This is a genomic window from Pseudomonas sp. JE3303, from assembly GCF_056312565.1.
This window is the reverse complement of sequence record NZ_JBWGIF010000015.1, coordinates 113,338-168,968: the sequence shown is the minus strand read 5'-3', so window position 1 is coordinate 168,968 and position 55,631 is coordinate 113,338. Positions and strand designations below refer to the sequence as shown.

At 63.8% G+C, this 55,631-nt stretch carries 50 protein-coding genes, 1 tRNA gene and 1 pseudogene (1 of these 52 running past the window's edge); 23 read left to right on the top strand and 29 right to left on the bottom strand.

The window, feature by feature from the left end; translation table 11 throughout:
* Positions 1–184 precede the first annotated feature (184 nt).
* Complete coding sequence (gene purU / locus AC0ZZU_RS21180) at positions 185–1,036, top strand: formyltetrahydrofolate deformylase (RefSeq protein WP_476343244.1); 852 nt, start codon at positions 185–187, stop codon at positions 1,034–1,036.
* Here the strand turns inward: purU and AC0ZZU_RS21175 are convergent.
* The 5 genes and pseudogenes from AC0ZZU_RS21175 to AC0ZZU_RS21155 all read right to left on the bottom strand — a co-directional run.
* The gene (locus AC0ZZU_RS21175; protein ID WP_476343243.1) at positions 1,033–2,031 is read right to left on the bottom strand and encodes a lysylphosphatidylglycerol synthase transmembrane domain-containing protein; all 999 of its coding nucleotides are present in this window, start codon (positions 2,029–2,031) and stop codon (positions 1,033–1,035) included. The two genes, purU and AC0ZZU_RS21175, sit on opposite strands and share 4 nt — an antisense overlap.
* Positions 2,028–2,798, bottom strand: a complete 771-nt coding sequence (locus AC0ZZU_RS21170; RefSeq protein ID WP_476343242.1) for a DUF2334 domain-containing protein — start codon at positions 2,796–2,798, stop codon at positions 2,028–2,030. Before AC0ZZU_RS21170 ends, AC0ZZU_RS21175 begins: the two co-directional genes overlap by 4 nt.
* Positions 2,791–3,942 carry a glycosyltransferase family 4 protein gene (locus AC0ZZU_RS21165; protein WP_476343241.1) on the bottom strand — a complete coding sequence of 384 codons (1,152 nt, stop codon included), beginning with the start codon at positions 3,940–3,942 and terminating at the stop codon, positions 2,791–2,793. The genes AC0ZZU_RS21170 and AC0ZZU_RS21165 overlap by 8 nt, the downstream gene beginning before the upstream one ends.
* 122 nt (positions 3,943–4,064) lie before the next feature.
* A complete protein-coding gene (locus AC0ZZU_RS21160; protein WP_476343287.1) occupies positions 4,065–4,829 on the bottom strand; it encodes a methyl-accepting chemotaxis protein in 765 nt (254 codons plus the stop codon).
* 93 nt (positions 4,830–4,922) lie between these two features.
* A pseudogene (locus tag AC0ZZU_RS21155) lies at positions 4,923–5,795 on the bottom strand (HAMP domain-containing protein); the annotation flags it as partial.
* A 223-nt stretch (positions 5,796–6,018) separates the two neighbouring features.
* On the opposite strand from AC0ZZU_RS21155, the gene AC0ZZU_RS21150 reads away from it, so the two are divergent.
* Positions 6,019–7,488: a helicase HerA-like domain-containing protein gene (locus AC0ZZU_RS21150; protein WP_476343240.1), complete on the top strand. Its 1,470-nt coding sequence runs from the start codon at positions 6,019–6,021 to the stop codon at positions 7,486–7,488.
* An 83-nt stretch (positions 7,489–7,571) separates the two neighbouring features.
* On the opposite strand, the gene AC0ZZU_RS21145 is transcribed toward AC0ZZU_RS21150, so the two are convergent.
* Entirely contained in the window at positions 7,572–9,044 is a 1,473-nt protein-coding gene (locus AC0ZZU_RS21145; protein ID WP_476343239.1) for an inorganic phosphate transporter, read from the bottom strand.
* A gap of 318 nt (positions 9,045–9,362) precedes the next feature.
* Positions 9,363–9,563: a hypothetical protein gene (locus AC0ZZU_RS21140; RefSeq protein ID WP_476343238.1), complete on the bottom strand. Its 201-nt coding sequence runs from the start codon at positions 9,561–9,563 to the stop codon at positions 9,363–9,365.
* Positions 9,564–10,086: 523 nt separating this feature from the next.
* On the opposite strand from AC0ZZU_RS21140, the gene pcaR reads away from it, so the two are divergent.
* From pcaR to pcaC, 9 genes are all read left to right on the top strand, one after another.
* Positions 10,087–10,962, top strand: a complete 876-nt coding sequence (gene pcaR / locus AC0ZZU_RS21135) for a pca regulon transcriptional regulator PcaR (RefSeq protein WP_476343237.1) — start codon at positions 10,087–10,089, stop codon at positions 10,960–10,962.
* A gap of 141 nt (positions 10,963–11,103) precedes the next feature.
* Positions 11,104–12,450, top strand: coding sequence for a 4-hydroxybenzoate transporter PcaK (gene pcaK, locus AC0ZZU_RS21130; protein WP_476343236.1), 1,347 nt, complete (start codon positions 11,104–11,106; stop codon positions 12,448–12,450).
* A gap of 144 nt (positions 12,451–12,594) precedes the next feature.
* Positions 12,595–13,455 (top strand): CoA transferase subunit A, encoded by an 861-nt coding sequence (locus AC0ZZU_RS21125; RefSeq protein ID WP_476343235.1) that lies wholly within the window; start codon positions 12,595–12,597, stop codon positions 13,453–13,455.
* Positions 13,452–14,231: a CoA-transferase subunit beta gene (locus AC0ZZU_RS21120; protein ID WP_476343234.1), complete on the top strand. Its 780-nt coding sequence runs from the start codon at positions 13,452–13,454 to the stop codon at positions 14,229–14,231. The genes AC0ZZU_RS21125 and AC0ZZU_RS21120 overlap by 4 nt, the downstream gene beginning before the upstream one ends.
* The gene (gene pcaF / locus AC0ZZU_RS21115; RefSeq protein WP_476343233.1) at positions 14,228–15,433 is read left to right on the top strand and encodes a 3-oxoadipyl-CoA thiolase; all 1,206 of its coding nucleotides are present in this window, start codon (positions 14,228–14,230) and stop codon (positions 15,431–15,433) included. Before AC0ZZU_RS21120 ends, pcaF begins: the two co-directional genes overlap by 4 nt.
* A gap of 151 nt (positions 15,434–15,584) precedes the next feature.
* Complete coding sequence (locus tag AC0ZZU_RS21110) at positions 15,585–16,874, top strand: MFS family transporter (protein ID WP_476343232.1); 1,290 nt, start codon at positions 15,585–15,587, stop codon at positions 16,872–16,874.
* 9 nt (positions 16,875–16,883) lie between these two features.
* On the top strand, positions 16,884–18,248 hold the full coding sequence (locus AC0ZZU_RS21105; RefSeq protein ID WP_476343231.1) for a 3-carboxy-cis,cis-muconate cycloisomerase: 1,365 nt from the start codon (positions 16,884–16,886) through the stop codon (positions 18,246–18,248).
* Positions 18,249–18,258: 10 nt separating this feature from the next.
* Complete coding sequence (gene pcaD / locus AC0ZZU_RS21100; RefSeq protein ID WP_476343230.1) at positions 18,259–19,050, top strand: 3-oxoadipate enol-lactonase; 792 nt, start codon at positions 18,259–18,261, stop codon at positions 19,048–19,050.
* 10 nt (positions 19,051–19,060) lie between these two features.
* On the top strand, positions 19,061–19,453 hold the full coding sequence (gene pcaC / locus AC0ZZU_RS21095) for a 4-carboxymuconolactone decarboxylase (protein ID WP_476343229.1): 393 nt from the start codon (positions 19,061–19,063) through the stop codon (positions 19,451–19,453).
* A gap of 10 nt (positions 19,454–19,463) precedes the next feature.
* On the opposite strand, the gene AC0ZZU_RS21090 is transcribed toward pcaC, so the two are convergent.
* The 5 genes from AC0ZZU_RS21090 to AC0ZZU_RS21070 all read right to left on the bottom strand — a co-directional run bounded on the left by AC0ZZU_RS21090 (position 19,464) and on the right by AC0ZZU_RS21070 (position 26,960).
* A complete protein-coding gene (locus tag AC0ZZU_RS21090) occupies positions 19,464–19,973 on the bottom strand; it encodes an Mpo1 family 2-hydroxy fatty acid dioxygenase (protein ID WP_476343228.1) in 510 nt (169 codons plus the stop codon).
* A gap of 78 nt (positions 19,974–20,051) precedes the next feature.
* The gene (locus tag AC0ZZU_RS21085) at positions 20,052–21,026 is read right to left on the bottom strand and encodes a LysR family transcriptional regulator (RefSeq protein ID WP_476343227.1); all 975 of its coding nucleotides are present in this window, start codon (positions 21,024–21,026) and stop codon (positions 20,052–20,054) included.
* Between the two features lie 169 nt (positions 21,027–21,195).
* Complete coding sequence (locus AC0ZZU_RS21080) at positions 21,196–22,650, bottom strand: AdeC/AdeK/OprM family multidrug efflux complex outer membrane factor (protein WP_476343226.1); 1,455 nt, start codon at positions 22,648–22,650, stop codon at positions 21,196–21,198.
* Positions 22,647–25,799, bottom strand: coding sequence for a multidrug efflux RND transporter permease subunit TtgB (gene ttgB, locus AC0ZZU_RS21075; RefSeq protein ID WP_476343225.1), 3,153 nt, complete (start codon positions 25,797–25,799; stop codon positions 22,647–22,649). The genes AC0ZZU_RS21080 and ttgB overlap by 4 nt, the downstream gene beginning before the upstream one ends.
* A gap of 3 nt (positions 25,800–25,802) precedes the next feature.
* Positions 25,803–26,960: an efflux RND transporter periplasmic adaptor subunit gene (locus AC0ZZU_RS21070; protein WP_158459687.1), complete on the bottom strand. Its 1,158-nt coding sequence runs from the start codon at positions 26,958–26,960 to the stop codon at positions 25,803–25,805.
* Positions 26,961–27,218: 258 nt separating this feature from the next.
* On the opposite strand from AC0ZZU_RS21070, the gene AC0ZZU_RS21065 reads away from it, so the two are divergent.
* Positions 27,219–27,851, top strand: coding sequence for a TetR family transcriptional regulator (locus AC0ZZU_RS21065; protein ID WP_476343224.1), 633 nt, complete (start codon positions 27,219–27,221; stop codon positions 27,849–27,851).
* A 38-nt stretch (positions 27,852–27,889) separates the two neighbouring features.
* Here the strand turns inward: AC0ZZU_RS21065 and AC0ZZU_RS21060 are convergent, their stop codons facing one another.
* On the bottom strand, positions 27,890–29,344 hold the full coding sequence (locus tag AC0ZZU_RS21060; RefSeq protein WP_476343223.1) for an MDR family MFS transporter: 1,455 nt from the start codon (positions 29,342–29,344) through the stop codon (positions 27,890–27,892).
* A 340-nt stretch (positions 29,345–29,684) separates the two neighbouring features.
* On the opposite strand from AC0ZZU_RS21060, the gene AC0ZZU_RS21055 reads away from it, so the two are divergent.
* The gene (locus AC0ZZU_RS21055; RefSeq protein ID WP_476343222.1) at positions 29,685–30,554 is read left to right on the top strand and encodes an isocitrate lyase/PEP mutase family protein; all 870 of its coding nucleotides are present in this window, start codon (positions 29,685–29,687) and stop codon (positions 30,552–30,554) included.
* Between the two features lie 18 nt (positions 30,555–30,572).
* On the opposite strand, the gene AC0ZZU_RS21050 is transcribed toward AC0ZZU_RS21055, so the two are convergent.
* A complete protein-coding gene (locus AC0ZZU_RS21050; RefSeq protein WP_476343221.1) occupies positions 30,573–30,719 on the bottom strand; it encodes a hypothetical protein in 147 nt (48 codons plus the stop codon).
* Positions 30,720–30,769: 50 nt separating this feature from the next.
* A complete protein-coding gene (locus AC0ZZU_RS21045) occupies positions 30,770–31,651 on the bottom strand; it encodes a LysR substrate-binding domain-containing protein (RefSeq protein ID WP_476343220.1) in 882 nt (293 codons plus the stop codon).
* A 112-nt stretch (positions 31,652–31,763) separates the two neighbouring features.
* Here AC0ZZU_RS21045 and AC0ZZU_RS21040 point away from each other — a divergent pair, with 112 nt between their 5' ends.
* Positions 31,764–33,401 carry a 5-guanidino-2-oxopentanoate decarboxylase gene (locus AC0ZZU_RS21040; protein ID WP_476343219.1) on the top strand — a complete coding sequence of 546 codons (1,638 nt, stop codon included), beginning with the start codon at positions 31,764–31,766 and terminating at the stop codon, positions 33,399–33,401.
* A 4-nt stretch (positions 33,402–33,405) separates the two neighbouring features.
* Here the strand turns inward: AC0ZZU_RS21040 and AC0ZZU_RS21035 are convergent, their stop codons facing one another.
* Positions 33,406–34,338, bottom strand: a complete 933-nt coding sequence (locus tag AC0ZZU_RS21035; RefSeq protein ID WP_476343218.1) for an AraC family transcriptional regulator — start codon at positions 34,336–34,338, stop codon at positions 33,406–33,408.
* Between the two features lie 198 nt (positions 34,339–34,536).
* Between AC0ZZU_RS21035 and AC0ZZU_RS21030 the strand changes: the two genes are divergently transcribed.
* Positions 34,537–34,836 carry an antibiotic biosynthesis monooxygenase family protein gene (locus AC0ZZU_RS21030; protein WP_476343217.1) on the top strand — a complete coding sequence of 100 codons (300 nt, stop codon included), beginning with the start codon at positions 34,537–34,539 and terminating at the stop codon, positions 34,834–34,836.
* A 32-nt stretch (positions 34,837–34,868) separates the two neighbouring features.
* Entirely contained in the window at positions 34,869–35,099 is a 231-nt protein-coding gene (locus AC0ZZU_RS21025; protein WP_476343216.1) for a hypothetical protein, read from the top strand.
* Here AC0ZZU_RS21025 and AC0ZZU_RS21020 read toward each other — a convergent pair whose 3' ends face one another.
* From AC0ZZU_RS21020 to bglX, 5 genes are all read right to left on the bottom strand, one after another.
* The gene (locus AC0ZZU_RS21020) at positions 35,100–35,711 is read right to left on the bottom strand and encodes a flavin reductase family protein (RefSeq protein WP_476343286.1); all 612 of its coding nucleotides are present in this window, start codon (positions 35,709–35,711) and stop codon (positions 35,100–35,102) included.
* Positions 35,712–35,889: 178 nt separating this feature from the next.
* Positions 35,890–37,209, bottom strand: coding sequence for an MFS transporter (locus AC0ZZU_RS21015; protein ID WP_476343215.1), 1,320 nt, complete (start codon positions 37,207–37,209; stop codon positions 35,890–35,892).
* Positions 37,210–37,493: 284 nt separating this feature from the next.
* Positions 37,494–38,825 carry a sigma-54-dependent transcriptional regulator gene (locus AC0ZZU_RS21010; RefSeq protein ID WP_476343214.1) on the bottom strand — a complete coding sequence of 444 codons (1,332 nt, stop codon included), beginning with the start codon at positions 38,823–38,825 and terminating at the stop codon, positions 37,494–37,496.
* Positions 38,819–40,576, bottom strand: coding sequence for a sensor histidine kinase (locus tag AC0ZZU_RS21005; protein WP_476343213.1), 1,758 nt, complete (start codon positions 40,574–40,576; stop codon positions 38,819–38,821). Before AC0ZZU_RS21005 ends, AC0ZZU_RS21010 begins: the two co-directional genes overlap by 7 nt.
* Before the next feature lie 60 nt (positions 40,577–40,636).
* Positions 40,637–42,928 carry a beta-glucosidase BglX gene (gene bglX, locus AC0ZZU_RS21000; RefSeq protein WP_476343212.1) on the bottom strand — a complete coding sequence of 764 codons (2,292 nt, stop codon included), beginning with the start codon at positions 42,926–42,928 and terminating at the stop codon, positions 40,637–40,639.
* A 184-nt stretch (positions 42,929–43,112) separates the two neighbouring features.
* Here bglX and AC0ZZU_RS20995 point away from each other — a divergent pair, with 184 nt between their 5' ends.
* The 4 genes from AC0ZZU_RS20995 to AC0ZZU_RS20980 all read left to right on the top strand — a co-directional run bounded on the left by AC0ZZU_RS20995 (position 43,113) and on the right by AC0ZZU_RS20980 (position 46,425).
* Positions 43,113–43,715 carry a LemA family protein gene (locus AC0ZZU_RS20995; protein WP_476343211.1) on the top strand — a complete coding sequence of 201 codons (603 nt, stop codon included), beginning with the start codon at positions 43,113–43,115 and terminating at the stop codon, positions 43,713–43,715.
* A complete protein-coding gene (locus tag AC0ZZU_RS20990) occupies positions 43,715–44,461 on the top strand; it encodes a TPM domain-containing protein (RefSeq protein WP_476343210.1) in 747 nt (248 codons plus the stop codon). Before AC0ZZU_RS20995 ends, AC0ZZU_RS20990 begins: the two co-directional genes overlap by 1 nt.
* A 27-nt stretch (positions 44,462–44,488) precedes the next feature.
* The gene (locus AC0ZZU_RS20985) at positions 44,489–45,106 is read left to right on the top strand and encodes a TPM domain-containing protein (protein WP_476343209.1); all 618 of its coding nucleotides are present in this window, start codon (positions 44,489–44,491) and stop codon (positions 45,104–45,106) included.
* A 101-nt stretch (positions 45,107–45,207) separates the two neighbouring features.
* Entirely contained in the window at positions 45,208–46,425 is a 1,218-nt protein-coding gene (locus AC0ZZU_RS20980) for a class I SAM-dependent methyltransferase (RefSeq protein WP_476343208.1), read from the top strand.
* A gap of 32 nt (positions 46,426–46,457) precedes the next feature.
* On the opposite strand, the gene AC0ZZU_RS20975 is transcribed toward AC0ZZU_RS20980, so the two are convergent.
* A complete protein-coding gene (locus AC0ZZU_RS20975) occupies positions 46,458–47,480 on the bottom strand; it encodes a DUF4917 family protein (protein WP_476343207.1) in 1,023 nt (340 codons plus the stop codon).
* Between the two features lie 97 nt (positions 47,481–47,577).
* On the opposite strand from AC0ZZU_RS20975, the gene AC0ZZU_RS20970 reads away from it, so the two are divergent.
* Positions 47,578–48,642: a glycerophosphodiester phosphodiesterase gene (locus tag AC0ZZU_RS20970; protein WP_476343206.1), complete on the top strand. Its 1,065-nt coding sequence runs from the start codon at positions 47,578–47,580 to the stop codon at positions 48,640–48,642.
* 127 nt (positions 48,643–48,769) lie between these two features.
* Here AC0ZZU_RS20970 and AC0ZZU_RS20965 read toward each other — a convergent pair.
* The 4 genes from AC0ZZU_RS20965 to AC0ZZU_RS20950 form a co-directional block, all read right to left on the bottom strand.
* A tRNA-Gly gene (locus tag AC0ZZU_RS20965) sits at positions 48,770–48,843 on the bottom strand.
* 118 nt (positions 48,844–48,961) lie between these two features.
* Positions 48,962–49,846 (bottom strand): alpha/beta fold hydrolase, encoded by an 885-nt coding sequence (locus tag AC0ZZU_RS20960; RefSeq protein ID WP_476343205.1) that lies wholly within the window; start codon positions 49,844–49,846, stop codon positions 48,962–48,964.
* A 357-nt stretch (positions 49,847–50,203) separates the two neighbouring features.
* Positions 50,204–50,896: a pseudouridine synthase gene (locus AC0ZZU_RS20955; protein ID WP_476343204.1), complete on the bottom strand. Its 693-nt coding sequence runs from the start codon at positions 50,894–50,896 to the stop codon at positions 50,204–50,206.
* A gap of 33 nt (positions 50,897–50,929) precedes the next feature.
* Positions 50,930–51,151, bottom strand: coding sequence for a cysteine-rich CWC family protein (locus AC0ZZU_RS20950; protein ID WP_476343203.1), 222 nt, complete (start codon positions 51,149–51,151; stop codon positions 50,930–50,932).
* 262 nt (positions 51,152–51,413) lie between these two features.
* On the opposite strand from AC0ZZU_RS20950, the gene AC0ZZU_RS20945 reads away from it, so the two are divergent.
* Positions 51,414–51,869, top strand: coding sequence for a hypothetical protein (locus tag AC0ZZU_RS20945; protein WP_476343202.1), 456 nt, complete (start codon positions 51,414–51,416; stop codon positions 51,867–51,869).
* A 2-nt stretch (positions 51,870–51,871) separates the two neighbouring features.
* Here the strand turns inward: AC0ZZU_RS20945 and AC0ZZU_RS20940 are convergent, their stop codons facing one another.
* Positions 51,872–52,978: an enoyl-CoA hydratase/isomerase family protein gene (locus AC0ZZU_RS20940; protein WP_476343201.1), complete on the bottom strand. Its 1,107-nt coding sequence runs from the start codon at positions 52,976–52,978 to the stop codon at positions 51,872–51,874.
* A 128-nt stretch (positions 52,979–53,106) separates the two neighbouring features.
* Between AC0ZZU_RS20940 and ung the strand changes: the two genes are divergently transcribed.
* Positions 53,107–53,802 carry a uracil-DNA glycosylase gene (ung, locus tag AC0ZZU_RS20935; RefSeq protein ID WP_476343200.1) on the top strand — a complete coding sequence of 232 codons (696 nt, stop codon included), beginning with the start codon at positions 53,107–53,109 and terminating at the stop codon, positions 53,800–53,802.
* On the opposite strand, the gene AC0ZZU_RS20930 is transcribed toward ung, so the two are convergent.
* Positions 53,775–54,851 carry an AbrB family transcriptional regulator gene (locus AC0ZZU_RS20930; protein ID WP_476343199.1) on the bottom strand — a complete coding sequence of 359 codons (1,077 nt, stop codon included), beginning with the start codon at positions 54,849–54,851 and terminating at the stop codon, positions 53,775–53,777. The genes ung and AC0ZZU_RS20930 overlap by 28 nt on opposite strands.
* Positions 54,844–55,631 carry the 3' portion of a tripartite tricarboxylate transporter permease gene (locus AC0ZZU_RS20925; RefSeq protein ID WP_476343198.1) on the bottom strand. 727 nt of this gene lie beyond the right edge of the window, so the window shows 788 of its 1,515 coding nt (coding positions 728–1,515); the start codon falls outside the window, past its right edge; it ends in the stop codon at positions 54,844–54,846. The genes AC0ZZU_RS20930 and AC0ZZU_RS20925 overlap by 8 nt, the downstream gene beginning before the upstream one ends.

Genomic DNA, 55,631 nt, shown 5'->3' with positions numbered 1-55,631 from the left:
TAAAAAAAATTTACATAACTACACATTTAGATACTCCAACTTCACGGGCCAAGGCTCTGTACCCTGGCGCTCGCCGAGCGAGACGGGCGATTCCCGATGTGGGGCCATCACTGTAATGATTACTGCAGATTTCCTTGCCAGTCGCTAGAATGAGCGCCTTTGCGAAGTTCTGGAGTCCTATTTCATGCGCACCTACCGACTGGTGATTGCGTGCCCCGACCGCGTAGGCATCGTGGCCAAAGTCAGTAATTTCCTGGCGTCCTATAACGGCTGGATCAACGAGGCGAGTCATCATTCCGATGAGCAAAGCGGTTGGTTCTTCATGCGCCACGAGATTCGCGCGCAGAGCCTGCCATTCGATATCGAGGCCTTCCGCGAGGCCTTCGCGCCGATCGCCGACGAGTTTTCGATGACCTGGCAGATCACCGACTCCGCGCAGAAAAAGCGCGTGGTACTGATGGCAAGCCGCGAATCCCACTGCCTGGCCGACCTGCTGCACCGCTGGCACACCAAGGAGCTCGATTGCGATATTCCTTGCGTGATCTCCAACCATGACGACCTGCGCAGCATGGTCGAGTGGCACGGCATTCCGTTCTTCCATGTGCCGGTCGATGCGCAGGACAAGCAGCCGGCGTTTGCCGAGGTGTCGCGCCTGGTCAAGGCCCATGGCGCCGATGTGGTGGTTCTGGCCCGCTACATGCAGATCCTGCCGCCGCAGCTCTGCCGTGAGTACGCCCAGCAGGTGATCAACATCCATCATAGCTTCCTGCCATCGTTCGTCGGTGCCAAGCCCTATCACCAGGCGTCGCTGCGCGGTGTGAAGCTGATCGGAGCGACCTGCCACTACGTTACTGAAGAGCTGGATGCCGGTCCGATCATCGAACAGGACGTGGTGCGTGTCAGCCACAGCGATAGCATCGAAGACATGGTTCGCTTCGGGCGTGACGTAGAGAAAATGGTGCTCGCCCGCGGCCTGCGCTATCACCTCGAGGACCGCGTGCTGGTCCATGGCAACAAGACCGTGGTGTTCGACTAGGAGCGCCCGGCTGCCTGCCGCCAGCGCTCCAGCAAGGGACGCCCGAGCAGGCAGACGAATACCGGTCCCCCGGCGAGCAGATAGAAGTAGTAGGTGACTGCTCGCCAGATCAGGATGGCCGCGGCAGCGGTCGAGCTGCCCACCAGCGGTGACAGCAAGGTCGCCGAAGTCAATTCGGCCGCCCCTGCTCCGCCTGGCAGCAGGCTGAACTGTCCGGCGCTCAATGAGAGCATCTGCACCAGGAAGCTGGGTATCCATTGCAGGTCGGTGCCCAGTCCCCGCAGCACCAGGTAAAGCACGCTGAAGCGCAGACCCCAGTGCACGCATGTCAGGGCGAATACCAGCGCCAGCGTGCGCTTGGGCAGACGCCAGGTTTTCGCCAGCGCCTGGAAAAAATGCAGCAGCTTGCGCGTCCAGCGCTGCCTGCGCTCGAGCGAGACTCCCAGGCGACGCAGCATGCGGCCATTGAAACGCAGCATGCCTCGCCGATAACGCAACAGGCCGATGATCGCACCCAAGCCCGCACACAGCAGCAAGGCACTGCTCAGCAGCATGGCTTCCTGGCTGCGGCCGAGGCTGTGGAAAACGGCATAGGCCGCGATGCCGAGCATTGCGCAAAAAAAGAACACCAGGTCATTGAGCTGGTCCATGGCGAACACGGCGCCGCTGTGCGCCGGACCGATCCGTTCACGCGCCAGCAGCGCCATCAAGGCCAGCGGACCGCCACTGCCACCTGGCGTCGTGCAGATGGCGAACTCCGTGGCCATGATCACGCCCAGGCTCCGGAACCGGCCCAGCTGTTCGCCCTGCTGGCCAAGCAGCAGCCGCAGGCGCATGGCATTGATGATCCAGCACAGCAAGATCATGCCCAGCAGCGTCAGCATCAATTCGGGGGCAAAGGCACGCAGGCGGGGCAGCAGCTCGCTGCCACCGAGCAGGGCCGGCACCAGCACCGCGAACAGCAGCGCCAGGCCGAGCCATGCCAGCCGGTTCACGACGCGAGCCTGCTGTCCAGCCAGGCGGACTTGGTCAGGGGCACCCGGCCTTCGGCCAGCAGCTCCTGCAGCGTATGGAGCCAGTAGTCGCGCGACTTCGCATGGCGCATGTCCACCGGGTGCAAGCCCAGGCGCAGGGTAGGCGCCTGCTGCTGACGGCGGCGCTGCCAGTCGCTGATCACCCGAGACACGCTGCGGCGCCAGGCGCTGCCTGCGCTCCAGACCAGGCCGGGAGCATCGATCGGGGTGAAGTCGGGTAAGCGATACAGATGCTGGGGCGTACTGGTGTAACGCAGCGGCAGGCCGCGCAGGGCCTGTCGCGTACCCTCGCTCATCAACCACGCCGGGGCCACGAAACCTGCCAGCGGCCAGCCCTGGCGTTCGAACAGTGCGATGCCGGCGTGCAGGCGCTCGAGCGCCTGCGATTCGCTGAGCCCGTAGAACTCGCCTTCATGGGTGTAGATCCGCCGCATGAAGTAATCGCTGGGGGTCCGAGGCGGCGGGCCGTCGTCGCTGTGATAGAAGCCGTGTAGCGCCAGTTCATCGCCCTGCGACAAACGCCACTCGAGCAATCGGCAGAAGCTGGGCGAGTGACTGAGAGCGTTGCGCCGATGAAAGTCGGGCACCACCAACCACGTCATCGGAACCTGCCCCAGTGTATCGACAGCTTCGACGAACGGTTGATAGTCCGGCCAGGTTTCGGGTGCGACATCGTGCAGCACCAGCATCACGCTGCGTGCCGGAGCCTGGGCGATGGCCTCATGCATGGGCAAGGGCCTGCGGCTGATGCCCCAGCACGGCCTGATAGTGGCCGAGCAGGCCAGTCACCACGCTGTCCCACGAGTAATGCTGCTCCACATGGCGGCGGGCCTGGGCACCGAGCTTGCGCACCCCTGACTCGAAGGTCTCGCGCACTGCAGTGGCCATTGCGCGGCCATCATTTGGCTTGCACAGGCGGCCACATTGCTCGTTGACGATTTCGGTGAACGCTCCGGCGGCAACCGCCACGACGGGCGTAGCGCTGGCCATGGCCTCGAGGATGACCAGGCCGAAGGTTTCCTGGTCGCCGGCATGTACCAGCAAGTCGGCGCTGGCAAACAGCCGCGCGACTTCGGCGCCCGGGCTGAAGTGGTTGATCACGCTGACGTTGTCCGGCACCGAGGTGGGCATGTTCGAGCCCACCAGCAACAAGTGATAGTGCGAGCCAAGATGCTTCATGCACTCAAGCAGTACCGGCAGGTTCTTTTCCCGTGAGCCGCGGCCGCCAAAAACCAGCAGCCGCGTGGTGTCCGGGATGCCGAGCTGCGCGCGCAGCCGCGGGTCGCGGCGCTCTGGGCTGAAGGTCGAGAGATCAACGCCCAGGCGCTGTACGTGGACATTGCCTACGCCAAGGCGGCGCAGCTTGTCCGCCATCACCTGGCTGGGCGCCAGCACCCGGTCGAAGTTGCCGTACAGCTTGCTGACATAGGCCTCGACATTGGGCGTGAACCAGTTCCCCATGCGGTTGCTCACCAGCAGTGGCAGGTCGGAGTGGTAGAAGCCGATCACCGGCACATCCAGCTGTCGGCGCGCATCCAGTGCGGCCCAGGCGGTGAGGTAGGGATCGCCAACCTCGATCAGGTCAGGCTGCAGGCTGCGCAACGTGTTGCACCAGGGCGCCAGCCGAAGCGGGAACCGATAGCCTTTGCCGAAGGGCAGGGCAGGCGCGGGCACCTGGTAGACGCCGTTTTCATGGCTGGCGCTGGCGCCGGGGATCAGCAGGCTGTGGCGAACACCAGGCATGGCGCCGAGGCGGCGGTGTTTGGCATCAAGATAGGTACGTACGCCCCCACTTGCGGGGGCGTAGAACATGGTGATGTCAGCAATGTGCACGATCAGCGTCCCTCCGAGATCGTCTTTCTGGACTGTCATCGGACGGTAATGTGCCGACGATGACACGCCTAGAGATGGACCTACTGGAAGGATAGTTTGTTCGATCGGCGTCGCCTCCTACCGCCTCATGCACACACCCATGCAGCGCACCGCCTGAGGACTCAGATCCGGAAGCTGCCCACCAGATGCTTCAGGCGCATCGCCTGCTGTTCGAGGTCGTTGCAGGCACGCAAGGTCGATTGCAGGTTCTCGACGCCTTCCTGGTTGAGCATGTTGATTTCGTTGATGTCCATGTTGATCGACTCGACCACGGCCGTCTGCTCTTCGGTCGCGGTGGCCACCGACTGGTTCATGCCATCGATCTCGCCGATGCGCTGGGTCACGCTGTCCAGGCGCTCACCGGCCTGGTTGGCGATCGATACGCTGTCCTGGCTGTGGCGCTGGCTCTGGTCCATGGTCTCGACGGAATCGCGGGCTCCGACCTGCAGCTCCTCGATCATGTTCTGCACCTGTTGAGCCGACTCCTGGGTACGGTGGGCTAGGTTGCGCACTTCGTCAGCCACTACCGCGAAGCCACGGCCTGCCTCACCGGCGCGTGCGGCCTCGATGGCTGCGTTGAGCGCCAGCAGGTTGGTCTGCTGCGAGATGCTGGTGATCACCTCGAGGATCTGGCCGATGTTCACGGTCTTGCTGTTGAGCGTTTCGATATGCGCGCTGGAGGTGCAGATCAGGTCCGACAGACGGTTCATTGCCTGGATGTTGCGCTCGACCACCTGCTGGCCTTCCTCGGCCAGATGACGAGCAGAGCTGGCCTGCTGCGAGGCCTGCGCCGCGTTGTGGGCGATTTCCTGGGCCGCGGCGCCAAGCTCGTTGATCGCGGCGGCAACGCTGTTTGTGCGGTTCGCTTGTTCGTCCGAGTTGGTCATGGACGAGTTGGAGGCGCTGATTACCCGCAGGGCAACTTCGTTGACCTGCTCGGTAGCCGAGGACACTTCGCGAATCGAGCCATGGATGCGCTCGACAAAGCGGTTGAAAGCATTGCCCAAGGTGCCGAACTCGTCATGGTTGTGGATTTTCAGGCGCTTGGTCAGGTCTCCTTCACCCTCGGCGATGTCTTCCATGGCGCGGGTCATGGTGTGCAGCGGCTGCAGCAGCATATTGATGAGCAGGCCGAGCAGGGCGATGATGATCACTACGGCGACCAGCGTGGCGATGACCGCCGAGGCGCGAAAATCACTGAGCATCGAGAAGGACTTGTCCTTGTCCACCGACACGCCGATGTACCAGTTGGCGGACGGCAGCCCTTTTACCGGGGTGAAGGTCAGCAGGCGAGTCACGCCGTCCTGCTCGACTTCCGTCAGGTCGCGGGAAAGTTTGGGCGTGTTCTGAGGGAAGACGTCCGACATGGATTTCATCACCAGGGCCTTGTCCGGATGGACGAGGATCTTGCCCTGATCGTTGACCAGGAAGGCATAGCCCAGGCCGCCGAAATTCAGCGAGTTGATGATTTCCACCAGGCCGTCCAGCGCCAGGTCGCCACCGACCACGCCGACAGTGCGCGCGGCATTGCTGAGAATGCCGATCACCATCTTGTTGGTGGTCATGTCGAGGTAGGGTTCGGTCAGCATCGCACCGTTGGCGTTCATGCCGTCCTTGTACCAGGGCCGCACGCGTGGATCGTAGCCATCGGGCATCTTCGAATCGGGACGCACGATGAAACTGCCGTCGACGCCGCCCAGGTAGACGGTCAGGAAACTTGACGTCAGCGCACTCTGGCCCATGAGGGTGCCAGCATTCGCCGGATATTGGGCGATGTTCTGCGCGAGGTTTTCAACCAACTTGATGCGCCCGTCGAACAGGTTGCGGATGTTGGTGGAAGTGGACTCACCCATTTCCTGCAGATAACTCTCCAGGTCGTCGCGAATCGCATTACGCTGCAAGTAATCGTTGTAGAGGGTAAACAGGCTGAAGGCGAGGATCACGATGAGTGATGCGGCCAGCAAGATCTTGTGGCTGAAACGAAGGTTTTTGTTCATGGCGTGTCGGGTCCGCTGAGTATCACTTTGGTGGATATCGGCCATGCGGGGACAAAGCTTGAGCAGAGGATGGAAAAACATGTCTGATTCTTCGCAAATCGTTCTAGGCGGCGATCCCACGGGGCAGGCCGTCAGTCAGGCCACGCGCCTGGCCAACCGTCACGGCCTGGTGGCTGGGGCGACGGGCACCGGGAAGACCGTCACCCTGCAACACCTGGCCGAGGTTTTCAGCGATGCCGGTGTCGCCGTGTTCGCTGCTGATGTGAAGGGTGACCTTTGCGGGTTGGGGGCAGCGGGCACGCCCGAGGGCAAGGTCGCCGAACGTATCGCCGGCATGCCCTGGCTGGGGCATCGGCCACGGGCCTATCCGGTCAGCTTGTGGGATATCGACGGCAAGACGGGGCACCCGCTGCGAACCACGATCAGTGAAATGGGCCCGCTGCTCCTGGGCAACCTGCTGGAGCTTACCGACAGCCAGCAGGCAGCGTTGTATGCCGCCTTCAAGGTGGCTGACCGCGAGGGCCTGTTGCTGCTCGACCTCAAGGACCTCAAGGCGCTGCTCGTTCATCTGAAGGACAACCCCCAGGCGCTGGGCGAGGACAGCGCGTTGATGACCAGTGCCTCGACCCAGGCGCTGCTGCGGCGCCTGGCGACGCTGGAGCAGCAAGGCGCCGAGGCGCTGTTCGGTGAGCCGGCGCTGCAACTCGAAGACCTGTTGCGTCCCGACCCGGACGGCCGGGGGCGCATCCACCTGCTCGATGCCAGCCGGCTGGTGCATGAAGCGCCAAAGGTCTATGCGACTTTCCTGCTCTGGATGCTGGCTGAGCTGTTCGAGCAATTGCCCGAGCGGGGCGATGCCGACAAGCCGGTGCTGGCGCTGTTTTTCGACGAGGCGCACCTGCTGTTCAACGGTACGCCGAGGGCGCTGCAGGATCGCCTTGAGCAAGTGGTGCGGTTGATCCGTTCCAAGGGCGTGGGTGTGTTCTTCGTGACCCAGTCGCCCGGAGACCTGCCCGATGCGGTGCTGGCGCAATTGGGTCTGCGCATCCAGCACGGGCTGCGCGCGTTCACCGCCAAAGAACAGAAATCGCTCAGGGCGGTGGCCGATGGATTCCGGCCCAATCCCGCATTCGACGCGCTGTCGGTGCTCACTGAACTGGGGATTGGCGAAGCGCTGGTGGGCACCTTGCAGGACAAGGGCACGCCGGCGATGGTCCAGCGCGTGCTGATCGCGCCCCCGCAGTCGCGCATCGGGCCGCTTGCGGCGGCCGAGCGCAGCGCCCTGGTCAGCGCATCGCCGCTGCTGGGGCGTTATGACAAGCCGATCGACCGCGAGTCGGCGTATGAGATGCTCAACGCCCGCAAGGGTGAGCCCGTGCCTGCGCAGGCACCAGGAGCCAAAGAAGACAGTTTCGCCGACAAGGCCGGGGAGTTCCTGCAGAGCGCGGCGGGGCAGGCGATCAAGTCCGCGGTGCGCCAGGCCGCGAATCAGTTTGGTCGGCAGCTGGTGCGGGGGTTGATGGGGTCATTGCTGGGCAAGCGTAAATAGGAAAATTGCTGCGCTCGGTGCGTTTGCTGCCGCAAACAGAAAAAGGCGCCCGAAGGCGCCTTTTTCAAGTCAGCCAGTTACCATCAGCTGATGGCCTTGGACGCCAGCCAGAACAGCGCGGCCGCCAGGCCCACCGTCGCTGGCAGGGTCAGTACCCAGGCCAGCAGGATGGTCTTGACGGTGCCACCTTGCAGGCCACTGCGGTTGGCAACCATGGTCCCGGCAACGCCCGAGGACAGCACATGCGTGGTCGAGACCGGCAGGCTGAAGACGTTGGCAAGACCAATGGCGCAGGCGGCGGTGATCTGCGCCGACATGCCCTGGGCATAGGTCATGCCCTGCTTGCCGATCTTCTCGCCGATGGTCAGCACCACGCGCTTCCAGCCCACCATGGTGCCCAGGCCCAAGGCCAGTGCAACCGCGAGGATTACCCAGAACGGGGCGTACTCGGTGGTGGCGGTCAGGTCCTTGCGCAGCTTGTCGAGGTCGGCCTTTTCACGGGCATCCAGGCTCGGCAGCTTGCCGACCTTCTTGGCCGTGTCATCCAGGCAGAGCAGGTAGCGGCGTACTTCCACACGCTTTTCCGAAGGGAGCGAGTGGTAGTCGGCAACGCCCTTGAGCGAGCTCTGCAGGGCCTTGATGGTCGGCTCGGTCTGCTGCGGGTTGCAGCTGAACTGCTCGGGCAGGTCGCCCGGGGCTGCCTTGCCCAGCGCGAGGAACTCGCCCAGGGTGTCCTGGTTGCGCTGGTAGAACTGGCTCAGGTGCAGGGTCGCGTCGCGGGTACGCTCGATCTGGTAGGTCGTGCTGTTCAGGTCGAGTACGAACTGCGCCGGCACGATACCGATCAGCACGAGCATGATCAGGCCGATGCCTTTCTGACCGTCGTTGGACCCGTGCACGAAGCTCACGGCCATTGCCGAGATCACCAGTACGAGGCGGTTCCAGAAGGGCGGGTGCTTCTTGTCGTCGAGCTTGCGACGCTGTTCTGGCGTCTTGTGCATCTTCGACAGCGGCCGCCACCACTTCAGGCTCAGCAGCACCAGGGCCGCGACGGCAAAGCCGGCCATGGGCGAGAGGACCAGCGACATGCCGATGTCGATCGCCTTCTGCCAGTTGACCCCGTCACCCAATGGAATGTCGTTGATCATGGCGTTGGCCAGGCCCACACCGAGGATCGAGCCGATCAGGGTATGGGAGCTGGAGGCCGGGATACCGAAGTACCAGGTGCCCAGGTTCCAGGTGATGGCCGCGGCCAGCAGCGAGAAGACCATAGCCAGCCCGTGGCCGGTGTTCACATTGATCAGCAGCTCGACCGGCAGCAGGTGAACGATGGCATAGGCCACGCCCACACCGCCCAGCAGCACGCCGAGGAAGTTGAACACGCCGGAGAAGAACACGGCCAGGTGGGGCGGCATGGCTTTGGTATAGATGACTGTGGCAACCGCGTTGGCAGTGTCATGAAAGCCATTGATGAACTCGAAGGCGAGCACGAAGGTCAGGGCAAGCAGCAAGCTCACCACTACCCAGGCATCAAGTCCGCTGAATAAATCGATCATGAAGGTTTATCTGAGCCGCTCAAAGGGGGCGCGATTATGCCAGAAAACCATGAGAATCGATGCACCCGCGGCTGACTGGTTGGTCCGCTTTTCGAGACCGGCCATGGCAGCCTTGGACAACTCCCAGGCGAACAACATCGCTTAAAGGTAGCGAAAAGCCTGGAAAATTAGCGAGTTAGGCAGGTGCGAATCAGTCTCTGCGGTTTGAAACGGTCGTATGAAATTTGTGATATTCCATTTCATGAAGGTCGACGCAACACCCACCCGGCCCACCTTGAGGCGTGCAGGCTCCAGAGCGGCAGTCATGATTGGGAAGGGTCAGGGCTGCTCGGCACGCAGTTCCTTCTCGATCTTTTCCAGTTCCTGGGCAAAGGCCTGATCGCGCACGGATGCGCGTTTGCGCCATGGTTTGCGCTCTGGTTCAGGCTGAGCGGCATAAGTGGTGACTTCCCCACCGTAAACTTCCTTGTAACGTTGTTCCTGACGCTCGAGTTCGGCGCGCAGTTCGTCTTTCGTCACAGTATTAACCCGACTGATTAAAGTTGACCCTGGCCTCGACGTGCAGTGAATGCACGCGGCTACGCCACCAGGGCGACATGGCTGTCGCAGCAACAGTATGTTTGGAGTGCAGCACACTCGGACTTCACGGCCACGCCGAAGGCGAAGGCGGCCCGGCTGTATCCGGGGCTTGATCTTTGATCGGCTGGCGAATTTCATTATAGCTGGCAAGTTTGCCTTGGCTATGCAAAGAGCGTTTTATCGACGAGGCTAAAGCAAGTTGCGATGTAAAACGACGCAAGCTTGGGACGATAATGCGATTTTGAGTCAAACCGTATAGGAAAGTTCTGAAGCTTGCGTAGGAAATGAAAACGGCCTTGCGCGTGGCAAGGCCGTGCCTGGGACTTCTCGTGGGTACCTGACCAGTCTCTCCAAGAAGCCACATGGTGGCAGGCGAAAGGTATAAGCAATCTGAGCATTGGTCAATTGCGATTATCGGCCGTTGGTTCGATAATCGCACAAGTGACTGACTTCGAGGTAAGCCATGAGTGACGAAACACAGCCCAAGGGCCCTGCAGCAAACACGTTGGAACGCAGTGGATTCGCGGGCCTGGCACCGCCGATCGTAGCTTCGCCGGCCAAACGCATCCAGGCTTTTACCGGTGATCCGGACTTCATGACCTCGCTCGCCCGAGGCCTGGCGGTGATCCAGGCGTTCCAGGAGCGCAAGCGTCACCTGACCATCGCGCAGATCAGCCACCGTACCGAGATTCCCCGGGCGGCGGTGCGCCGATGCCTGCATACCCTGATGAAGCTCGGCTATGCCACCACCGACGGCCGGACCTATTCGCTGCTGCCCAAGGTGCTGACCCTCGGCCATGCCTACCTGTCGTCCACCCCGCTGGCGGTTTCGGCGCAGCCGTACCTGGACCGTATCAGTGATCAGTTGCACGAAGCGGCCAACATGGCGACGCTCGAAGGCGACGACATTCTATATATCGCCCGCTCGGCAACGGTCGAGCGGCTGATCTCGGTCGATCTTTCGGTAGGTGGGCGTTTGCCCGCCTACTGCACCTCGATGGGCCGTATTCTCCTGGCGGCGCTGGACGATGCCACGCTCAAGGAATACCTCGAGCGCGCCGACATGAAGCCACGCACCAGCCGTACCCTGCACGACCCACAGGCGCTGCTGGCCTGCCTGCAGCAGGTGCGTGAGCAGGGTTGGTGCGTGGTCGATCAGGAGCTGGAGCAAGGTCTGCGGTCCATTGCCGTGCCGGTATACGACGCCTCTGGGCAGGTACTGGCGGCGCTGAACGTCAGCACTCACGTCGGCCGGGTCGCCCGCTCCGACCTTGAGCAACGCTTCTTGCCCATCATGCTCGCGGCCAGCCGCGACCTCTGCACCCAGCTTTTCGCCTGACCGAGTGCTTTCCTGTTCGATAAACGCACAGTGTTGCGTTTGTCGAATTGCGCCGTTATCCAGTGCTCTTTACTGTCCTCGCAGCGGCCGGCTCGACCCGGCCGACAACAACAACACGCGAAAGACTTTCGGATAACAACAATGAACAGTCCGCAATCTGCTGTCGGAACCTGCCTGGACGTACAGTCCTTCATCAACGAACAACCACTGTCGCGCTATCAATGGCGAGTGGTGCTGCTGTGCTTTCTGATTGTCTTCCTCGATGGACTGGATACCGCCGCCATGGGCTTTATCGCCCCGGCATTGGCCCAGGATTGGGGTATCGACCGGGCCAGCCTCGGCCCAGTGATGAGCGCCGCGCTGATCGGCATGGTGTTTGGGGCCCTGGGCTCTGGCCCCCTGGCCGACCGTTTCGGGCGCAAGGGCGTGCTGGTCGGCGCCGTGCTGCTGTTCGGCGGTTTCAGCCTGGCTTCGGCTTACGCCACCACGGTCGACGAGTTGCTGGTGCTGCGCTTTCTCACCGGGCTTGGCCTGGGCGCTGGCATGCCCAACGCCACGACGTTGCTGTCCGAATACACCCCTGAACGCCACAAGTCGCTGCTGGTGACCAGCATGTTCTGCGGCTTCAACCTTGGGATGGCCGGGGGTGGCTTCATCTCGGCCAAGCTGATTCCGGCCTATGGCTGGCACAGCCTGCTGTTGATCGGCGGGATTCTACCGTTGCTGCTGGTGTTCGTGCTGGCCGCCTGGCTGCCTGAGTCGGCGCGTTATCTGGTGGTGCGCAACCGTGGCACCGACAAGGTACGCAAGACACTGTCCCCGATTGCTCCGGCGCTGGTGGCCCAGGCGTCCGGCTTCAGCGTGCCGGAACAGAAGGCCGTGGCGGGACGCAACGTGTTCGCGGTGATTTTCTCCGGCACTTATGGACTGGGCACGCTGCTGCTTTGGCTGACCTACTTCATGGGGCTGGTGATCGTCTACCTGCTGACGAGCTGGCTGCCGACCTTGATGCGCGACAGTGGCGCGAGCATGGAGCAGGCGGCGTTCATTGGTGCGCTGTTCCAGTTCGGTGGTGTGCTCAGCGCGGTGGGAGTAGGCTGGGCCATGGACCGGTACAACCCGCACAAGGTCATCGGCATTTTCTATCTGCTGGCTGGGGTCTTTGCCTACGCGGTAGGGCAGAGCCTGGGCAATATCACAGTGCTGGCAACCTTGGTGCTGATCGCCGGGATGTGCGTGAACGGCGCGCAATCGGCCATGCCCTCGCTGGCGGCGCGCTTCTACCCGACACAAGGGCGGGCGACCGGGGTGTCATGGATGCTTGGCATCGGACGGTTCGGCGCGATCCTCGGCGCCTGGATCGGCGCGACGCTGCTGGGTCTTGGCTGGAACTTCGAACAGGTCCTTACCGCGCTCGTGGTGCCGGCGGCGCTGGCGACGGTGGGAGTAATCATCAAGGGGTTGGTAAGCCATTCGGATGCGACTTGACATCGCGATGACGCACTAAGATTTGTTCGATAATCGCACCAATAGTCGATTATCGGATTGTGCGACACCCCTCTGGATCCTTAATCTGAACCCAACGCGGCATTACCCGCACCGACCACGGCTCAGCCCGACCAGGAGTCCGCAATGGCAGCAATCCTCTCGCTTCACGACGCTGTGAAGCAGTTCATCCAGGATGGCGACAGCGTCGCCCTCGAAGGTTTCACTCACCTGATTCCGACCGCCGCTGGCCATGAGATCATCCGCCAGGGCAAGAAAGACCTGACCCTGGTCCGCATGACGCCTGATCTGATCTACGACCAGCTGATCGGTGCCGGTTGCGCGCGCAAACTGATCTTCTCCTGGGGCGGCAACCCTGGCGTGGGCTCTCTGCACCGTCTGCGCGACGCGGTCGAAAAACAATGGCCGCAAGCCATGGAGATCGAAGAACACAGCCACGCCGATCTTGCCAATGCCTACGTCGCTGGCGCCTCAGGCCTGCCGTTCGCCGTGTTGCGCGCCTACGCCGGTTCAGACTTGCCCAAGGTCAACCCCCTGATCAAGAGCGTTACCTGCCCGTTCACCGGAGAAGTCCTCGCTGCCGTGCCGTCTGTACGCCCGGACGTTACCGTGATCCACGCCCAGAAGGCCGACCGCAAGGGCAATGTGCTGCTCTGGGGCATTCTTGGCGTGCAGAAGGAAGCGGCCCTGGCGGCCAAGCGCTGCATCGTCACCGTCGAAGAAATCGTCGACGACCTCAAGGCGCCGATGAACGCCTGCGTGCTGCCGAGCTGGGCGTTGAGCGCAGTGTGCCTGGTGCCTGGCGGTGCGCATCCGTCCTATGCCCATGGGTACTACGAGCGGGACAACCGCTTCTATCAGGCCTGGGACCCGATCGCCCGCGATCGCGCATCCTTTACCGCCTGGATCGACACCTACATCCGCGGCACCGCCGACTTCAATGAATTCAAGGCCAAGCTGGCCAACGCTGCGGAGGCCGCACAATGACCTACTCCACCAATGAAATGATGACCGTCGCCGCGGCCCGTCGCCTGCGTAATGGCGCCGTGTGCTTCGTCGGCATCGGCCTGCCGTCCAAGGCTGCCAACCTGGCCCGCCTGACGTCATCCCCTGACGTGGTGCTGATCTACGAATCCGGGCCGATCGGCGCCAAGCCGACCGTGCTGCCCCTGTCTATCGGTGACGGTGAACTGGCCGAGACCGCCGACACCGTGGTGCCCACCGGCGAGATCTTCCGCTACTGGCTGCAGGGCGGGCGCATCGACGTAGGTTTCCTTGGCGCCGCCCAGGTCGACCGTTTCGGCAACATCAACACCACGGTGGTTGGCGACTACAACAACCCCAAAGTGCGTTTGCCCGGCGCCGGGGGAGCGCCCGAGATCGCCGGCTCCGCCAAGCAAGTGCTGATCATCCTCAAGCAATCCTCGCGGGCGTTTGTCGACAAGCTGGACTTCATCACCTCGGTCGGCCACGGCGAGGGCGGCGACTCGCGCAAGCGCCTGGGCCTCCCGGGTGAAGGGCCGGTCGGCATCATCACCGACCTGTGCATCATGGAACCCGAAGCCGGTACCCACGAGTTCGTGGTCACCGCCATTCATCCAGGCGTGACCCGTGAACAGATCATCGCTGCAACCGGCTGGGCGATCCGCTTCGCCGACGCGGTCGAGACCAGCGCCGAGCCGACCGAGCGCGAGCTCAGCGCGTTGCGTGACCTCGAGGCGCGCACTGCCGCCGCCCATGGCCAGGCTCCAGGAGAAGCATGATGCGTGACGTATTCATCTGCGACGCCATTCGCACCCCGATCGGCCGCTTCGGCGGCGCCTTGGCCAGCGTGCGTGCCGACGACCTGGCGGCTGTGCCGCTCAAGGCGTTGATCGAGCGCAACCCGACGGTGCAGTGGGACCAGCTCGACGAGGTGTTCTTCGGCTGCGCGAACCAGGCGGGTGAGGATAACCGCAACGTCGCACGCATGGCCTTGCTGCTGGCGGGCCTGCCGGAAAGCGTACCGGGCGTGACCCTCAACCGGCTGTGCGCTTCGGGCATGGATGCGGTCGGCACCGCGTTTCGCGCCATCGCCAGCGGCGAGATGGAGCTGGCGATTGCCGGGGGCGTCGAGTCGATGTCGCGTGCGCCGTTTGTCATGGGCAAGGCCGAGAGCGGCTACTCGCGCAACATGAAGCTGGAAGACACGACCATCGGCTGGCGCTTCATCAATCCCTTGATGAAGTCCCAGTACGGGGTCGATGCCATGCCGCAGACCGCCGACAACGTCGCCGATGACTACCGGGTGTCACGCGCCGATCAGGACGCGTTCGCCCTGCGCAGCCAGCAGCTTGCGGCCAAGGCACAGGCAGCGGGTTTTTTCGCCGAGGAGATCGTCCCGGTACGCATCGCCCACAAGAAGGGCGAGACCGTGGTCGAGCATGACGAGCACCCACGTGCCGACACCACTCTCGAGGCCCTGGCCCGGCTCAAGCCGGTCAATGGCCCGGACAAGACGGTTACCGCCGGCAATGCCTCGGGCGTCAACGACGGCGCCGCGGCGCTGATCCTTGCCTCTGCCGAGGCGGTGGAGCGCCACGGCCTGACCCCTCGCGCCCGCGTGCTGGGCATGGCCAGTGCTGGCGTGGCACCGAGGGTGATGGGCATTGGGCCCGTGCCTGCGGTCCGCAAGCTGACCGAACGTCTGGGTGTGGCGGTCAGCGACTTCGACGTGATCGAACTCAACGAAGCGTTTGCCAGCCAGGGCCTGGCCGTGCTGCGCGAGCTGGGGCTGGCCGATGATGCGCCGCAGGTAAATCCCAATGGTGGTGCGATTGCCTTGGGGCATCCACTGGGGATGAGTGGCGCACGTTTGGTGCTGACGGCCTTGCATCAGCTGGAGAAGAGTGGCGGGCGCAAAGGGCTGGCGACCATGTGCGTTGGGGTAGGGCAGGGGTTGGCGCTGGCTATCGAGCGGGTTTGATGGTCGGGTAGATCGGTGTTGCGCCCTTCGCGGGCAAGCCCACTCCTGCAGGAGCGGACTTGCCCGCGAAGGGCGTCGACCTATGCCTCGCGGAACGACAGTGTTACTGGGTATGTCTAGACCCACAGTACCCTTCCAGGAGTAAACCCCCATGACTTCCACCTACTACACTGGCGAAGAGCGCAGCAAGCGCATCTTTGCGATCGTCGGTGCTTCCTCGGGCAACCTCGTGGAGTGGTTCGACTTCTACGTCTATGCCTTCTGCGCCATCTATTTCGCCCCTGCGTTCTTCCCCTCCGACGACCCAACCGTACAATTGCTAAACACCGCCGGGGTATTCGCCGCAGGGTTCCTGATGCGTCCTATTGGCGGCTGGCTATTCGGCCGCGTGGCAGACCGCCATGGCCGCAAGAACTCGATGATGATCTCGGTGCTGATGATGTGCGCCGGTTCCCTGGTCATCGCCTGCCTGCCCACCTACGACAGCATCGGCGCCTGGGCACCGGCACTGCTGCTGGCAGCGCGGCTGTTCCAGGGCCTGTCGGTGGGCGGCGAGTACGGCACCACGGCCACTTACATGAGCGAGGTAGCGTTGCGCGGGCAGCGAGGCTTCTTCGCCTCGTTCCAGTACGTCACGCTCATCGGCGGCCAGTTGCTGGCGGTGCTGGTGGTAGTGATCCTGCAACAGGTGCTGAGCGAAGACGAACTGCGTGCCTGGGGCTGGCGCATCCCCTTCGTGGTCGGCGCCGTCGCGGCCGTGATCTCGCTTTTCCTTCGCCGTTCGCTGGAAGAGACCAGCAGCGCCGAGACGCGTCAGGACAAGGATGCCGGGTCCATCAGCGGACTGTTCCGTAACCACTCCGCGGCCTTTATCACCGTGCTGGGCTATACGGCCGGTGGTTCGCTGATCTTCTATACCTTCACGACCTACATGCAGAAGTACCTGGTGAACACCGCCGGCATGAGCACCAAGAGTGCCAGTTTCGTGATGACCGGCGCCCTGTTTGTCTACATGTGCATGCAGCCGCTGTTCGGCATGCTCTCCGACCGCATTGGCCGGCGTAACTCTATGCTGCTGTTTGGCGCCCTGGGTACGCTGTTCACCGTTCCGCTGCTGATGGCGCTGAAGACCGTCAGCAGCCCGTTCATGGCGTTTGTGCTGATCACCCTGGCGCTGTGCATCGTCAGCTTCTACACCTCGATCAGCGGTTTGGTGAAGGCCGAGATGTTCCCGCCACAGGTACGCGCCCTTGGCGTAGGCCTGGCCTACGCGGTGGCGAACGCGATGTTCGGCGGCTCGGCGGAATATGTTGCCCTGGGCTTGAAAACCCTCGGAATGGAGAACACCTTCTACTGGTACGTGACAGCCATGATGGCGATCGCCTTCCTGTTCAGTCTGCGCTTGCCGAAACAGGCGGCGTACCTGCACAACGACCACTAAGGACCTGCAATGACGCAACGCACCGACAACCAGTTGTTCGATGCCTACTTCACGTCGCCGGCCATGCGCGAGGTATTCTGCGACCATGGCCGCCTGCAGGGCATGCTCGATTTCGAGGCGGCCCTCGCGCGTGCCGAAGCCGATGCGGGCCTGGTGCCGCATGCGGCGGTGGCCGCCATCGAGGCTGGCTGCAAGGCGGAGCGCTACGACACCCGCGCCCTGGCCGAGTCCATCGCCATCGCCGGCAACTCGGCGATTCCGCTGGTCAAGGCGCTGGGCAAGGTCGTTGCCAGTGGTGTGCCGGAGGCAGAGCGTTACGTGCACTTGGGTGCAACCAGCCAGGACGCCATGGATACCGGACTGGTGCTCCAGTTGCGCGCCGCGCTGGACCTCATCGAGTCCGACCTGGCGCGTTTGGCCAACAGCCTCGCGCGCCAGGCGCTGCAGCATGCCGACACGCCGCTCGTAGGGCGGACCTGGCTGCAGCATGCTACCCCCGTGACACTGGGCATGAAGCTCGCCGGTACCCTTGGCGCGCTCACGCGACATCGCCAACGCTTGCACGAGCTTCGTCCCCGGCTGCTGTGCCTGCAGTTCGGCGGGGCCTCCGGTACGCTTGCCGCGCTCGGCAGCAAGGCGCTGCCGGTCGCCGAGGCCTTGGCCGGGCACCTGCAACTGAGCCTGCCAGAGCAGCCCTGGCACACCCAGCGCGATCGCCTGGTGGAATTCGCCTCTGTCCTTGGGCTCGTGGCCGGAACACTCGGCAAGCTGGGACGCGACCTCAGCCTGCTGATGCAGACCGAGGCCGGTGAGCTGTTCGAGCCCTCGGCGCCGGGCAAGGGCGGTTCATCGACCATGCCGCACAAGCGCAACCCGGTGGGCGCTGCGGTGCTCATCAGTGCCGCGACCCGCGTACCGGGTCTCCTGGCCACCCTGTTTGCCGCGATGCCCCAGGAGCACGAACGCAGCCTGGGCCTGTGGCATGCCGAGTGGGAAACCGTGCCGGAAATCTGCTGCCTGGTGTCCGGCGCGCTTCGCCAGTCGCAGATCATCGCAGACGGCCTGGAAGTGGATGCCGACCGCATGCGCCGCAACCTTGACCTGACCCAGGGCCTGGTACTGGCCGAGGCGGTGAGCATCGTCCTTGCCCAGCGCCTGGGCCGCGATCGCGCCCATCATCTGCTCGAACAATGCTGTCAGCGGGCCGTTGCCGAACATCGCCACCTGCGCGAGGTGCTCGCAGACGAGCCACAGGTGAGCGGCGAGCTGTCGGCGGACGAACTCGACCGCCTGCTCGACCCGTCCCATTACCTTGGCCAGGCCCGCGTCTGGGTGGCGCGTGCCGTGGCTGAACATCAACGATTCAATGCCTAAGGAGACCGCTGTGGCTCATTTGCAACTGGCCGATGGCGTACTGAACTACCAACTCGACGGCCCGGAGCATGCACCGGTGCTGGTGCTGTCCAACTCGCTCGGTACCGATCTGCACATGTGGGATACGCAAGTTGCGGCCTGGACCGCGCACTTCCGGGTGCTGCGCTATGACACTCGCGGCCATGGTAGCTCGCTGGTGACCGAAGGCCCGTACAGCATCGAGCAACTGGGCCGTGATGTGCTGGCGCTGCTGGACGCACTGAACATCCAGCAGGCGCATTTCTGCGGCCTGTCGATGGGCGGCCTGATCGGGCAGTGGCTGGGCATCAACGCAGGCGAGCGGATCAACCGCCTGGTGGTGTGCAACACCGCGGCCAAGATCGGCACGCCCGAGACCTGGAATCCGCGTATCGAAATGGTGCTGGAACAGGGCGCGCCGGCCATGCACGGCCTGCGCGATGCGTCCATCGAGCGCTGGTTCACCCCGGCATTCGCCTCGCTCCAGCCGGCACAAGTCACGCGCATCACCGACATGCTCGCCGCTACTTCGCCCGAGGGCTATGCCGCCAACTGCGGCGCCGTGCGCGATGCCGATTTCCGTGACCAGCTTGGCGAGATCAAGGTCCCGCTGCTGGTGATCTCGGGCAGCGCCGATGCGGTCACGCCGCCGTCGGGTGGGATGTTCATCCAGGAGCATGTGGTTGGTGCAGAGTATGCCGAGTTCCAGGCGGCGCACCTGTCCAACGTCGAGGTGGGCGAGCCGTTCAGCCGCCGCGTCGTCGATTTCCTGCTGGCCCGCTGAGGAGCACGCCATGGATGAAAAACAACGCTATGACGCGGGCATGCAAGTGCGCCGCGCCGTGCTCGGCGACGCCCATGTGGATCGCAGCCTGGAGAAGCTCAACGACTTCAACGGCGAATTCCAGGAGATGATCACCCGTCATGCCTGGGGCGACATCTGGACCCGCCCCGGGCTGCCCCGGCATACCCGCAGCCTGATCACCATCGCCATGCTGATCGGCATGAACCGCAACGACGAGCTCAAGCTGCACCTGCGGGCCGCCGCCAGCAATGGCGTGACGCGTGATGAAATCAAGGAAGTGCTGATGCAGAGCGCGATCTATTGCGGGATTCCGGCGGCCAATGCGACATTCCATCTGGCGGAGTCGGTGTGGGATGAGTTGGGGGTAGAGTCGCGGGGGTAGGCAAGACCCATTACGACAGCGTACGGGTCGGCCCGGCATTCGCCTCTACGGCTCGCTTCAACGCCGGGCACAGCCCCAGCAGGAACCCGGCCTCCGCCACTACGAACAATGGCCCGATGATCAGCCCGCTGATGTCATCCACGAAGGCTGGCTTGCGGCCTTCGTAGTAGTGACCGACAAACTGGATCGCCCATCCGGCGACGAAGGCCCCCAACCCGGCGCTCAGCCATAGCCCGGTATCCTGCATTGCCAGCCACTGGCCCGCCCACAGGCATAGCCCCAGCAGCAGGCCCATCACCAGCCCGAAACGGGCATCCAGACGCAGGTAGAACCAGGCTGACGCCGCTGCCACCAGCAGCGCCGGAGACAGCCACGCCCCGCCCACCTCCCAGCCAGGCCGCGACAGCAGGATGGCCACCGCCAGCACGATCAACGGGATCCCGACAAAGTGCGTGGCAATGTTGCGCGGGTCGCGGTGATAGGCCGCGTACTGGCTCAGGTGGTCGACGAGGCTTTTCATGGCGGATCCTCCAGGGGGCTTCGTGAGCATAGACCCTGGCCATCGCGTGGGTAACCACACGCCACCGATGCCTTGCCATCACCGCTGCAAATGTACGAACTCGCGAGTCCGGGCTTTTCTGGGGGAGGAGAGTGCCGGGATTGTCGGGCGATGCAGCGCGTCAAGGCTGACCAAGGTCTCGATCATCGCCCGGGCAGCAGGGGTAAGGCGATAGCCGCTGCGGCTGACGACACCGCACCGCACGCTCAGCACCTCAAGCCCGGGCGGCAGGTTGCGCCAGTGCAGACGCACCAGCCTGTCCGCGGCCAGGTCACCCGCCACGGCTTCTTCGCTGGCGCTACCAATGGCATTGCTGCCCAACACCACGCTGCGCAGGACCGGCAGGTGCTCGGTTTGCAGGTGTGGGGTGAAATCACTGAGCCCGCTCAGGTTGGCCAGGCGCTTGCGCACGATGGGAGGGAGCAGGGCGCAGGCCAGCGGGTAGGCGAAAAGGTCGTTTGTGGAGAGGCTGTCCTTGGCCAGCAGCGGATGCCCGGGACGGCAGAAGAACAGGCCGGGGCGGGGACTGAGCGGTGCAGTGTCGAAGTTCGGATCTGCCTCGAAGGCACGGATGTCGTCAACGAAGAATTCGATCTGCTCACGCCGCAGGGCCTGTCCGAGGTGCTCGGCATTGTCGACCTGCAGACGGGTGCGGATACCCGGATGGCGTTCGAGGAACTGGCCGAGGGCGTTGGGTACCAACTGCACGGCCAGGGCCGGTCCGCAGCCGAAGTGAAGTTCGCCAGCGTCGAGCTTGTTCATCTGCAGGACATCATTGCTCAGTTGCGCCGCCCCCAGGACCAGCCGCCGCGCATGCTGAAGGGCCATCTGACCTTCTGGCGTGGGTCGCAACGCCTTGCTGGCGCGATCCACCAGTACGCAGCCAAGTTCCTGCTCCAGGCCCTGGATCGCACGGCTGAACGCCGGTTGGGTAATACCCATGGCATCGGCAGCACGCACGAAGCTGCGGTACTCGGTCAAGGCAATCAAATAGCGCAGCTGACGAAGGTCCATGTCGAGGCTCTGCGGTTGGGGGCCTCGTTTTTAGCTTTTGCTGCATATTCCGTCAAAGAAGTTTAATTTTTATTATTAGGCTTTTTTTATATATGCATGACCCTACGGGGCCGCATCAGGCACAAAAAAGCCCACCGCGAGAGTGGGCTTTCATGCATCAGGCGATCAATCAGCTTTTCGGCGTTTCAACCGCAGCCTGCTGTTGCGCCTGGCCGGTGCGCTCATACCAGCCGCCACCAAGGGCCTTGTACAGGTTGACCTCGCTGGTGAGCTGAGACAGGCGGTCGCTGATCAGCGCCTGCTGTGCACTGAACAGGTTGCGCTGGGCGTCCAGGAAGGTCAGGTTGCTGTCGATGCCGATGCGATAGCGGCGCTCGGCCAGGCGGTAGTAGTCCTGGTTGGCGGCAACCAGGTCACGCTGGGCCTGAAGCTGTTCTTCGAACGTCTTGCGAGCGGCAAGGCCATCGGAGACTTCCTGGAAGGCGGTCTGGATGGTCTTCTCGTATTGCGCGACGTTGATGTCCTTCTGGATCTTCGAGTAGTCCAGGCTGGCGCGCAGGCTGCCGGCGGTGAAGATCGGCAGGTTGATCTGCGGCTGGAACAGCCAGGTACCCGATCCACCCTTGAACAGCCCATCCATGTCGGAGCTCAAGGTCCCGGCATTGGCGGTCAGGCTGATGCTCGGGAAGAAGGCGGCACGTGCGGCGCCGATGTTGGCGTTGGCGGCCTTGAGCTGGTGCTCGGCTTCGAGGATGTCCGGACGACGCTGCAACAGGTCCGATGGCAGGCCGGCCGGAATCTTGGCCAACTGGTCGGCATCAAGCTTGAGCGGCGCTGGCAGGTTGCCCGGCACGCCGGTGCCGAGCAGCACGGTCAGGCTGTTGAGGTCCTGGGCGACCAGGCGCTGGTACTGGGCCAGCTTGACCCGCGCGCCTTCGACGGCGGTGCGTGCCTGGCTCAGGTCCAGTGCCGAAGCAACCCCGACCTCGTTGCTTCGGCTGGTAAGCGAGTAGCTCTGCTCGTAGGTCTTGAGGGTTTCCTGGGTCAGCTTGAGCAAGGCCTGGTCGGCCTGCCAGGTGTAGTAGGCATTGGCAACGCTGGCCACCAGGCTGATCTGCGTGGAACGGCGCGCTTCCTCGCTGGACAGGTAGATCTCCAGGGCCTGCTCGCTCAGGCTGCGCACCCGGCCGAACAGGTCGAGCTCATAGGCGCTGACGCCCAGGGTGGCCGAGTACTGGCTGGTGATGCCTGACTGGCCCAGCTGGGACATGTCCGCCGGTACACGCTGGCGGCTGCCGCTGCCGGTGGCCGAGACCGCCGGGAACAGATCGGCCCGCTGGATGCGGTACTGAGCGCGGTAGGCGTCGATGTTCAGCGCCGCGACACGCAGGTCGCGGTTGTTGACCAGGGAGGTCTGGATCAGCTGCTGCAGCGCCGGGTCGTTGAAGAACTGGCGCCAGCCTTGCTCGGCGGCGGCGACATCGGCCGACTCGGCCGGCGAATACGCAGGGCCTTGCGGCCACTGCGCAGCCACCGGAGCGTCCGGGGTCTGGTAGTCGGGAATCAGCGAGCAGCCGCCCAGGATAAAGGCAGTGACCGCCAGGGTTAACAGGGACTTACTCATTGCCCAGCCTCATAGCGTGGAGTTTCAGGGGTGGCGTCGGGCTCCGGCTCTTTACGGCCGAACAGCGACGACACGCTAACGAAGAACAGCGGCACCCAGAAGATGGCCAGGACGGTTGCAGTGATCATACCGCCGATCACCCCGGTACCGATGGCGTGCTGGCTGCCTGAGCCTGCACCGGTGGCGATGGTCAACGGTACCACGCCAAGGATGAACGCCAGCGAGGTCATGATGATCGGGCGCAGACGCATGCGGCACGCCTCGATCGCCGCGTCGTACAGGCTGCGGCCTTGCTCGTGCAGCTCCTTGGCGAACTCGACGATCAGGATCGCGTTCTTCGCCGCAAGGCCGATGGTGGTCAGCAGGCCGACCAGGAAGTACACGTCGTTCGACAGCCCGCGCATGCTCGCCGCCATCAGCGCACCGATGATACCCAGCGGTACTACGAGCACGACCGCGATCGGAATCGACCAGCTTTCGTACAGCGCTGCAAGGCAGAGGAAGACGAACAGCAGCGACAGGGCAAACAGCGCCGGCATCTGCGAGCCGGAGAGTTTTTCCTCGTACGACATGCCGGTCCAGGCGTAGCCGATGCCGTCCGGCAGCTCGCCGGCGATGCGCTCGACTTCGGCCATGGCTTCACCGGTACTGTAGCCCGGCGCCGGGGCACCCAGGACTTCGACCGCTTCGACACCGTTGTAGCGCGAGAGCTTGGGCGAACCGAAGGTCCACTCGCCCTTGGCGAAGGACGAGAACGGCACCATCTCGCCAGCGCTGTTGCGCACGTACCATTTCTGCAGGTCTTCAGGGCTCATCCGGGCACTGGCTTCACCCTGGATGTAGACCTTCTTGACCCGGCCACGGTCGATGAAGTCGTTGACGTAGCTGCCACCCAGGGCGATCGACAGGGTGCTGTTGATTTCGGCGATGGTCACGCCCAGGGCACTCGCGCGCTCGTCGTCGACGGTCAGCTGGTACTGCGGTTCATCGTTCAGGCCGTTCGGGCGCACGCCTGCAAGGATCTTGCTTTGCGAGGCCTTGGCGAGGAACTCGTTGCGCGCCTCCATCAGCTTGTCGTGACCGACACCGGCGCGGTCCTGCAGGAACACGTCGAAGCCCGAGGCGTTACCCAGTTCCAGTACCGCTGGCGGGGCAAAGGCGAACACCATTGCATCGCGGAAGGTGAAGAAGTGCTGCTGCGCACGGGTCGCCAGGTTGAACACGCTGTTCTCGGAAGAGCGCTCGCCCCATGGCTTGAGCATGATGAACGCCATGCCCGAGCTCTGGCCACGGCCGGCAAAGTTGAAGCCGGTCACGGTGAACACCGACGACACCGTGTCGGATTCGTCCTTGAGCAGGTACTCGCGCATCTGGTCGACCACGGTCTGGGTACGCTCGGCACTGGAGCCGGCCGGGGTCTGCACCTGGGCGAAGAGGACGCCCTGGTCTTCTTCCGGCAGGAACGCGGTCGGAATGCGCATGAACAGCCAGATCATGCCGACGATGATCAGCGCATACGCCAGGAAGTACGGGATCTTGTTGCGCAGGATGCTGCCAACGCTGCGCTCGTAGCCCAGCACGCTGCGGTCGAAGCTGCGGTTGAACCAACCGAAGAAACCGCCCTTGGCCACATGGTGCTCGCCCTTTTTCAGCGGCTTTAGCATGGTTGCGCACAGCGCCGGGGTGAAGATCAGTGCCACCAGCACCGACAGGCCCATGGCCGAGACGATGGTGATGGAGAACTGCCGGTAGATCACGCCGGTGGAACCGCCGAAGAAGGCCATTGGCAGCAGTACCGCCGACAGCACCATGGCGATACCTACCAGCGCGCCCTGGATCTGCTCCATCGAACGCTTGGTCGCCTCCTTGGGCGGCAGCCCCTCCTCGGACATCACCCGCTCGACGTTTTCCACCACGACGATGGCGTCGTCCACCAGCAAGCCGATGGCGAGGACCATGGCGAACATGGTCAGGGTATTGATGCTGAAGCCCGCTGCGGCAAGGATGCCGAAGGTGCCGAGCAGTACGACCGGCACGGTCATGGTAGTGATGACGGTGGCGCGGAAGTTCTGCAGGAACAGGTACATCACCAGGAACACCAGTACGATCGCTTCGATCAGGGTGTGGATCACCCCGCTGATCGACTCGGTCACCACCGGAGTGGTGTCGTACGGGAACACGGCCTTCATGCCAGGCGGGAAGAACGGCTCCAGGTCGGCGATCGTCTGGCGCAATGCCTTGGCAGTGTCCAGGGCGTTGGCGCCAGTGGCCAGCTTGACCGCCAGGCCCGAGGCCGGCTTGCCGTTGAACTGTGCGCTTACCGCATAGTTTTCGCCGCCCAGGCCTACCTTGGCGACGTCACCCAAGCGGACCTGCGAACCGTCCTGGTTGACCTTGAGCAGGATCTTCTCGAACTGCTCGGCGGTCTGCAGGCGGGTCTTGCCGATGATGGTGGCGTTGAGCTGGTTGCCGGGCAGGGCCGGCAGGCCGCCGAGCTGGCCGGACGATACCTGTACGTTCTGCGCGGTGACCGCGGTGCGCACATCGACGGGAGTCAGCTGGAACTTGTTGAGCTTGGCCGGATCGAGCCAGATACGCATGGCGTACTGGGCGCCGAACACCTGGAAGTCACCCACGCCCGCGGTCCGTGAGACCGGATCCTGCATGTTCGAGACGATGTAGTTGGCCAGGTCGTCCTTGGTCATGCTGCCGTCTTCGGACACCAGGCCGATCACCATCAGGAAGTTCTTCACTGCCTTGGTGACGCGGATGCCCTGCTGCTGCACTTCTTGCGGCAGCAGCGGGGTGGCCAGGTTGAGCTTGTTCTGCACCTGGACCTGCGCGGTGTCAGGGTTGGTGCCCTGCTCGAAGGTGGCGGTGATGGTCATGCTGCCGTCGGAGTTGCTCTCCGACTGCACGTAGCGCAGGTTGTCGATACCGTTGAGCTGCTGCTCGATCACCTGCACCACGGTGTCCTGCACGGTCTGCGCCGAGGCGCCCGGGTAGGTCACGGCGATGGCGATGGCCGGCGGGGCGATGCTTGGGTACTGGTTGATCGGCAGCTTCAGGATCGACAAGGCGCCGACCAGCATGATCACCAGTGCGATCACCCACGCAAAGATCGGGCGATCGATAAAGAACTTCGACATGTCTTACTCCCCTTGGGCGTCTGCGTTTGCCGCTTCGGCCTGGGTCTGATTGCCCGGCTTCTTGACGTTGGTGGCCTCGCTGACCTTGACCTCGACGCCCGGACGGACGTATTGCAGGCCTTCGGTGATCAGGCGATCGCCAGGATTGAGGCCGTCCTCGATCAGCCAGTCGCTGCCCAGGGTCCGCGAGGCCTTGAGCTGACGCAGTTCGACCTTGTTCTCCTGGTTGACCACCATGGCGGTCGGCGTGCCCTTGAGGTCACGGGTCACGCCTTGCTGCGGTGCGAGGATCGCATTGGCGTTGACCCCGGCCTGCAGGCGGGCGTGCACGAACATGCCCGGCAGCAGGGTGTGATCGGGGTTCGGGAACACGGCACGCAGGGTGACGGAGCCGGTAGTTTCGTCCACCGACACTTCGGAGAATTCCAGGCGGCCTTCCTGGCCGAAGGCGCTGCCGTCTTCGAGCATCAGCTGGACCTTGGCCGCGTTGTCGCCGGCTTTCTGCAACTGGCCGCTTTCCAGGTCGCGGCGCAGCTTGAGCAGCTCGGCCGAAGACTGGGTCACGTCGACATAGATCGGGTCGAGCTGCTGGATGGTGGCCATGGCATTGCTCTGACCGTTGCTCACCAAGGCGCCTTCGGTCACCGCAGAACGGCCGATACGGCCGCTGATCGGCGCCATCACCTTGGTGTAGCGCAGGTCGATCTGCGCGCTCTTGAGCGAGGCGTCGGCCTGCAATCGTTTGGCATTGGCGTCGTCGTATTCCTGGCGGCTGACCGCCTGCTCGTCAATCAGCTGCTTGTAGCGGTCGGCCAGCGAGCGGGTTGCCTGCAGGTTGGCCTGGGCGTTGGCCAGGCTCGCCTCATAGACAGCCGGATCGATCTGGTAGAGCTGCTGGCCTGCCTTGACTTCGCTGCCTTCCTTGAACAGGCGCTTGAGAATGATGCCGTTGACCTGTGGCCGGACTTCGGCGACGCGGTAGGCGCTGGTGCGACCCGGCAGCTCGGAGGTCAGGGTGAAGGCCTGCGGTTGCAGGGTGACCACGCCGACCTGAGGAGCCTGCGCTGCTGGAGCAGCTGCTTCTTCTTTGTTACAGCCACTGAGCAGTGTTGCCAGGGCGACGGCGGAAACCAGGGCGGTAACGGCTGGCTTGAATTGCATGAGGATCCTCGGGTCGCAGAGAGCTAGGTGATGCTCGAGAGAAATGGAAGAGTCTTGTCAGGAAAAAACGCTGTCCGGTGGATTAATAGCTTACTAACGAATATACTTACATTCATGGTTGTTTGTAAATACCGGAGGGTAGTACTCAGCTACTGCCTTCGACTCGATTGAATCCCGGGAGGCGCCCTCGAAGAGGCAGCCCCCGCCCTGATTGCCGCGCGCAAACGAGCGCGTGGGCGTTGATGAGGTTGTACTGCCATGGTCCGTCGAACCAAAGAAGAAGCCCAGGAAACCCGCTGCCAGATCATCGAGGCGGCTGAGAAGGCCTTCTACAAGCGTGGAGTGGCGCGTACCACCCTGGCGGACATTGCCGAGCTCGCGGGCGTGACCCGTGGGGCGATCTACTGGCACTTCAACAACAAGGCCGAACTGGTCCAGGCCTTGCTCGACACCCTGCGAGAGAGCCTGGCGCCGTTGGCGCGCGCCAGTGAGAGCGAAGACGAGCTCGATCCGCTCGGCTGCATGCGCCAGCTGCTGGTCCACCTGATGCATCAGATGGTGCTTGACCCGCGCACGCGGCGTATCAATGAGATCATGCATCACAAGTGCGAGTTCACCGATGACATGTGTGAAATCCGCCAGCAGCGCCAGAGCTCGACGCTCGATTGCCACGCGGGCATCGCGTTGTCGTTGAGCAATGCAGTGCGCCGTGGCCAGCTGCCCGCCGACCTGGATGCCGACCGCGGCGCGGTGACCCTGTACGCCTACATAGACGGGTTGTTGGGACGGTGGCTGTTGCTGCCGGACAGTTTCGACCTGCTGCGCGACGCTGAAAAGTGGGCCGACGCAGGGCTCGATATGCTGCGCCTGAGTCCGGCCTTGCGCAAATAAGACTTTGTGAAGGTTTGTGAGGAAATCTTTCCTCCCCCCTATTGATGACCTCGCAGTTGCCGGTCTGGCATGAACACTGCGGCGCAAAGCCCAAGCAGTGCCACGCTGGCGCTGGCCAAGAGCAACTGTCGGAAAGTCTCCAGCAGGCGTGCCTGGCTCGCCACGTCCGGCTCGCCGGCTTGCAGGCTGCCCAGCAGCGGATTCCCATCGAGCTGCAGCCCGCCCTGATGCAACATCGCCAGCAGCAGGCTGGACATGCAGGCCACGCCCATCGCACCGCCCAGTGAGCGGAACAGATTGGTGGTGCTGGTGGCTACACCGATATCGCGTGCGTCCACCGCGCTCTGCGTGCCCACCAGCGAGGTAGGGAACTGCAGGCCGCCAGCGATCCCCGCCAACAGCATGAACACGCCACTGAGCAGGCCTGCCTGGGGCGGCGTGAGCGCCATGCCCAGGATGGCCAATGGCATCAATAGCGCGCCGGCCAGGATCTGCGGTTTGTAGCGGCCGGTCAGGGAGGTGAGGCGGCCGCCCGTGTAGGCGCCGATCGGCAGGCCCATGGCCAGGGGCAGCAGGTGCAGCGCTGCGGCATCGGCCCCTGCGCCGGTGATGCTCTGATAGCGCAGGGGCATCAGCATGGTCAGCGAGATCGCCTGGAAACTGGTGAAGAAGATCGCGCACCAGCACAGCACCGCCGCCCGGTTGCCGAACAGGTGCAGCGGCAGCAATGGCTCCACCGTGCGCCGCTCGTGCAGCACGAACAGCAGCAGTCCGGCCAGCGCGCAACTGCACAGCATGAGTACCGGCGTGGATTGCCAACTGCTGCCCTGGCCCACCAGGGTGATGCCCAGCATCAGGCTGCCCAGGCCCACTATCAGCAGCAACGCGCCAAGGTAGTCGACACGCGCCTGGCGCCGCGCCACCGGAAGACCGTCCAGCGCCTGCCTTGCCACCCACCAGGCGCACAGGCCCAATGGCAGGTTGATCCAGAACACCCAGCGCCAGGAAAGGTACTCGGTCAGCCAGCCGCCCAGCACCGGGCCGGCCACGCTGGCCAGCGCGTACATGCTGCTGAAATAGCCCTGGTAGCGTCCACGCTCCCGCGGCGGCACCAGATCGCCGATGATGGCCTGGCTCACCGACACCATTCCGCCCGCGCCGACGCCCTGCAGTACCCGCGCCAGTACCAGCTGCTCCATGTTCTGGGCCATGGCGCAGAACAGCGAGGCCAGCGTGAACAAGGCCGTGCCGGTCAGGATCATGCGACGCCGTCCATACAGGTCGCCCAGCTTGCCGTAGATGGGCACCGCCACGGTCATCGCGACCATGTAGCCGGAAATCACCCAGGCCAACAACCCCACGTCGTTGAACTGCGCGGAGATAGCCGGCATTGAGACGGCAACGATGGTCTGGTCCAGGGCGCCCAGGAAAATCGCCAGCATCAGGGCAATCAGGACGCTGCGCAGGACGGCAGGTGGCAATGCGGCGGTCACGGGTATTCCTTGTCACAAAAGCCGATAGTGTAGCGACTTTCAATAGCTTCCTATGTAAATCCTGCATCCCCTATGCCGGATCGGCATTAGCGCTTTCATCCCGAGCTGCATGGCCGCGTGATATCGTGACTGCGCTACAGAGGCTGATTCCCGTGCGCCGCACCAGCTTGGTGCGATATTTTGCCGCAGGATTTTCCGTCGCTGTTTCCCACACCTTTTATTCCTCTGCCTGCATGTCCAGCATGACCGCTCAACGTCGACGGTTAGAACAGGTCAGGTAGACCCGATCCAGGGGTCGGTAGTCAGCCAGTTCAAATTTCAAGATTATTGCGGAGTGATCATGCCCAAGGCTTCCCACCACGATTTGCGTATCGCCTTTCGCGAACTTCTGACTTCAGGTTCGTGCTATCACACCGCCTCGGTCTTCGACCCCATGTCCGCCCGTATTGCGGCGGACCTTGGCTTTGAAGTCGGTATCCTCGGTGGATCGGTTGCATCCTTGCAGGTCCTGGCCGCGCCTGATTTTGCGCTCATCACCTTGAGCGAGTTCGTCGAGCAGGCCACGCGGATCGGGCGAGTCGCGCAATTGCCGGTAATCGCCGACGCCGACCACGGCTACGGCAATGCCTTGAACGTCATGCGCACCGTGATCGAACTTGAACGTGCTGGCGTGGCCGCGCTGACTATCGAAGATACCCTGCTGCCTGCGCAGTTCGGCCGCAAGTCCACCGACCTGATTCCGGTCGAAGAGGGCGTCGGCAAGATCCGCGCGGCGTTGGAAGCACGTGTCGACTCGGCGCTCTCGATCATCGCGCGGACCAACGCCGGCGTGCTCACCACCGAGGAAATCATTGTTCGCACCCAGAGTTACCAGCGCGCGGGTGCCGACGGTATCTGCATGGTCGGGGTCAAGGACTTCGCGCAGCTGGAGCAGATCGCCGAGCACCTGACGGTGCCGCTGATGCTCGTGACCTATGGCAACCCCAATCTGCACGATGATGCCCGTCTCGCGCGTCTTGGCGTGCGCATTGCCGTAGATGGCCATGGTGCTTACTTTGCCGCGATCAAGGCCACCTATGACAGCCTCCGTGAACAGCGCCAGCTGCAGGACAAGTCCGCAGGCATGAACGCCACGGAACTGTCGCACACCTATACACAGCCTGAGGACTACATCCGCTGGGCGAAGGAATTCATGAGCGTCGAGGAGTGACCGGCTTGCGCCGTCGGTTCACTTGACGGCGCTCATCGTCGCGGTGTGCTGATGTAACGCAGGCTGGTTGCGCAGCACCTCCACCCGCCAGGCTGCCGAAGCGTAAAGCCCGACCACTGCGGCGAGTGCGCAGACGACGGCGCATTTTCTCGATTTGATGCTCATGATGCGTACCTCCTACCACAGCATAGACGCTGGGGTGAGGAAGCACGGCTTCAGGGTTGGGGATTGGCGCTCCGTTCGAGCCAATCCAGCAGCTCGGCCAAGCCTGGCGTCACTGTCCCCGGCGGGCACACCAGGTAATATCCTTTCCCGGTGCCTACCTTCAGCCCGAACGGCGTGCACAACCGTCCACCCCGCAAGTCATCCCCGATCAGCGACCAGTCCCCTATGGCCACGCCTGTCCCTTGGGATGCCATGGCCATGGCCATGTCCAGGGTCTCGAAATGCTGGCGCCGGGCGGACGTGGCGAATTCGACACCTGCCGCCTGTAACCAGGACTGCCAGTCATCTTCATCCCGCGAAGGATGCAGTAGCATGTGCCGGGACAGATCCTGCATCTGCGCCAGGGGCACCGGGCCTGCAAGCAGGGAGGGGGCGCAAACCGGCGTCAGTTGTTCGTCGAACAGCTTGCGTACCCGCAGTCCGTGGTCAGGCGCGCTGCCGTACACCACCGCGGCCGCAAAGGCTTCGCGCTTGAAGTCCACCCCATGCTGCACCGTGGTGGTCAGCTCCACTGGCACGTCCGGGCGCAATGCCTGCCATTCCATCAGGCGCGGCAGCAGCCAGCGCATCACGCACGTCGGCGCCTTGAGCTGCAATGTACCGCGCCGGTTTCCTACCTGTTGCACCCCTTCTTCGATAAGGGCAAAGACCTGCTGTGCCCGGGGCAGCCAGTCCTGCCCTTCACGGGTGAGGCTGAGTCCCCGAGCCTGACGCTGGAACAATGCGTAGCCCAGGTGCTGCTCGAGCGCCGCGATCTGCCGGCTCACCGCGCCCTGGGTGATATGCAGCTGCTGCGCGGCGCGGGTGAAGTTGCAGCATTGCGCAGTGATCAGGAATGTGTGCAAAGCGGGCAACGGAGGGAGGCGTTTCATTGGACCAAGCCATGATCTGTGGACATGGCTAGTATGTGTTTTTTTGCATTGTGGCGGTAGCCGTCCAGCGGTTCCAATGATGTCTTGTCCAACAAGAACAATGGTGAGCGGCATGGCAACCTGTGGCGAAGTACTGGTCAAACTCCTCGAAGATTATGGCGTCGATCATGTCTTCGGCATTCCCGGTGTGCATACCGTCGAGCTCTACCGCGGGCTCGCGGGCTCCAGCATTCGTCACATCACCCCGCGTCACGAGCAAGGCGCGGGCTTCATGGCCGACGGCTATGCGCGGACCCGTGGCAAGCCGGGGGTATGTTTCATCATTACCGGCCCCGGCATGACCAATATCACCACGGCCATGGGACAGGCCTACGGCGATTCGATCCCGATGCTGGTGATCTCCAGCGTGCAGGCGCGCAGCCAGCTGGGGGGCGGGCGCGGCAAGCTGCACGAGCTGCCGCATCAGTCGGGGCTGGTCGCTGGCGTTGCGGCGTTTTCCCACACGCTGATGAGCGCCGACGAGTTGCCGCAGGTGCTGGCGCGTGCATTCGCCGTGTTTGATGGCGGTCGGCCGCGTCCCGTGCATATCGAGATTCCGCTCGATGTTCTGGTCGAGCCTGCCGGTCATCTGCTGACAAGCCGACCGGTGCGCACCTCACGGGCCGGCGCTTCGCCGCTGGCGGTAACGCAGATGGCCGCGCGACTGGCTGGCGCCCGCCGCCCCCTGATTCTGGCCGGAGGCGGCGCACTGGCCGCAGGTCACGCGCTTCGCCAGCTGGCCGAACACCTGCAGGCGCCGGTAGCGCTGACTATCAATGCCAAGGGGTTGCTGGCGGCTGGCCATCCGCTGCAGATAGGGTCGACCCAGTCCCTGCCAGCCACCCGGGCAATGGTGGCGGAGGCCGACGTGGTGCTGGCGATCGGCACGGAGCTCGCCGAGACCGACTACGACGTGACGTTCAGGGGCGGCTTCGAGATTCCAGGAAGTCTGTTGCGCATCGATATCGATCCTGACCAGACCGTGCGTAACTTCCTGCCCGAGCTCGCGCTGGTGGCCGATGCGGACCTTGCCGTGCAGGCACTGCTGGCCGCCTTGCAGACTCAGTCACAGCCTTCTCGCGACAGCGCCTGGGGCGCCCGCCGTGCCGAGCAGCTGCGCAATGAATTGGCCGCCGAGTGGGACCTGCCCACTCGCAGCCAGACTCGCATGCTCGCCACCATCCTGGAGACCTTGCCCGATGCGGTGCTGGTCGGCGACTCGACCCAGCCGGTCTACACCGGCAACCTCACGCTGGACATGACTGCGCCGCGACGCTGGTTCAATGCATCGACCGGCTACGGCACCCTCGGCTACGCTTTGCCTGCCGCACTGGGCGCCTGGCTCGGCAGCGCCGAAGCTCCGGCCGAGCGGGCGCCCGCGGTCTGCCTGATCGGCGATGGGGGCCTGCAGTTCACCTTGCCGGAGCTTGCCAGCGCCGTGGAAGCGCGGGTGCCGCTCATCGTGCTGCTGTGGAATAACCAGGGCTATGAGGAGATCAAGAAGTACATGGTCAATCGCGCCATCGAGCCCATCGGAGTGGACATCCATACTCCGGACTTCATCGGCTTGGCCCGCGCCTTTGGCGGTGCGGCATGCGCGGCGGGCGATGTAGCAGGGCTGCGCAAGGCGCTCCTGGAAGCCATCGACCGTAACGGCCCGACGCTGATCCAGATCGACCAGGCGCAGTGGCAGCAGGCTGTGACGGCTTGAGCGATCAGCTGCCGCTGGCGCGCAAACGTGCCAGGTCGCGTATCGGCGGAGCGCCATACAGTCGGCTGTACTCGCGGCTGAACTGCGAAGGGCTTTCGTAGCCGACCCGGTACCCCGCAACCGCCGCCTCCAGCCCGTCGTTGAGCATCAGGCGGCGGGCTTCCTGCAGGCGCAGTTGCTTCTGGTACTGCAGAGGGCTCATGGCGGTAACCGCCTTGAAACGGTGGTGCAGTGTCGAAGTGCTGAGGTTGACCTCGCGTGCCAGCTCCTCGATGCGCAGCGGTTGCTGGTAATGCTGGTTGAGCCAGGCGATCGCCTGGCACACGCGATGGGTCTGGCTGTTGGCCAAGGCGATTTCGTACAACCGGTAACCCTGTGGACCGCGCAGCAAGCGGTAGAAGATCTCGCGGCGAATCAGCGGTGCGAGCATCGGGATGTCGCGTGGGGAGTCGAGCAGGCGGATCAGGCGCAACAGGGCATCGAGCAGCTGCGGATCGGTCCGTTCCACATAAAGCCCGCGTCCCGAGGGCAGGTTGGGCACCGACATCGGCCCGGCTTCGGCGATCAGCTGGCTGATCTGCGCCGGGTCGATATCCAGGCGCAGTCCCAGGCTCGGGTTTTCCGGGCTGGCTTCGAGCAGCGCGCCGCTGATCGGCAATGTCACCGAGACCACCATGTAGTGCAGCGGATCGTAGGCGTAGGCTTCATCGCCCAGGAACAAGGTCTTGCTGCCATGTGCAAGGATGCACAGGGCCGGCTGCGCCAGGGTCGGCATCGAGCGGATGTTTTCGCGGTAGCTGATCAGGTACAGGTCGTCGATCGCCGAGACAGTACCCTGGGGCTCGCCGGCATGACGGCGGATCAAGCCGGCCAGTTCCTGGCGCTGGGCTTCGAGTGTCGGGTCCAGTGGCGGCGGGGCGGGCGTGGGCGCTGTCATGTGGGTTTCCTCTGCTGAGGGATGCAGCATAGGTTTGTGCAATAAAGGGCGCTAGCCCGATGCTGCACCACGCTTGCCTGATCCTGCAGCGGGGCAGGATCAGGCAAGCGGCAGGCAGTAATGGCCTAACCGGGTGCGCGGGGGAGGCCCTAATCTTGGACGCCTGGCATTTTCGTCCGCGCGCTCAAGGAGAACCCCATGATCCAGCCTCAGCCCGTCACCCACCTTGCGTTCATCCGTGCCAGCAGTGGTCGTTCGGCGGAGCTGGGTGCACGCCTGCGCGACCTGCTGGCGCCGTCCCTGGGGGCGCCCGGATGCCTGAGCTTCAGCGTGCAGCGTTCACAGGCCGACGCGGACCTCTGGCTGCTGAGTGGCAGTTGGTGCGATCAACAATCGATGAGCGGCTACTTTGCCTCGCCGACGCTCGAACTGTTTGGTGAACTGGTGCAGGCGCAAGTCGTGGCCAGCCTTGACCTGCACACCTTCGGCGCGGGTTAGACTATTGCCCTTTCAACGCACGGTGGTCAGGCATGGCACGTAGAGAGTTTCAACGTTTCGAGGCGGTTTCGGCAATGGTTCCAGCCGAGGGTGGCTACAGCGCCGCGATCGCGGTAAAGCAACTGCACGGCGGTGGCGCGCCACACTTTCACAAAGTGCTCGACGGGCAGGTGTTCAAGACCGCGATGGCCGCCGATGACGCCGCCTGTGCCGAGCTCGCGCGCCTGCGCGATATCAGCGAAGACGGCGATCTGCTCTGGTGATCAGTCGTCGAGCCGAGGCCGGGCCATCTTGAACAGGTTGCCCAGCTCGAAATAGTCGGCCGGGCCGCCCCCGCGCAGGATGGGCTCGGCCGCTGCGGTGTCGTAGATACCGTCCTTGAGCAGATGCTCGGCGATATGCACTGCCACCACTTCCCCCAGGATCAGCCAGCTGGGCACCGGCTGCTGGTCGGCCCGGTGCAGCTGCACGATCTGGGTCACCTTGCACTCGAACGACACGGGGCTCTCGCCCACCCGCGGCACGCCGATGACCCGGGACGGTGTTGCCGTCAGCCCGCTCAGGGCGAATTCATCGACATCGGCCGCCACTGCCGCGCAACTCTGGTTCATCTGCTCGGCCAGCGGGCGTGTGGCGAGGTTCCAGACGAACTCCCCGGTCTGCTCGATATTGTTCAGGCTGTCTTTGCGCCCGACGCTGCAGAAACCGATGATCGGCGGAATGTAGTTGAAGGCATTGAAGAAGCTGTAGGGCGCCAGGTTCAGGCGGCCTTCGCGGTCATGCGAAGAGATCCAGCCGATAGGACGCGGGCCGACGATGGCATTGAAAGGATCATGGGGCAGGCCGTGGCCTTTGGCGGGTTCGTAGTAGTACATCGGCGCAGGCCAGGTGGCCATCCTCTGGATGAACGAGGTGCCCAGTGTGCCAAGGCTTGGCGCGGCTGAAAACCGAATAGGAAGCGTCTCGGTGGGTGAGCCGAATAAACCCGCTATTCGGCTCATTCGGTGAGCCGATTGTGTAAGTTAATCGGCTCACCGTCTACAACCGGATGTATCAGTCCGTGGTGATCCGCGAATGCTTGCGGGTGTCTTTCATCGTCACATATACGAGAAGCGAGCAGGCGATGCAGGCGGTGACGTACCAGTAGTAGCCGGTCTCCATGCCTGCGCTCTTGAACCACAGCGCCACGTACTCGGCGGTGCCGCCGAAGATCGACACGGTCAAGGCATACGGCAGGCCGACGCCCAGGGCGCGGATCTCGGTGGGGAAGAGCTCGGCCTTGACCACGGCGTTGATCGAGGTATAGCCGCTGACGATGATCAGTGCGGCCATGATGAGGAAGAACGCGCCCCACCAGCTCTGGATGGTGTGAAGGGTGGTGAGGATGGGCACGGTGCAGAGGGTGCCCAGCACGCCGAAGGCGATCAGGATCGGGCGCCGGCCGATCTTGTCGGACAGCGCGCCGATCACCGGCTGCAGGCACATGAACAGGAACAGCGTGGCGGCCGAGATGGTGGTCGAGTCACTGATGCTCATGCCGACGGTATTGACCAGGTACTTCTGCATGTAGGTGGTATAGGTATAGAAGGCCAGCGTGCCGCCCATGGTCAGGCCGACCACGGTCATCAGTTCCTTTGGATGACGCATCAGGGTGCGCATCAGGCTTTCCTTGGCCTTCTCCTTCTTGGTGAAGGAAGCGGTCTCTTCCATGCCGCGGCGCAGGTACAACGCGACGACCGCGCACAGGGCACCGATCACGAATGGCACACGCCAGCCCCAGGCATACAGCTGCTCGGTGGTCAGGGTCTGCTGCAGGATGATCAGCACGGCAAGTGCGATGAGCTGGCCGGAGATCAGCGTCACGTACTGGAAGCTGGAGAAGAAGCCGCGGCGTTCCTTGCTGGCCATCTCGCTCAGGTAGGTGGCGGAGGTGCCGTATTCACCGCCGACCGACAGGCCCTGCAGCAGGCGCGCCAGCACCAGCAGGATCGGGGCGGCGACGCCGATGGTTTCGTAACCCGGGGTCAGGGCGATCACCAGAGAGCCAGCGCACATCAGCAGTACCGAGGCCATCAGTGCCGCCTTGCGGCCCTTGCGGTCGGCGTACAGGCCCATCAGCCAGCCCCCGATGGGACGCATGAGGAAGCCCACGGCGAAGATGGCGGCGGTGTTGAGCAGTTGCGCGGTGGTGTCGCCAGCGGGGAAGAAGGCCTTGGCGAAGTACAGGGAGAATGCCGCGTAGACGTACCAGTCGTACCATTCGACCATGTTGCCGATGGAGCCGCTGAAGATCGATTTGAGGCGGCTGGAAGTGGTTTTTTCGGCAGCAGGCGCAATGGCCGCCCCGGTTGGCAGGGAGGTGGCGTTATCCATTGGAGGAAACCTTCTCGTTGTTTTTGTAGGGGTGGAGCGTGGTGAGGGGGATTGCAGGAGGTGTGCCAGGTTGATTCTGGGGCCGCGTCGCGGCCCATCGCGGGACCAGCCCGCTCCCACACCGAATGGGCTGCACAGCCTGGATTCTCAGGGCCTATCGGAACGCCTGTGGGAGCGGGCTGGTCCCGCGATGGGCCGCAACGCGGCCCCGTGCGCAGATCGCCCTGGCCGGCTTCATCGGCGCCTTTCCGCTCATCCACCCCCTGCGATAAGCAAGAATCCGCCTATCCCCGCCCCAGATAGTCCTCCCGCACCACCCCATGCCGCTGCATCTTTTCATTCAACGTGCGCCGCGGTACCTGCAACGTTTCCATCACCGCCTTTATCTCCCCGTGATGCTGGCGCAGTGCAGCGCGCAGGCACTGCGCCTCGAACGCCTCCATCTGCCCGGCCAGCGACTGGTCCCCGGCACCCTCTTCCCCCGGCGAATCAAGCCCAAGGACATGACGCTCGGCCGCATTCGCCAGCTCGCGTACATTCCCCGGCCAGTCATGCCCGAGCATCCGCGCCAATTGCGCACCGCCCAGCGGCGGTGGGGCCCTGCCGAGGCGCTCGGCGGCGTCGCGGGCAAAATATTCGAACAGCAGGGGAATGTCCTCGCGTCGTTCACGCAAGGGAGCCAGCCGCAGTTCGGCGACGTTCAGGCGATAGGCCAGGTCTTCGCGAAAGCGCCCGGCGCGGGCTTCTTCGAGCAGGTCAGGCTTGGTGGCGGCGACGATGCGCAAATCGACCGCGATGCTCTGGTTGGCGCCCAGGCGTTCAAGCTTGTGTTCCTGGATAACCCGTAGCAGCTTGGCCTGCTGGGCGAGCGGCATGCTTTCGATCTCGTCGAGGAACACCGTGCCGCCATTGGCATATTCCAGCTTGCCGATGCGCTTGCCCTGGGCGCCCGTGAAAGCCCCGCTCTCATGCCCGAACAACTCGGCCTCGAACAGCGCTTCCGGAATCGCCGCGCAGTTGAGCGCGACAAATGGCTTGCCTGCCCGCGGCCCGTAGTCGTGGAGGCAACGCGCCACACGCTCCTTGCCGCTGCCGGTTTCACCGCGAATCAGCACGTTGACCGGAAGGCCGGCCAGCTCCAGTACCTGCCGACGCAGTTGGACCAGGCCTTGCGACATGCCCAGGAGGGTTCCCTCGAGCCGCGCCTTGAAGTCGGCCTGCTCGTGCAGGCGGCGGTTCTCGAGCACCAGTTGGCGCTTTTCCAGGGCCCGTCGCAGGCTACCGAGCAGGCTCTGGGGGCTGAAGGGCTTTTCCAGAAAGTCATAGGCGCCGCTGCGCATGGCTTCAACTGCCATGGGGACGTCGCCGTGACCGGTCAGCAGAATCACCGGCAAGTCCGGATCGCTGGCTTGCAAGCGTTCGAGCAGTTGCAGGCCATCCATGCCAGGCATGCGCACGTCGCTGATGATGACCCCAGGGAAATGCGCGGGCAGTCGCGCCAGGCACTCATCGGCACGGCTGAACAGCTGCACGCTGAAGCCGGACAGGCTGAGCCATTGCTCAACGGCCGTGCGGATACTGGCTTCGTCATCGATGACGATCACTGAATTCAACATACAGGCTCCAGGTCACGAGGGAGGACAAGGCTCAGGCGTGCACCGCCAGGCAGATTCTCGGCCTGCAGCGTGCCCCCGGCTTCATGGACGATGCCGTAGGAAATCGCCAGGCCCAGCCCCAGGCCTTCGCCCACAGGCTTGGTGGTGAAGAAGGGGTCGAAGATCTTTGCAAGGTCAGCCTCCTGGATGCCGCCGCCACTGTCCAGCACGCTCAGTCGCCATTGCCCGGGTTCGGCCTCGATACGGATTTCAAGGCGTTTGTAGCGTTTATCGGCCATGGCATCCAGGGCATTGTGCAGCAGGTTGATCAGCACCTGCTCCAGGCGGATCGCGTCACCTCGCACCCACGCCGGGCGGGCCAGGTAGAGGGCGACATCCACGCTCTCGTCACGAATGCGTGCGTCCAGCAGATGCAAAGCCTGGTCGACAACGGTCGCCAGGTCCAGGCGTTCATGCAGTCCGCCGGGGCTTTTACGCGCGAACGTCTTCAGGTGCCCAGTGAGCGCTGCCATGCGCGTAAGCATCTGTTCGAGCGGCTCCAGCGCCTGGCGCGCTTCTTCCACGCGACCGCTGTCAAGTAGCAGGCCCAAAGTGGCGAGTTGCATGCGCTGGGTGGTGAGTGGCTGGTTGATCTCATGGGCAAGGGCGGCGGACATCTGTCCCAGCGCCGCCAGCTTCGTCGATTGCACCAGACCCTCCTGGGCAGTGCGCAGCTCGCGGGTCCGGGCTTCGACCAGGCGTTCGAGCTCGTCGCGGCTGCGCTGACGCAACCGAGCCAGGCGCAGGCGCTGGCTGATGAACAGCAGCGCAAAGACCAGGCTCAGCCAGATGGCCGCCGCAGTCAGCGCAGCGTTGCGGCCGTCTTCGCTGACCTGAGGCTTGCGCAGCAGGTGCAGGGTCCAGCCATCGGTCGGCAGTGCCACGCTTTCCCAGAGGTATTCGGTGCTGCCTTCGGGGCCTTGTACGCGGCTAAGGCGGCTGTTGTCATCGAACTGGTTGAGCACCTGATGTTTGAGCGCCACCAACGGTTGTCTGTCGTACTGGCGGGTGGCGGCGAGCTCGGCGTGGTCGGCGTCAGTCAAGGGGTGCAACTCGCGGTAGCGCCAGCCGTCCTGGTTGGCGATGAAGATGATGCCGCGGGCGTCACTCACCAGCAGCACATCGCTGCCCTGGCGCCATTCGCGCTCAAGCTCGGGAAACTCCAGCTTGACCACCATCGCGCCGAGAAAACGGCCCTGCGCATCATTGACCGCGCTCGACAGGAAATAGCCCGGCACGCCACTGGTCACGCCCACCGCGTAGAAGCGACCGGTGCCGTGGGTGCGGGTCTGCTGGAAGTAGGGCCGGAAGCCGTAGTTGGAGCCCACATAGCTGGTGGGCAAACGCCAGTTGCTGGCTGCTATGGCAAGACCGGTGTGGTCCAGCAGTTCCAGGGTCGAAGACTTGGCCGCGCCATTGATGCGTTCGAGCTTGAGGTTGAGCCCGCTCTGCAGACCAGGGGTGACGGGGCCGCCAAGCGCGCTGATCAACTCAGGGTCCAGGGCCAGGACCGCCGGCAGCGCGCGGTAGCGGTCGATCAAGGTATGCAGCGAGTTGGCGTACAGGCTCAGTTGCTGCCTGGCGCGCTGGGCGTCGGTGATCATCGACTCGCGCCTGGCCTGGTGCATGGCCCAACTGGCACTCAGCACGGTGCCGGTCACGATCACCAGGATGATCAGCCCCAGGCGCAGGGCGCGAATGGAAAACGACATGGTGCGGATCCTGAAGGTCGCCGCGCCGCCCCGTTGCTGGAGCGGCGCTGGTCATGGAATCTACAGCAGCTCGAAGCTCTGCTGCTGTACTGCCTGGGAGTCCAGGCCGACCTGCACCTTGAACTGGCCAGGCTCGGCAGCCCATTGCAGCTGGCCGTTGTAGTACTTGAGGTCATCCTCGCTGATCCTGAAGGTCACGGTGCGGGTCTCACCGGCCTTGAGCATCAGCTTCTGGAAGCCCTTGAGCTCCTTGATCGGGCGGCTTGCCGACGCGGTCACGTCCTGCAGGTACAGCTGCACCACGGTCTCGCCGGCACGCTTGCTGGTGTTTTTCACAGTGACCTGCGCCTGCACCGTCTCGCCACGCTTGATGGCAGTCTTGGACAGGGTCAGGTCCGTCAGGCTGAAATCGCTGTAGCTCAAGCCATAGCCGAACGGATAGAGCGGGCCATTGGGCTCCTCGAAGTACTGCGAGGTGTAGTTGCCCGGCTTGCCTGGGGTGAAGGGGCGGCCGATGCTCAGGTGGTTGTAGTACATGGGGATCTGCCCGACCGAGCGTGGGAAGGTGATCGCCAGCTTGCCCGAGGGGTTGTAGTCGCCGAACAGCACGTCGGCGATGGCATTGCCGCCTTCGGTGCCACTGAACCAGGTTTCCAGGATGGCGTCCGCCTGCTCGCGTTCCCAGGCCAACGACAACGGACGGCCGTTCATCAGCACCAGCACCAGTGGCTTGCCGGTGGCCTTCAGCGCCTTGATCAGCTCGCGCTGGCTGGCGGGAATCTCGAGGGTGGTACGGCTCGACGACTCGTGGGACATGCCACGCGACTCGCCGACCACTGCCACCACTACATCGGACTGCTTCGCTGCCTTGACCGCCTCGTCGATCATCACCGCGGCAGGACGTGCATCGTCGATGATCTCGGGGGCGTCGAAGTTGAGGAAGTTGAGGTAGTCCACAATGGCCTTGTCATGGGTGACGTTGGCGCCCTTGGCGTAGATCAGCTTGCCTTGCTCGCCAATCGCGCGGCGCATGCCTTCGCGCACGGTGATCGAATGCTGCGGCCGGCCGGCGGCGGCCCAGCTGCCCATCATGTCGATGGGCGCGTCCGCCAGCGGGCCGACCAGGGCAACGGTGGCGTTCTTGCGCAGCGGCAGGGCCTGGTTACGGTTTTCGAGCAGCACCAGGCTGCGGCGCGCCACGTCGCGGGCCGCCTCACGGTGCAGGCGCTGGTCGGCGTAGGTGTCCTTCGGGTCGTCCTCGGCCTTGCCGATACGCCTGTACGGATCTTCGAACAGGCCCATGTCGTACTTGGCGCCGAGCACCTCGCGCACGGCATTGTCCAGCTCGGCCTGGCTTACCTCGCCCGACTTGAGCAGGCCTGGCAGCTCTTCGCCGTACAGCGAGTCGTTCATGCTCATGTCGATGCCGGCCTTGATCGCCAGCTTGGCGGCCTCGCGGCCATCACGGGCGACACCGTGGCGGATCAGTTCCTGGATCGCGCCGTGGTCGCTGATGGTCACGCCCTTGAAACCCCAGTCCTTGCGCAGCAGGTCATGCATCAGCCAGGTGTTGGACGTGGCCGGCACGCCGTTGATCGAGTTGAGCGCCACCATCACGCCGCCCGCGCCGGCGTCGATACCCGCGCGGTAGGGCGGCAGGTAGTCGTTGTACATTTTCGGGCCGCTCATATCGACCGTGTTGTAGTCGCGTCCGCCTTCCACCGCGCCGTACAGGGCGAAGTGCTTGACGATGGCCATGATGCTGTCGGCGTTGGCCGGGCGCGTGCCCTGGAACGACTCGACCATCACCCTCGAAATACGCGAGGTCAGGTAGGTGTCCTCGCCAAAACCCTCGCTGGTACGGCCCCAGCGCGGGTCACGGGCGATGTCGACCATGGGCGCGAAGGTCATGTCGATGCTGTCGGCGGCGGCTTCGATGGCCGAGGTGCGGCCGACCTTGGCGATTGCGTCCATGTCCCAGCTGGAGGCCAGGCCCAGGCTGATCGGGAAGATGGTACGGTGCCCGTGGATCACGTCGTAGGCGAAGAACATCGGGATTTTCAGGCGGCTGCGCTGGGCAGCGTCCTGCATTGGCCGGTTCTCGTCGCGGGTGATCGAATTGAAGGTGCCGCCGATACGGCCTGCGGCGATTTCCTTGCGGATCATCTCGCGGGGCATTTCCGGGCCTATGCTGATCAGGCGCAACTGGCCGATCTTCTCATCGACGGTCATCTCGGTGAGCAGATGATCGATGAACGCCTGTTTGTCCTGCAGGGGCGGGGCGGAGGGGGCGGCCATGGCCGTCTGACTGGCCAGGCCGATGACGAGGCCCAGCAAACACAGTTTGTTCATGGATTCTTTTCTCTGGGGCCTGGTCGTATCCACAGGGACACGCGCAGACCGAAGCAGGTAGGCGATTGTAATTATGAAATTGGCTGGGGCATCTTTTAGCTGATACGGCGTGGCCTATCCAGCGGCTGCGGCGGATTATGCCTCATATACGTGTTTGCGATCAGAACCAGGGAGTATGCAGAACATGCAGGTCATTCAAGCTAGGTCGGTACGGGTGTGGTTGCTGCTGGCGTTTGCCAGTGCGTTGGCCGGTTGCGGGATCAACAACATTCCGCAGAACGATGAGCAGGTCAAGGCAGCCTGGGGCCAGGTGCAGAACCAGTACCAGCGCCGTGCCGACCTGATCCCCAACCTGGTCGAGACGGTCAAGGGCTATGCCCGCCAGGAGCAGGAGACCCTCACCGCGGTGATCGAGGCGCGGGCCAAGGCCACCTCGATCCAGGTCGATGCCAGCACGCTGGACGATCCGCAGAAGCTGCAGCAGTTCCAGCAGGCCCAGGGCCAGCTGAGCGGGGCATTGAGCCGTTTGATGGTGGTGTCGGAGCGCTACCCGGACCTCAAGTCGAACCAGAACTTCCTGGCGCTGCAGTCGCAGCTCGAGGGCACCGAGAATCGCATCGCCGTGGCTCGCCGTGACTTCATTGCCGCCGTGCAGAAATACAACACCGAGATCCGCACTTTCCCCGGCAGCATCTGGCACAAGGTGATGTACAGCGACCTGAACGTGCGCGAAAGCTTCGAGGCCACCAGCGAGAACGCCGACAAAGCGCCTGAAGTGAAATTCTGATGCGTGCGCTGATCGCCACCTGCTGGCTGGCGTTGCTGCTGGTCAGCGGTCTGGCGCAGGCCGCGCCGACTTTCCCAGCGCTGACCGGGCGGGTGGTGGACAACGCCCATCTCATCGACCCCGCCAGCGCCCAGCAGCTCGAGCAGATGCTTGCCGCCCACGAGCAGTCCACCGGCGAGCAGGTCGTGGTAGTGACGCTGCCCGGTCTGCAGGGCCTGCCGATCGAGGATTATGGCTACCAGCTGGGCCGGCACTGGGGCATCGGCCAGAAGGGCAAGGACAACGGCGCGTTACTTATCGTCGTGCCCAGCGAGCGGCGCCTGCGCATCGAAGTCGGGTACGGCCTGGAAGACCGGCTGACCGATGCCCAGTCCTCGGTGATCATCAACAGTGTGATCACTCCCTCGTTTCGTCGCGGAGCGTACAGCGAGGGCATTATCGCGGGCGTCAGCGCGATGCTCCATGTGCTCGGCGGCGAGCCGCTGCAGGAACGCCCCGAGCGGGAGGGCACCCGCGGCTCGGCCATCTTCGCGCTGCTGGTGATGCTGGTCTTCGTCGTGCTGATCATGTCGGGCTTTGGTTCAGGCGGCGGACGCGGCCGGGGCGGGCGTGGCGGCGGTCTTGGCGCTGCGTTGGGCGGCGCCCTGGGCGGTGGCTTCGGCGGTTTCGGCGGCGGCGGTGGAGGGGGTGGCTTCGGTGGTGGCGGCGGCAGCTTCGGCGGCGGCGGGTCATCCGGTGGCTGGTAGAACAACATTCAACGAGATACCGATGGCATGACTTTGCTCAAGGAATACGAACAGCGCCAGGTAGCCGAGGCAATAGCCCGGGTCGAACAGCACACCGACGCGGAAATCGTCACGGTGCTGGCCCGGCGCGCCGACGACTACGCCTACATCCCCTTGCTCTGGGCCAGCCTGGTGGCCCTGGTGGTGCCGGGCCTGCTGCATTTCGCGCTCGGCTGGCTGACCATCAACGAGCTGCTGATGACCCAGTGGCTGACCTTCATCGCGTTGTGCCTGGTGTTTCGCCTGCCGCGCCTGACCACCCGGCTGATCCCGCGCTCGGTGCGGCACTGGCGCGCGTCGAACCTGGCACGGCGGCAGTTTCTCGAACAGAACCTGCACCACACCGAAGGCGCCACGGGAGTGCTGATCTTCGTCAGCGAGGCCGAGCGCTATGTGGAAATCCTGGTCGATGACGGCATCGCGCAGCGCCTGGACAATGAGGTCTGGGCGAGCATCGTTGGGCGATTTACCGCGCAGGTTCGCCAGGGCGAGACGCTGCAGGGCTTCATCACCTGCATCGAAGCCTGTGGCAAAGTGCTCAGCGCCCACGTGCCGCTGACCCACCCGCGCAACGAGTTGCCCAACCGTCTGGTGATCCTCGACTGAGCCACGCCCATCGAGAAATCCTGTGCGCAGGCCGGGCATCAACGTAAAATGCCCGGCATTGCGCCCAGCGCGCCCTCCGCACCTTGAGGCACTCATTCCCGATGTCCGCCACACCCTCCGCTTCAACCGCGCCGGATGCGCGTGCCCAGTTTCTCGACCTGCTGGACGCCAGCCTGTTGGAAAATACCCTGGTCAAGCTAGTGCTGGCCCGCCCAGTGGGCGCCGACGAAACCTTGCAGCGCATCATCGCCAAGCCCCTGCTGGTCAAGGGCCAGGCGTGCCTGTCGCTGGTCTACCGTCACCAGACCCGCGACATCACCCGCAACCTGCCGCTGGAACAGGCCCGCGCCCTCGTGGATGAGCTGCTGCCGGCGAGCTTTCGCAATGCGCACCTGTTCAGCCAGGACGAGGAAGTGCAGCTCAATTTCACCAAGAAGGGCAAGCCGATGCTGCAGCGCCATGGCGCGCAGCAGCCTCGCGAGGCCGCGCCAGCCGAGCATGACCGCGAGAAAAAGCGCTACCTGGAACTGGCCCGGCCGTTCCTGCGCGACCTGGGCGTGACCGACCGCCAGGGTGCACTGATCCCGTCCATGTCGCGCAAGTGGAAGCAGATCAACAAGTTCATCGAGGTCTTCGACCACGCCCTGTCCAGCGCGCCGCTCGCGGCCGACAAGGCATTGCGGGTGGCCGACTTCGGCTCGGGCAAGGGCTACCTGACCTTCGCAATGCATGACTACCTCACCGACCGCCTGGCGCGCCACGCCCAGGTGACCGGCGTCGAGCTGCGCCAGGACATGGTCGACCTGTGCAACGCTGCTGCCGCACGGCTGGATCAGCCGGGGCTGGTGTTCGAGTGTGGCGACGTGCGCAGCGTCGTGCCTGACGCCATCGACGTGATGATCGCCCTGCATGCGTGCGATGTGGCCACCGACTACGCCATCCACACAGGCATCCGCTGCGGCGCCTCGATCATCATGTGCTCGCCGTGCTGCCACAAGCAGATCCGCCCGCAGATGGCCAGCCCAGGCCTGCTGCAGCCCATGCTGCAATACGGCCTGCACCTGGGCCAGCAGGCTGAGATGCTCACCGACAGCCTGCGCGCGCTGTATCTTGAGGCTTGTGGGTATGAGACCAAGGTGTTCGAGTTCATCTCGCTGGAGCACACCAACAAGAACAAGATGATCCTGGCAGTGAAGCGCAAGCAGGCGGGCGACGTGGATGCACTGCTGGAGAAGATCGAGCAGCTGAAGGCGTTCTACGGGGTGAAAGAGCACTGCCTGGAGACGTTGCTGCGCGCGGACGGGTTGATAGCGGCGTGAGCCGCTGTGACCGAGCTGCCTGATTCAAGTCATCAGTGGCGCTTGCCGTAGTTGGGCGGCACGGTAACTTCCCGTCCAGGTCCGCCCAGCGGATGCGTACTGGCATCGAAGAAGTGCAGCGGCAGCTCGGGCGCCGCGCTGAACGCCTCCAAGTAGCGCTGCTTCTGGCTGATGATCGAGGCCTCGCCCAACGGGCGGATGGCGATCGCCAGATGGGCCGGACGAGCCTGGCGGATGGCTTCGGCCAGATGCTGGTCGGCGTTGCCCAGATGCTGGCCGAACACGCACAGGCCTTCGCGCTCGCGGGCCAGTTCGCCCAGGCACCACGACAGGTAATCGGAGTTGCGGATCGCCCGCAGCTTGTCGCCGCTGGTGCTTTCATTGATGAACAGCGGCACGTCGCCTGGTGTGTTGACCGCGAAACCATCGAGCAGCTCGCTGCCTTCGGCGCTGCGTTGGCGCGTGGTGCCGTCGGCTTGCTTGAGCAGGTGCAGGCCGCCGTGCAGGTAGTGCAGGCGTGTGCCTTGATCGCCGGTAGCGCGCACGTCAAAGAACCCTTCCTCGTCAAACAACCGCGCGAAGCCCTGGGGCGCATGCTCGACCGCCCAAGGGCAGATCAGGTCGTAGTTGCTGGTGAACACGCGGTCATAGTTGCGCAGCTCGTCGCTGAAGGCCTGCAGGGTTGGCTTCGGCATCAGCGCAAAGGGAACGTGCAGGCTGCGCATGGCGTGAATCAGCGCTTCCTTGATGGCGTAGTAGCGGTTGAGCGGCGCCGTCGAGCTGATCGCCAGCGCGGCGTTGGTGCGGACCGTGGTATTGAGCATGCTCAATACAGGCTCGAACAGCTCGGTGGCCAGCGCCTTGAACAATGCCTGATCGCTCTTGCCCAACGCCCGGGAGCGTACCTGCTGCGCCTGCTCGAACAGCGAGAAGTATCCAAACGGCTTCCACACCGCGCGGCTGGCCCCATTGCCCAGCAGCAAGGCGCGGCAGGGGTGGCGGTCGTTGAGCTCCGTCCAGGTGGACAGGTGGGCATCGAGGGTTGCGTGGGGCATTGGGGGATCCGTCGGTATGCAGGCAAACGGCGCGACTTTAGCATGTCATGGAGAGTGTGCGAGGCTTGCGGTCAGGACAAGATGGGGAGGGAATGCAATGAACAGCATCATCCACTGGGCCATGGGCACATTGTTGCTGGCATCGACGGCCAGCGCCGAGGAGCTTGAGTCGCGTGCCCTGGGCCTGGGGATTCCGGACCCTGCGGTGATCGCCCACCGTGGCGCCTCCCATGACGCGCCGGAGTCCACTACGCCGGCCTACCTGCTGGCGCGCGACCTGGGCGCCGATTATCTGGAACTTGACCTGCAGCGGACCCGCGACGGGGTGCTGGTCGCGGTTCACGATGACACCTTGGTACGTACCAGCGATGTCGCCGAGCGCTATCCCGAGCGGCGCGACAGTCCTGTCAGCGCCTTCAGCCTGGCCGAGCTCAAGGCCCTGGATGCCGGCAGCTGGTTCAACGAGGCGTACCCGGACCGCGCGCGGGCGTCGTTCGAGAAATTGCAGATCCTCACCCTGGACGAGGTGATCGACATCGCCGAAGGCAATCCGAAGCGTGATCCTGGCCTGTACATCGAGACCAAGGTGCCCGGTCAGTTCCCGGGCATCGAGGCCCAGCTCCAGGCCCGGCTCGATGCTCGCGGCTGGCTCGACCGGCCGGGCAGGGTGGTGTTGCAGACCTTCGACCGCAACAGCCTAGGCCTGCTTCACAGGAGCATGCCGCAGGTGCCGAAGATCTTGCTGCTGTGGGTCGGCAAGGGGGCCATGGAGCCGGCTTCGGGCCAGTCCTTCGCCGAATCCGGCGAGCGCGACAAGGCGGCGTTCTACGCGCGTCAGCAGCCACGGGACCACGCCGAGTTCACCCGCTGGCTGGACGCCGCCGTGCATGGAGGGGCGGTCGGCACCGGGCCATCGGCGGCACGCGTCGGGGGAGGCGAGCAAAGCTATGCCAACCTGATCCAGCCGTGGATGACCCGGCTCACCCAAAAGCGCGGATTGCTCGTGCATGTCTACACACTGGATGCGCCGGAAGACTTCACCCTGGCCACGGCGGCCGGGGTCGACGGCATCTTCACCAACCGCGCAGGCGCATTGCTGCGCCACTACGGGCGGCCCGCCGAACACAGCGAGACAGAGCTGCTGCACAGCCTGGGCTATTAATATGCCGACACGGGACGGTGAGTCGCTGACCACGCCGCCGTTGTAGGCATCCCAGAAACGAAAAAAAGGAGCCCTGGGCTCCTTCTTGCTGACCATGCCGTCACTGGAACGTCATGTTGGAATGTGGTGGAGCGGGTGAAGGGAATCGAACCCTCGTTATCAGCTTGGGAAGCTGGAGTAATGCCATTATACGACACCCGCTTTGCAGCTCGACTTTGTACCAGAACAAGCAGGCGATTAGAAGTCCGGAGTGGCAAAAAAAAGCCGTTCGACGGCCTGTAGGCGTTGTTTGCAGGCGCGCTACAGGTCGTCGGGTCGCTCAGATGGCCAATGCATGATGACCCTGTACGTAATGACTGCGCTGGCGGTTTTCACGGGCAGTCGGTTTGAGGAAGCCCAACAGTACGTTGCGCGTGTCTTCGCTGGCAGCCTTGTGTTCCAGGTCAAGGAAGTGGCCGGCACCGCGGATCTCGCTGAAATGACTGTTGCGCACGTGGGTCTTGAACTGCCGGGCATCTTCGACGGTGGTGTACTCGTCGCGGTCGCCGTTGATGAACAGCACCGGGATGTCGATGGTGGCGGCGCTGCCGAGCGCGCGGGTCAGCTCCTGGCTGAGCACTTCACTGATGTGGAAGTGCATCTGGGCGTACTCGTGGCTGTCCAGGCTGCTGACATGCCGGTAGTTGAAACGCTTGTACAGGGAGGGCAGGTGCTTGCCGATGGTGTCGTTGACCAGATTGCCGACCTGATAGCGATCGCAGGCACCGAGGTACTGGGAACCGCGTTCCAGGTAGTCCCGCATCGGCGCATTGAGCACCGGCGAGAACGAGCTGACCACGGCCTTTTTCACCTGCCGGGGTTTCTGCGCCAGCGCCAGCATGGTGCAGGCACCGCCCCAGGAGAAGGACATGACGTGGTCGGCGCCAAAGTGGTCGATCAGTTCAAGCAGGACCTGCGCCTCGGTCTCCTTGGTCAGCAGGCGTTCGTGGCGGTTGTGCGGCTTGGACTGGCCAGCGTAGGGCTGGTCATAGAGCACGACGTTGAACTGCGGATACAGGCTGCGCATTGTCTGAGCGAACGAGGCGGTGGTGGCAAGCGAGCCGTTGACCAGAATGATGGTCTTGTCGGCGCCTTGCGCGCGGTAGAACTCCGTATAAACCCGATACTGACCTTGTAGATCAAGTACTGCAATTTCTGGCCTCATGTCATCGACTCCTGGCGCAAAAAAAGGGTGTTCGTGTCACCCACGGTGCACGATCTTTATGACAGGTAGGCATACGCCTTGAAGTACTACGGGGGCCCAGTGTCGATCCCTGAGAAGCGTGGTCGACGAGTCTTGTTATTCGCGGGCAATTCGCCGTGCACCGGTGCTTCTGGGCATCGGTTGACCGGCGAAAGGCGTCTTGGACTGCGATTGTGACTGGGGAGTCACATGCGGACTGACGAGTTGGATTCAAGCAGCAGGGTCGGGAATTCGCAAGTGCCGTTGAGGAGATATGGAATAAAAAACCGCCAGGCGGTTGTCAGGCGGTATACCAGCATACGCGGGGCCGCAAGGACTTCAGACCGACGCGGCTTCGTCAGGCGTCAGAGACCGGAATGCGCCAGGCGCCAATGCCGGATCCAGCACCAGTGGCCCCATGCTTTCTCGATGCAATCCAATCACCTTGTTATCGAAATGGCCGAACATTCGTTTGACTTGGTGGTAGCGCCCTTCAACGATTGTCAGGCGTGCCTGACGAGGGCCGAGCAGTGTCAGTTCGGCGGGGAGGGTGGTGAGGTCCTCGAAGGCGAAATAGAACCCTTCACGAAACTTCTCGGCATAGTGAGCGCCGATCTCGTCCTCGGTCTCGACATGGTAGACCTTGGGCAGCTTGGTGCTGGGCTGGGTCAGACGGCGGGACCACAGGCCGTCGTTGGTCAGCAGCATCAGGCCGGTGGTGTTGTAGTCCAGCCGGCCGGCGATATGCAGGTCATCACGCAATTCGGCGGGCAGCAGGTCGAGCACGGTGGGGTGCTGGGGGTCCTGGGTCGCGCTCACGCAGCCCGCAGGCTTGTGCAGCATCAGGTAACGTGCCGGGCGCCCGGCCTGCAGCACCTGACCGTCGACTTCGATTCGGCTGAAAGGCCGAACCTCGAGGCGCGGATCGGCCACGGACTGGCCATCGACGCGCACCCGACGTTGCACCAGAAGCAGGCGTATCTGCTGACGGTTGAAGCAGGGCAGGTTGCCGAGAAAACGGTCGAGGCGCATGGAGATCTGGGTCGGGCAGGCGGAGCAGGCAGTCTACCGGGTCGGCCGGTTTTTCGCTGCCCGCAGTTGCTCATCGACCGCCGCGCAGCGGGGGCAGAGGCACGACCTGTCGCGTAGCGCGCCTGGCAACGCTTCGAGCACTGCGGGATCGATGTCTACCCCAAAGCACCAGCATGGCTGTGTGGCGGTGCGGGGGTCGGCCAGGCTGCACTGGTTGGGGGCGCCACAGGCGGGGCAAAACTGGGTGTCGTTCATCTGGGGGTATCAGCAGGTCAGGATAAATGAGCATTGCGAAAGCGGGACGGCATGATCTTCCAATCATAGGCGTCCGTGTCGACATTCAATGCCATGACTTGGAAAAGACTTGCGTGCTCAGGATGTAGCTCCTTGTTTCAATTTGTTGCGTGAACCGCACTGCACGAGTCAGTCGATGTCTTAATCCATGTCGATGAACGCTTGTCAGTCGACGCCTGCCAGCGCCGCTGGGCCAGGCACGCAAGCGGTCCGGGAGGCCGCCATGTATTACCGAATCCTGTTGATTGCATTGTTGGGCCTGCTCACCACTGCGTGCGTCCCCTACGGAGGAAGCGGTTACTACCGCACCGAGTACTACACCGCTGATCGCTACGACTCACAGCGCTACTACCGCCCGGGCTACTACAACCGCGGCTACTACGTAGCGCCACAGCCACGCTACTACTACAGCCCGCCAGCCCGCTACTACCGGCCTGCACCGGTGCCGCGCTACCAGCCGTACCCACCGCCGGGTGTGCAGGGCAATTGGCAGGGCCACCCGCGCTACGACCATCACTACAACAGCGATCGTCAGCGCTACGACTACAACCGTGACCGTCAGCGCCACGACTACCGCAACGACCGCCGCTACCAGGATGATCGGCGCCAGCAAGACGGCCGTGGCATGCGCGGCCAGCCGCACGATGGCCGTCGTGACGGGCGCAACTGGCAGCGCTGATGTCAGCCAAGGTCAGCCAGCGGATGGCGGCCTTCCCACACTTTACTGAAGTGCGCATCGACCACTGCTTCGGGCACCTGCGCGATATCCGGCCAATGCCAGCGTGGCTGGTTGTCCTTGTCGATCAGGCGGGCGCGCACGCCTTCGCTGAACTCCGGATGACGGCAGCAGTTCAGGCTCATCGCATATTCCATCTGCAGCACCTGGCCCAATGACAGGTGGCGGGCGCGGTTGACCTGTTCCCAGACCAGCCGACCTGTCAGCGGGCAGCCTTGGTGCACTCGCTCGCAGGCTTCGGCCAGCAGCGGGTCGTCATGCTGGCGCAGGCCGCACAACGCTCGCCACGCGCCGACGGGGTCAGCCACATCCAGCAGCTCGTCGATCACCGCACGGCGAGGCAGCCATTGCGCCTCGGGCAGGTCGGCGAAGGCGCGGTGCTGCTCGGCCTTGAGCAGGCTGTTGAGTTGCAGGCGGGTCTGCTCCTGCCAGTTGAGCTGGAGCAGTTCCTCGACCAGCGCTTCCTGCTGCTGCTCGCCCAGAAAACGGTCCGCCAGGCCAAGGTCGAGCGCATCGCGGGCGTTGATGGGGGAGCCGGTGAGGGCGAGAAACAGCCCGAGCTTGCCGGGCAGGCGGGAGAGGAACCAGCTGGCGCCAACATCCGGGTACAGGCCGATGCTGATCTCGGGCATCGCCAGCCGGCTGCTGGGGGTGACAATGCGCACACTGGCACCCTGCAGCAGGCCCATGCCGCCGCCGAGCACATGGCCGTGGCCCCAGCACAGCAAAGGCTTGGGGTAAGTGTGCAAGCGATAGTCGAGACGGTATTCGGCGGCAAAGAACGTGGCTGCAAGCGCGGGTACCGTGCCGCGGTGCTCCAGGCAGGCCTGAGCCAGTCCGCGCACGTCGCCCCCGGCGCAAAATGCCTTGGGGCCGGCGCCGCGCAGCAGCACGCAGACGATGCCAGGGTCACTTGCCCACGCCTGCAGCTGTTCGTCGAGCACTTCGATCATCGGCAGGGTCAAGGCGTTCAGCGCCTTGGGTGAATTCAGGGTGGCGATGCCGATTCGTGCGCCATCGACACCTGTCAGTACTTCGCAATCGATAGACATGGATAACCTCACTGACGTTATCCGCACAAGTATGGCCTGCCATGCCGATCATGCCGGTCGTCGGTCGGATCGATTGACAACGCTCGGCAGCTTTCCTAGTGTCGCGCCCATTGTTTACGGACGACCCCATGACTGACGACGATCGCATCAAACTCGAACCGAGCTGGAAGGCCGCGCTGCGCGACCAGTTCGAGCAGCCCTACATGCAACAGCTGCGGGATTTCCTGCGCCAGGAACACGCAGCCGGCAAGGAAATCTATCCGCCCGGACCGCTGATATTCAACGCGCTCAATTCCACCCCGCTCGACCAGGTCAAGGTGGTGATTCTTGGTCAGGATCCATACCACGGGCCAGGCCAGGCCCATGGGCTGTGCTTCTCGGTGCAGCCGGGCATCGCCACGCCGCCGTCGCTGGTCAATATCTACAAGGAAATGCAGCGCGACCTCAACATTCCCATCGCTCGCCATGGCTGCCTGCAAAGCTGGGCAGACCAGGGTGTGCTGCTGCTCAACACCACCATGACCGTCGAACGGGCCAATGCTGCGTCCCACGCCAACAAGGGCTGGCAATTCTTTACCGACCGGATCATCCAGGTGATCAGCGAGCAGCGCTCGGATGTGGTGTTCCTGCTGTGGGGTTCGCATGCTCAGAGCAAGCAGAAGCTGATCGACGGGACGAAGCACCTGATTCTGAAGTCGGTGCATCCGTCGCCGCTGTCAGCGTATCGCGGGTTCCTGGGGTGCGGGCATTTCAGCCAGGCCAACCGGTTTCTCGAGCAGCGCGGGCTGGCCCCGGTTCAGTGGGAATTGCCGGAGTCGGCCTGATCCTTGTCGGGGGCGCCGCTACTGGGTACCCGGTTCCAGTACCTGAACAACGGCTCCGCGAGAAACAGGACGAACAGCAACCGCATGACCTGCATCGCGGTGACCAGCGGCACCGACAGCTCCAGCGTTTCGGCGGTCAGGCTCATCTCGGCGATGCCGCCGGGCATCATGCCCAAGGTCAGCGAGCGCAGATCCAGTCCGGTCAGGCTGCTCAGCACCCAGGCGGCGCTCGCGGCAATCAGCATGCTCAAGGCCGTCGCAACCAATGTCCGGCCAAGAAATGACGGGGCCCGGCGGAAGAACGCACGGTTGAAGTGGCAGGCCAGTCCGCTGCCGATCAACCATTGGCCGATCTGGCTGGCGCCATCGGGCAAGGCGATCTGCAGGTTGCCCGTCAGGCTGATACCGGCCGCTACCAGCAGCGGCCCGAACAGCCACGGGTTCGGTTGACGCAGGCGCTGCCAGAGCAAGGCGCAGAGCACCGCCAGCGGAGCGATCAGCGCCAGCCAGCCCCAGCTGACACTCCCTGAGTGGCTCAGCGAGACGCCATCACCCAGCAGAAACTTGAAGATCGCCGGTACGCACAGAACTACCGCCAGCACCCGCAGGCTCTGTGCCGCGGCGACCTGGCTGAGCACCGCGCCATTGCGCGCGCCCAGGTTGACCATCTCACCCGAGCCGCCGGGCATGCTGGAGAAAAACGCGGTGGCGCGGTCTTCCCCGGTACGCCGCAGCAGCCATACGCCAAAGACGCTGGACACGCTGGTCAACAGCGCGCCGAAGAAGATGAGGGCGAAGTGGCTGCCGACCTGCTCGATGACCATTGGGGTGAAGTGCAGGCCGATACCGATGCCGATGATCCACTGGCCGCATTTGCGGCCACCAGGAATTTCGCTGAGCTGCCAGGGCGTCAGGCAGCGCACGACGATGATCGCCAGCAACGAGCCGACCATCCACGGCAGTGGCCAGCCGACCTGGCTGGCGAGATAACCGCCCGCCAGGCCGACCAGCCCCGTTGCCCAATACAATGCAGGCAATCTGTCAGACATCGGCCAGGGCACGGCGTTGCTGCACGCGGCGGCGCCAGATGCGCAGCAGCGGCAGGGTCAGCATGCAGATCGTCAGGGCCCAAACGGACATGCTGATCGGGCTGGCCCAGAGGATGTCCAGCTCGCCGTTGGAGATCGACAGCGCACGGCGCAGGTTCTGCTCCATCAGGCCACCGAGGATGAACCCCAGCAGGATCGGCGACAGCGGGAAGTCCAGCTTGCGCAGGATGTAGCCCATGATGCCGATGCCGACCATCAGGAACAGGTCGAAGGTGGTTGCGTGGACTGCGTAGACACCGATCCCGGTGATGATCGCGATCACCGGCACCAGCGCCCAGTTCGGCACGGCAAGGATGCGGGTGAAGATGCGGATCATCGGGATGTTCAGGATCACCAGCATGATGTTCGCGACGAACAGCGAGGCGATCAGGCCCCAGACGATGTCGGGCTGCTGTTGGAACAGCATCGGGCCTGGGGTGATGTTGTACAGGGTCAGCGCGCCGATCATCACTGCGGTGGTGCCGGAGCCGGGTACGCCCAGGGTCAGCATGGGTACGAGCGCGCCGCAGCACGAGGCGCCAATGGCGGTTTCAGGCGCGGCCAGGCCACGCTTGTCGCCCTTGCCGAACGTGCCCGAAGCGCCCGCGATGCGTTTTTCGGTCATGTACGCCACGGCACTGGCCAGGGTCGCGCCCGCGCCGGGCAGCACGCCCATGATGAAGCCAAGCAGGCCGCAGCGGATATTGACCGCGAACACCGAGGCCGCTTCCTTCACGTTGA

Bases quoted from the DNA above. Each gene is read 5' to 3' on its own strand.
- purU (WP_476343244.1), top strand. From the start codon at position 185: ATGCGCACCTACCGACTGGTGATTGCGTGCCCCGACCGCGTAGGCATC.
- AC0ZZU_RS21170 (WP_476343242.1), bottom strand. From the start codon at position 2,798: ATGCATGAGGCCATCGCCCAGGCTCCGGCACGCAGCGTGATGCTGGTG.
- AC0ZZU_RS21165 (WP_476343241.1), bottom strand. From the start codon at position 3,942: ATGACAGTCCAGAAAGACGATCTCGGAGGGACGCTGATCGTGCACATT.
- AC0ZZU_RS21160 (WP_476343287.1), bottom strand. From the start codon at position 4,829: ATGACCAACTCGGACGAACAAGCGAACCGCACAAACAGCGTTGCCGCC.
- AC0ZZU_RS21150 (WP_476343240.1), top strand. From the start codon at position 6,019: ATGTCTGATTCTTCGCAAATCGTTCTAGGCGGCGATCCCACGGGGCAG.
- AC0ZZU_RS21145 (WP_476343239.1), bottom strand. From the start codon at position 9,044: ATGATCGATTTATTCAGCGGACTTGATGCCTGGGTAGTGGTGAGCTTG.
- pcaR (WP_476343237.1), top strand. From the start codon at position 10,087: ATGAGTGACGAAACACAGCCCAAGGGCCCTGCAGCAAACACGTTGGAA.
- pcaK (WP_476343236.1), top strand. From the start codon at position 11,104: ATGAACAGTCCGCAATCTGCTGTCGGAACCTGCCTGGACGTACAGTCC.
- AC0ZZU_RS21125 (WP_476343235.1), top strand. From the start codon at position 12,595: ATGGCAGCAATCCTCTCGCTTCACGACGCTGTGAAGCAGTTCATCCAG.
- AC0ZZU_RS21120 (WP_476343234.1), top strand. From the start codon at position 13,452: ATGACCTACTCCACCAATGAAATGATGACCGTCGCCGCGGCCCGTCGC.
- pcaF (WP_476343233.1), top strand. From the start codon at position 14,228: ATGATGCGTGACGTATTCATCTGCGACGCCATTCGCACCCCGATCGGC.
- AC0ZZU_RS21110 (WP_476343232.1), top strand. From the start codon at position 15,585: ATGACTTCCACCTACTACACTGGCGAAGAGCGCAGCAAGCGCATCTTT.
- AC0ZZU_RS21105 (WP_476343231.1), top strand. From the start codon at position 16,884: ATGACGCAACGCACCGACAACCAGTTGTTCGATGCCTACTTCACGTCG.
- pcaC (WP_476343229.1), top strand. From the start codon at position 19,061: ATGGATGAAAAACAACGCTATGACGCGGGCATGCAAGTGCGCCGCGCC.
- AC0ZZU_RS21090 (WP_476343228.1), bottom strand. From the start codon at position 19,973: ATGAAAAGCCTCGTCGACCACCTGAGCCAGTACGCGGCCTATCACCGC.
- AC0ZZU_RS21085 (WP_476343227.1), bottom strand. From the start codon at position 21,026: ATGGACCTTCGTCAGCTGCGCTATTTGATTGCCTTGACCGAGTACCGC.
- AC0ZZU_RS21080 (WP_476343226.1), bottom strand. From the start codon at position 22,650: ATGAGTAAGTCCCTGTTAACCCTGGCGGTCACTGCCTTTATCCTGGGC.
- ttgB (WP_476343225.1), bottom strand. From the start codon at position 25,799: ATGTCGAAGTTCTTTATCGATCGCCCGATCTTTGCGTGGGTGATCGCA.
- AC0ZZU_RS21070 (WP_158459687.1), bottom strand. From the start codon at position 26,960: ATGCAATTCAAGCCAGCCGTTACCGCCCTGGTTTCCGCCGTCGCCCTG.
- AC0ZZU_RS21065 (WP_476343224.1), top strand. From the start codon at position 27,219: ATGGTCCGTCGAACCAAAGAAGAAGCCCAGGAAACCCGCTGCCAGATC.
- AC0ZZU_RS21055 (WP_476343222.1), top strand. From the start codon at position 29,685: ATGCCCAAGGCTTCCCACCACGATTTGCGTATCGCCTTTCGCGAACTT.
- AC0ZZU_RS21050 (WP_476343221.1), bottom strand. From the start codon at position 30,719: ATGAGCATCAAATCGAGAAAATGCGCCGTCGTCTGCGCACTCGCCGCA.
- AC0ZZU_RS21045 (WP_476343220.1), bottom strand. From the start codon at position 31,651: ATGAAACGCCTCCCTCCGTTGCCCGCTTTGCACACATTCCTGATCACT.
- AC0ZZU_RS21040 (WP_476343219.1), top strand. From the start codon at position 31,764: ATGGCAACCTGTGGCGAAGTACTGGTCAAACTCCTCGAAGATTATGGC.
- AC0ZZU_RS21035 (WP_476343218.1), bottom strand. From the start codon at position 34,338: ATGACAGCGCCCACGCCCGCCCCGCCGCCACTGGACCCGACACTCGAA.
- AC0ZZU_RS21030 (WP_476343217.1), top strand. From the start codon at position 34,537: ATGATCCAGCCTCAGCCCGTCACCCACCTTGCGTTCATCCGTGCCAGC.
- AC0ZZU_RS21025 (WP_476343216.1), top strand. From the start codon at position 34,869: ATGGCACGTAGAGAGTTTCAACGTTTCGAGGCGGTTTCGGCAATGGTT.
- AC0ZZU_RS21020 (WP_476343286.1), bottom strand. From the start codon at position 35,711: ATGTACTACTACGAACCCGCCAAAGGCCACGGCCTGCCCCATGATCCT.
- AC0ZZU_RS21015 (WP_476343215.1), bottom strand. From the start codon at position 37,209: ATGGATAACGCCACCTCCCTGCCAACCGGGGCGGCCATTGCGCCTGCT.
- AC0ZZU_RS21010 (WP_476343214.1), bottom strand. From the start codon at position 38,825: ATGTTGAATTCAGTGATCGTCATCGATGACGAAGCCAGTATCCGCACG.
- AC0ZZU_RS21005 (WP_476343213.1), bottom strand. From the start codon at position 40,576: ATGTCGTTTTCCATTCGCGCCCTGCGCCTGGGGCTGATCATCCTGGTG.
- bglX (WP_476343212.1), bottom strand. From the start codon at position 42,928: ATGAACAAACTGTGTTTGCTGGGCCTCGTCATCGGCCTGGCCAGTCAG.
- AC0ZZU_RS20995 (WP_476343211.1), top strand. From the start codon at position 43,113: ATGCAGGTCATTCAAGCTAGGTCGGTACGGGTGTGGTTGCTGCTGGCG.
- AC0ZZU_RS20990 (WP_476343210.1), top strand. From the start codon at position 43,715: ATGCGTGCGCTGATCGCCACCTGCTGGCTGGCGTTGCTGCTGGTCAGC.
- AC0ZZU_RS20985 (WP_476343209.1), top strand. From the start codon at position 44,489: ATGACTTTGCTCAAGGAATACGAACAGCGCCAGGTAGCCGAGGCAATA.
- AC0ZZU_RS20980 (WP_476343208.1), top strand. From the start codon at position 45,208: ATGTCCGCCACACCCTCCGCTTCAACCGCGCCGGATGCGCGTGCCCAG.
- AC0ZZU_RS20975 (WP_476343207.1), bottom strand. From the start codon at position 47,480: ATGCCCCACGCAACCCTCGATGCCCACCTGTCCACCTGGACGGAGCTC.
- AC0ZZU_RS20970 (WP_476343206.1), top strand. From the start codon at position 47,578: ATGAACAGCATCATCCACTGGGCCATGGGCACATTGTTGCTGGCATCG.
- AC0ZZU_RS20960 (WP_476343205.1), bottom strand. From the start codon at position 49,846: ATGAGGCCAGAAATTGCAGTACTTGATCTACAAGGTCAGTATCGGGTT.
- AC0ZZU_RS20955 (WP_476343204.1), bottom strand. From the start codon at position 50,896: ATGCGCCTCGACCGTTTTCTCGGCAACCTGCCCTGCTTCAACCGTCAG.
- AC0ZZU_RS20950 (WP_476343203.1), bottom strand. From the start codon at position 51,151: ATGAACGACACCCAGTTTTGCCCCGCCTGTGGCGCCCCCAACCAGTGC.
- AC0ZZU_RS20945 (WP_476343202.1), top strand. From the start codon at position 51,414: ATGTATTACCGAATCCTGTTGATTGCATTGTTGGGCCTGCTCACCACT.
- AC0ZZU_RS20940 (WP_476343201.1), bottom strand. From the start codon at position 52,978: ATGTCTATCGATTGCGAAGTACTGACAGGTGTCGATGGCGCACGAATC.
- ung (WP_476343200.1), top strand. From the start codon at position 53,107: ATGACTGACGACGATCGCATCAAACTCGAACCGAGCTGGAAGGCCGCG.
- AC0ZZU_RS20930 (WP_476343199.1), bottom strand. From the start codon at position 54,851: ATGTCTGACAGATTGCCTGCATTGTATTGGGCAACGGGGCTGGTCGGC.